This window comes from Yersinia sp. 1252 StPb PI, from assembly GCF_048593885.1.
Taxonomy (GTDB): domain Bacteria; phylum Pseudomonadota; class Gammaproteobacteria; order Enterobacterales; family Enterobacteriaceae; genus Yersinia; species Yersinia enterocolitica_E.
This window is the reverse complement of the sequence record NZ_JAZGQE010000016.1, coordinates 1-46613: the sequence shown is the minus strand read 5'-3', so window position 1 is coordinate 46613 and position 46613 is coordinate 1. Positions and strand designations below refer to the sequence as shown.

Sequence of the window (46613 nt, the reverse complement as noted above, 5' to 3'; positions counted from 1 at the left end):
AGGAGATTGGAGCGGGTGAAGGGAATCGAACCCTCGTATAGAGCTTGGGAAGCTCTCGTTCTACCATTGAACTACACCCGCTTCGGTGTGCGGTTTGCATTATAACCGGTTCTTTCTCGTGGGCAAGCGAAGATATGGTCTAAGCGCCGGTATTTTAAGCGATTAGATTAAACCAAGTATAACTATGGCGGTTTTTGCTTAGTAAAAAGGGTGCCGTAGCACCCTTATAGATTACCGCTACCACAATAAACTTATTTAACCGGACGCATCGCTGGGAACAGGATAACGTCACGGATGGTGTGGCTGTTGGTAAACAACATCACCATACGGTCGATGCCGATGCCCAAACCAGCAGTTGGCGGCAAACCATGTTCCAGCGCGGTGACGTAGTCTTCATCGTAGAACATCGCTTCATCATCGCCAGCTTCTTTAGCACTAACCTGATCAGCAAAACGCTGAGCCTGATCTTCAGCGTCATTCAACTCTGAGAAACCGTTACCAATCTCACGGCCACCGATAAAGAACTCAAAGCGGTCAGTGATAAACGGATTATCATCATTACGACGTGCCAGCGGAGAAACCTCTGCTGGATATTCAGTAATGAAAGTAGGCTGAATCAGGTGGCTCTCTGCGGTCTCCTCGAAGATCTCGCATTGAACGCGGCCCAAGCCCCAGCTCTTCTCAACTTTAATACCTAATGACTCGGCGATAGCCAAAGCTTTGTCCATATCGTCCAAATCTGCCACATTGGTTTCAGGGCGATATTTGCAAATGGCTTCTTTCATGGTCAGTTTGGCAAAAGGCTTACCGAAATCGAATGTCTGCTCACCATACTGCACCACACTGCTACCCAATACGGTTTCAGTCAGAGTGCGGAACAGCTCTTCAGTCAGCACGATCAGATCTTTGTAATCCGCATACGCCATATAGAGTTCCATCATGGTGAACTCTGGGTTATGACGTGGGGAAACGCCCTCATTACGGAAGTTACGGTTGATTTCGAATACACGTTCAAAACCACCAACAACCAGGCGTTTCAGATACAGTTCTGGCGCGATGCGCAAGTACATATCGATATCCAGCGCATTGTGATGAGTCACAAACGGACGCGCTGAAGCACCACCTGGGATCACTTGCATCATAGGGGTTTCGACTTCCATGAAGCCTTTTTCCACCATGAAACTACGAATACCAGACATCACTTGCGAACGAACTTTGAAAGTATGGCGAGATTCGTCGTTAGCGATCAGATCCAAATAACGCTGACGGTAACGGGTTTCCTGATCAGCCAAGCCGTGGAATTTATCCGGCAGCGGACGCAGCGCTTTAGTCAACAGGCGCAATTCGCTACAGTGGATAGATAGCTCACCGGTTTTAGTTTTAAACAGCTTGCCACGAGCACCCAGAATATCGCCCAGATCCCACTTTTTGAATTCTTCGTTATAAACGCCTTCCGGCAGATCATCGCGGGAAACGTACAACTGAATACGGCCACCGACATCTTGTAGTGTGACGAATGATGCTTTACCCATAATACGGCGAGTCATCATACGGCCAGCAACAGTGACTTCGATATTCAGTGCTTCTAACTCTTCATTCTCTTTACTGCCGTACTCAGCATGTAGCTGGTCAGAGAGGTGCTCACGACGGAAATCATTAGGGAACGCAATTCCCTTTTCCCGCAGCAAGGCCAGCTTTTCCCGACGAGCTTGTAACTCACTATTGAGTTCTGGTTCTTGCGCTTGCTCAGCGACTTGTGGTTTTTGCTCTGACATCTCAGTTCCTCATAGCCCGGCTTTCAAACTTGCTTCAATGAATTTGTCCAGATCACCATCCAGTACCGCTTGCGTGTTACGTGTTTCCACGCCGGTACGCAAATCTTTGATACGGGAGTCATCCAGTACATAAGAACGGATCTGGCTACCCCAACCGATATCAGACTTGTTGTCTTCCAGAACCTGTTTATCAGCATTTTTCTTTTGCATCTCAAACTCATACAGCTTCGCCTTCAACTGCTTCATCGCTTGATCTTTGTTCTTATGCTGAGAACGGTCATTCTGGCACTGAGTCACGATATTGGTCGGAAGGTGGGTAATACGTACCGCAGATTCCGTTTTGTTGACGTGCTGACCACCCGCACCGGATGCGCGGTAAACGTCAATACGCAGATCTGCCGGGTTGATTTCGATATCAATATCGTCATCAACTTCTGGATAGACAAAAGCAGAACTGAAAGAGGTATGACGACGGCCACCGGAGTCAAACGGGCTTTTACGAACCAGGCGATGAACGCCAGTTTCAGTACGTAACCAGCCAAAGGCGTAATCGCCGATGATCTTAATGGTGGCAGACTTCAGGCCTGCAACATCACCATCAGATTCTTCGATGATTTCAGTTTTGAAGCCTTTTGATTCAGCCCAGCGCAGGTACATACGCAGCAGCATGCTGGCCCAGTCCTGGGCTTCTGTACCGCCAGAACCCGCTTGTAAATCCAGGTAGCAGTTGGCGCTATCATATTCACCAGAAAACATGCGGCGGAATTCGAGCTGGCCCAGCTTGCCGTCAAGGATCTCTAACTCGGCAATGGCTTCGTTAAAAGTCTCTTCATCGTCAGCTTCAATCGCCAATTCCAGTAAGCCGGAAACGTCTTCCATACCTTGATCCAATTGATCAATGGTCGAGACAATCTCTTCCAGCGCAGAACGCTCTTTACCCAGCGCTTGCGCACGCTCAGGTTCATTCCAGACGTCGGGCTGTTCCAGCTCGGCGTTTACTTCTTCCAGTCGTTCTTTCTTGGCATCATAGTCAAAGATACCCCCTGAGAACGTCTGTCCGATCAGACAGGTCCTGAATTCGGTTTTTTACCGGGTTTATTTCAAACATGGTTTTGAGTCTTACGTTGAGTCGTAGATGACGGAATGTCATTATACCCGTCATACTTCAAGCTGCATGAGTGTTGGCTGTCTTCGTTCACCCGGATCATTGACTGACGTCAACTCATCAGAATTTACTCAGTTGCCGCCTTCCTGCAACTTGAATTATTTAGGGCACAGAATTGGTAATTCTAACGGATCTGTTCGGCGGTTTATAGCTCGTTGACTATATTTCCTGCTTACTTGAAATCACAGTGGCGTTAACGCGACTTATTCACCCGAATCACTGGCCTGAGCCAGCTCATCGGGCTTCATTGGAATGTTGCCTAATAAGGCCACAAATGCTGGACCAACAACTGAACACTACGATTACCGCGATATTCATTGATATCGAGTTTGTAAGCCAGCTTAACCTCACGCACACTGCTGTCCGGCCATAAGGTGGTATCGATATTAAACGCAATACCATCGAGTAGCGGCCCGCCATTCAGCGGCTCAATCATCAGTTTTAGATGACGCTCCCCCACCAGCCGTTGCTGCAAAATACGGAATTTGCCATCAAATGTCGGTTCTGGGAAAGACTGTCCCCAGGGGCCACCATCACGCAACAACTCAGCCGTTTCCAGCGATAATTCGTTGCCTTTCAGTTCACCATCAGACCAAATAACGCCTTCCAATTGTGAGGCATCCATCCATTCACCGACTAAATCGGCAAAACGCTGACGGAACTCATCGAATTTATCTTGTTCCAATGATAATCCTGCCGCCATTGCATGGCCGCCAAACTTCAGCATCAATCCTGGGTTCAATGTATCCAGCCGCTCAAGAGCATCGCGCATATGTAACCCAGCCACACTGCGCCCCGACCCCTTCAGTAATCCCTCACCCGCTGGGGCAAAAGCAATGACAGGCCGATGAAAACGTTCTTTGATGCGCGAGGCTAAAATCCCTACCACACCCTGATGCCATTCAGGATGGTACATCGCAATGCCGTAGGGCAATGCCGTGCTGGTACGTTCCAGTTGGTCGCACAGTTGCAGCGCCTCAACCTGCATCCCCTGCTCTATCTCTCGGCGCGCCTGATTAAGGGCATCCAAATCGATTGCTAAAGCTCTGGCCTGAGCGATATCGTCAGTGAGAAGAAGTGCAACCCCAATAGACATGTCATCGAGACGACCGGCAGCATTAAGCCGTGGGCCAAGGGAGAAGCCGAGATCGTTGGCAGCCAATTGACGGGCATCACGGTTGGCGACTTCCAATAGTGCACGGACCCCTGGACGGCATTTCCCCGCACGAATACGGCTTAATCCCTGATGGACCAGAATCCGATTATTGGCATCCAGTGGCACCACATCCGCCACCGTCCCCAGCGCCACTAAATCCAATAGTTCAGCCAGATTGGGCACGGCTAAAGCTCGTTGATCAAACCAACCGCTCTCTCGCAAACGGGCGCGCAATGCCAACATCAGATAGAAGGTAACACCCACCCCAGCCAGTGATTTGGAGAGAAAATCACAACCAACCAGATTCGGATTAATGATAGCTTCAGCCGCTGGCAAGGTTTCACCCGGCAGATGGTGGTCGGTAACCAGCACCTGAATGCCCAAGGCATGGGCCAAATCCACCCCGGCATGAGAAGAAATACCGTTATCAACCGTGACGATCAATTCCGCACCACGGGCAGCGACCTGTTCAACCACTTCCGGGCTAAGCCCGTAGCCATCGTCAAAACGATTGGGTACCAGGTAATCAACATTACTGCCACCCATGCTGCGCAAAGCCAGTACTGCCAGTGCAGTGCTGGTGGCACCATCGGCATCAAAATCGCCGACAATCACGATACGCCGTTTGTCAGCCAGTGCTTGCTGTAACAGGGTAACCCCGGCATCAATGCCATCGAGTTGCTGCCAGGGCAATAGACCTTTTACGCCTCGTTCCAGTTCTGTCGCAGTTTTAACCCCACGACTGGCATAGAGGCGGCGCAGCAACGGATGCAATTGCGCCGGTAAATGGCTGTCATCCGCCGCCTCACGACGACGAAGTTGAGTTTTGAGTGTCACGGGTGATTAACCCGCCGCTTTTAAGGAAGCCTGATGCTTATTCAGCATTGCCAACATCTCTTTCGGCTCCAGATAACCGGGAACGATAGTGCCGTTTTGCAGCACAATCGCAGGCGTGCCCTGAATACCAAACTGTACGCCGAGCTGGTAATGCTTGCTAATGTCTGTTTTACAGGTAGCCGGTGATATCTCGGTACCTTTCATTGCTTCATCGAACGCTTTATTACGATCAGCCATACACCAGATGGATCGCATATCTTTTTCTGCCTGAGAGCTTAAGCCCTGACGTGGGAACGCCAGATAACGCACAGTAATGCCCAGCGCGTTATAGTCTTTCATCTGCTCATGCAACTTATGGCAGTAACCACAGGTGATATCGGTAAACACCGTAACAACATGTTTTTCCTGCGGTGCTTTATACACAATCATTTCACTGCTTAATGCTTCAAGTTTTTTCACCAACATCTGATTGGTCACATTGACTGGCTGGCTACCGCTCACATCATACAGTGGCCCTTGCAACAGATGCTGACCGTCAGCTGAGATATAAAGCACACCGTTTTCGGTCATCACCGTGCTCAAACCTGGGATCGGCGAAGGCTGGACATCAGCTTGCTGAATATCTAATTTTTTTAGCGTCTGTTGGATAGCGGCATCATCAGCGTTAACCGGGCCGGCGAATGCGGCGATGAACACCGGCAATAACAATAAACTTTTTCTCATTTATGAATCCTATCTCTTTCCACACAACATCGTTTTTCTACAAAACAATCATGCACGTGGATGATGCTGTTGATGTAGCTGTTTCAAACGTTCCGTAGCTACATGAGTATAAATCTGGGTTGTCGACAAATCGCTGTGGCCCAGTAACATTTGTACCACACGCAGGTCAGCACCGTGATTCAGTAGGTGCGTGGCAAAAGCGTGCCGTAATACATGGGGTGAAAGCCGTTCACTATCAATACCTGCAAGGATCGCATAGTGTTTGATGCGATGCCAGAAAGTCTGTCGGGTCATTTGCTGGCTACGATTGCTGGGGAACAGCACATCTAGTGACTGGCCATTAATCAACCATGGACGCCCATGCTCCATGTAGTTTTCAATCCAGTACACCGCTTCTTCGCCCAATGGCACCAGCCGCTCTTTATTTCCTTTACCAATAACCCGCACCACACCCTGACGCAGGCTGACATCACTGATGGTCAACCCGACCAGCTCCGATACCCGCAAGCCCGTGGCATAAAGCACTTCCAGCATGGCTTTATCGCGCAATTCTAGCGGGATATCAACATTGGGTGAGTTGAGCAGCCTATCAACCTGTGCCTCACTTAAATCTTTAGGTAAGCGTTGCGGCAATTTAGGTGATGAGAGCAGAGCCGTCGGATCATCTTCACGCAGCTTTTCGCGGTATAAATATTGGAACAGACGACGCATCGCACTGAGTAAGCGTGCCGAACTGGTCGCTTTATAGCCGCCTTCAATGCGCTCAGCAAGAAAGGATTGCAAGTCCTGCGAACCTGCACGCAATAAATCACTGCCGTGATGTTCTAACCATCCGGTTAATGCATGTAAATCCAGACGATATGACGCCAGTGTATTCTCAGCCAGGTTTCTTTCCAGCCATAAGGCATCTAGAAACTGTTCAATCAGCGGGTTATTTTGCTGTTGCATTGTTGTTTCTCTCTTTGATTGAACTCAAGCGCCATTATGCCTGATGACGAGACAAATCTGGTACACTCGATGCTATTCCTTATTAGTAATGCTATGGCTATACATCATGAAGATTGGTCTCTTTTACGGCTCCAGCACCTGCTATACCGAAATGGTGGCAGAAAAAATACGCGATATTCTTGGCGAAGATTTGGTTGATTTGCACAACCTAAAGGATGCCAGTCCCCAGTTAATGGAAGCCTATTCCATCCTGATTTTAGGTATCCCTACCTGGGATTTCGGCGAATTACAGGAAGACTGGGAAGCCATCTGGCCACAGTTAACGCAGCTTAATCTGAAGGGAAAGATTGTCGCCATGTATGGCATGGGCGATCAATTCGGATATAGCGAATGGTTCCTGGATGCCCTTGGTATGCTGCACGATCATATCGCCCCACTGGGAGTGGAGTTTATCGGTTTTTGGCCGACGGAAGGGTTTGAATTTACTAGCCCAAAACCACTCAGCGCCGATGGTAAACACTTTGTTGGTTTAGCATTGGATGAGGTCAATCAATACGATTTGAGCGAAGAGCGCATCGAGCAATGGTGTGATCAAATTCTCTTAGAGATGGACGCGCTACTGTAGTCAGCCAAACGGGCACCTAATGTGCCCGCTTCTGTATCCCTTGCGTTACATCAATCCCATAAGCGAAACGCGTCGGTACTGCTGCCCTCTACTGCTAGCGGTTTATTCACCGTCTTATCGGTATTGGCTTCGGTCGATTTCTGCCCGGTCAATAGCTGTGGGTTAGCCACTTGATACCAGTCTAAACGCCGGGTTAACACCATCACTGCGGCCAGAATAATAAACAGCAGCCCTGCGCCGAGTAACAATGCATGGTCTTCCGATTGCAGCAAGCCAAACAAAACCCCGTACAACAACAATAAACCACCAGCAAACAATCCGCCTCGCCGCCACCCGCCCAGCACCGCACTCAGGTAGATTGCGATCAACAAGCTGCAACTCAAACTGGCGATAGTATAAGCCAGCGTGAAGCCAAGATGTTCAGAGAACGCCAGCAACATTAGGTAGAACAGCACCAGAGCGGCCCCCACCAGCAGATATTGAATTGGATGCACACGCAGTGAGGTCAGTCTTTCAAACAGGAAGAAGCTGAAGAAAGTGAGGCCAATAAACAGAATGGCATACTTAATGGCTCGTTCGGTTAACTGGTAGTGATCGACCGGTTCAATCAAGCTGGTGCTAAAAGCGGGTAACTCATTGAAGTCGACATGTGGGTCATCACCCGCAAAGTTGATATTTATGTTGTTGGCCAGCCAGTTAGTGCTCCAGTGGGCACGAAAACCTTTTTCGTCCACCTTGCGCTGCAACGGTAAAAACTCGCCGACAAAATTAGGATGCGGCCAATTGCTTTGTAAGGTTAGCTCACTGCTACGCCCGATAGGGACTACCGACAGGCTATTGGTGCCAGTCAGCGTCAATGTAAAGCTAATATCAAATTTTTTCTGTTGAATCTGCGCCAATGAAAGCTCTGCATGAACACCTTGCGCAGTCCGCCCCAGGAAAGCACCGGGTTCGAAGTTAATTTTTTGGCTGCCCACCGTGAGTGGCGAAATTTGCTGTATACCCCGCGAATCGCTCAGCGCCACCACCAGTGACGGTCTGCCAATAGTGACGCCGTCATGTATCAAGTCGTCCAATGCCGTAGCGTCAAATTGTGCGTTGAAATTAAGCGCCCCCTGATAGACTTGCGCTTTATAAATACCCAATCGCCGCACATCAACATCCGGCGCACCGCTAACGGTCATGACCTCCGGCAGTATGTAGCGACTGCGATTAATCCACTCTCTCTTTTTCTTGCCATCAACTTCGCTTTCTACCCATTCGCTATAAGGCACCACAATTAGCGGGCCAAGGATCTTCTGTGATCGGCTGGTGCTGTCACTGACTTTATCGATAACACTTTGCCGATAACCACTGCGTTCAGAGATAACGTTCAGTAACATCTCTTTCGGGATCATCATCAATAGAATTAAGCCCAGCAATGTGGCTATTTTCCAAAACAGTACGGACTTGAACATGACTTGCGCTCCTTTTAAGGTCAGGAGAGCAGCTTAAGTCAGTGAAGTGAAAGCAGAATGAGGCTATGTGAAGTGAAGGTGAAGTCAGCCAATCATGTGGCATCCAGCGGCAGCGTTAAATAGGCACTCACCCCTTGTGGCAAGCGGTTTTCCAGCGAAATCTGCCCGCGATGAATAGCGACCACCTCGCGCACAAAATTCAGCCCCAACCCAGTACTTTTCGGGCTATCGGCCCTTGGTAATGAATAAAAACGGTCGAAAATCTTCTCTTGAGCGTAATCAGGAATACCGCTGCCATTATCTTCAACCGTTATCAGATACTCCCCCTCATGCCGCTCGCCACTGAGTATCACAGCCCCGCCTGAAGGTGTGAAATCCAGTGCATTATCAATCAGATTGGTCAGCGCCTGACTGAGTAATAACCCATCCCCGGTTAATATTGCGCTATCGGCGCTTTTCAGTTGCAGGTAAATACCTCGGCTGACAGCCTGTGCCTCTTTCGCACTGAAGGTTTGTTTGAGTATGTGACTGATATCCAATGGAGAAAACTGTAAATCAACCCGACTCTCGAGCCGTGCCTGCACCAACATTTTATCTACCAGTTGCCGGATGCGTGCACTTTGCTGCTCAATATTAACAATAAACCGCTGGGCGGTGGCTGGCGGGGGCGACTCACGTAGCAGTTCAGCTGCACCGGTAATGGCGGCTAATGGGCTTTTCAGCTCATGAGTCATGGTGTGAACATATTGTTCGATGTAGGCTTTGCCATCCAATTTAAGACGCATACTTTCCAGTGCGCGGGCCAAATCATTCAACTCGCTACTGCCGATCGCTGGCAGCGCCACAACCTGCCCCTCGGCCACCCGTTCAGCGTAATCTACTAATTTGCCGATAGCGCGGTTTATCCACCATACGAAGCCCAAGCCAATCAACAGAGCAATACCGAGCAAGACACCACCAGCCAACAAGATCTTACGCTCACTGCGTTTGATAACGGGCGCCATGGAAATATTGGGTTTACCCACACTGAGCACCCCGATGATTTTGTTTTCAGCAATGACCGGTGCCGCCACATACATTACCGAACTTTGTTCATCTGCGGGATTGGTACGGGTGCTGCGTGCGCCATATTCACCACGTAGCGTCAGCCAAACATCATTCCAGCGCGAATAATCTTGCCCTACCGCTTTACCCGATGAATCAAAAATCACCCGCCCGTCGGCATCCGTCAGATAAACGCGATATTCGTTACGATCCTTGCGAATACCTTCAATATTGGCACCTATTGGCCGCAAATTTAGCGAAGCAAACGCTTGTGCCAATTGACCACTGGCAACGTTATCCAGCAGCATATCTTGCCGGGCAAACTGTGCCAGTAGTGTGGCGGTATCCACTAATGTGCCTTCGGTGGCGCGCCGGACGCCAGGTTTCACCTCTTGTACGAAAATACGAATAACAAAATAACCGGCAATGGCCACTATCAGAAAGTAACCTAGCAGTAAGCGCACGCCGATTTTCATCGCTGACTCTTCATAGCTGACAACTCATCATCGGTAACTCAGACTATAGCCCAACCCACGATGAGTGCGGATTGGTGACTCCTCATCGTAAGCCATACGCAATTTTGAGCGCAGGGTTTTAATGTGGGTATCGACAGTACGGTCCTGACTCTCTTCTGCCTGTGCCCAAACGATATCCATCAGTTGCTGACGTGAAAATATGCGCTCTGGGGCCAGTAATAAGGTTTTCAGTAACAGATATTCATAGCGGGTGAGCCAGAGAGGCTGCTGATGATAGGTCACCCGCGCGCCGGCCTCATCCAGGGTGAAATCACCGAATTGATGCACCATAGCAGAGGCGGCCAGAATTTGTGATTTTTGTAAGCGCCGCAATACCGTGCGCACGCGGGCACTCACTTCACGGGGTGAGAAGGGCTTAGCAATATAATCATCGGCACCAATTTCCAGCCCGACTATGCGATCCAGCTCTTCACTACGGGCGGTAAGAAATACCACCGGCAGCGTGGGTTCGCGCGCCAATAGACGGCGGCACAGGTCAAAACCATTGATATCAGGTAAGCCAACATCCACTATCGCTAAAGCGGGCGGGCCATCCGCCAGTGCTGCCAGCGCCGGTTCCCCCCGGTCAAACCACCGGAGGGTAAAACCTTCGCTTTCTAAGGTATAAATCAGCGTATCAGCGATACTTGGTTCATCCTCTACCAGCCAGATTAAGGGTTTCATTGATTCATCCCCTCATCTGAGCCAAATGAATGCCGCAATAGCTGACATAATTGCCGCCACTCATCTTCTGACATACTGTCGGCGGCCAGCCACAACCGCTTACGGGCTGAACGGCTGCTCGACTGCTGTAGATTTAATAACACGCCATAACGGGTAATCCATGGCTGTTTGGCCACGATCCATTCGAGCCTTTTCCATAGTACCAGGTTGCCGGGTTTTAACCGGATCTCGCCTTGACAGGACGTAATATTTTTCTGGCTGCGGATACACTCAAACACCACCAGCGTCAGCAATACCAACCACAATGCGGTATACCCTTGAGGCCAAGGCGCAACCAAGGTGAGTATCACTAAAACACCATGAGACAATAAAGAGAAGAGTTGAGTGTGCCAGGATACCCGCAAATCACATCGCCACTGGGCCACGGGCTTTATTTCGTGTTTGAATCAGTTTGACCATCTGACGCAGCTCGCTATCCTGCGGCTCCCCGTGATTCATCAGCCAGTTGAATAAGTCTGGGTCATCGCACTCAAGTAAGCGAATAAATGCCTGCTTCTCGTTATTACTCAAGCCATCATACTCATGTTCAAAAAACGGCATGATAGAGATATCAAGTTCACGCATACCACGACGGCACGCCCAGTGAATACGGGCTTTATTATCGATTTCCATGTCCTGATTGACTCCTCAGTGAAGGATATTATCCGAACCCGGCCGCCAATAAGCGCCTGATTCGGTGCGTTGCTAGAGTAACAATTTGATACATCCAACGGGAAGATTATCACCGTTGAATTGTCATTTTAAGATGCTAAATGCTCAGCAAATGCTGTTTTTTCAAACACCTTTAACATGCTGTTGCAGAATCTGCGGTCATTGTACCTCAGATGTCGGTTAATTTAGATATTGGATAATAATGACCAATCCGTGGAATAACTGCTTGCAAAGCTACTCCGCTATTTTACCATTGGGACATAAGCTCACGGCACCGCCTTGGCAGGTGCTATTCATTGGCAGATACTTTTCATTTGCAGGTAAGCATGGCACATAACACTCCGTTCTCTGCACAACCACCGGTCGCCTCTTCCGGGCTGCCATTAACACTCATCTCGCTCGATGACTGGGCGCTCGTTACCTTAACCGGCGCTGACCGAGTAAAATATCTGCAAGGGCAAGTTACTGCGGATATCGATGCTCTGCCCACCGACCAGCATATCCTGTGCGCCCATTGTGATGCTAAAGGGAAAATGTGGAGCAACCTGCGGCTATTTTATCGTGGCGAGGGGTTGGCATTTATTGAGCGCCGCAGCCTGCTGGATAACCAGTTAAGCGAACTCAAGAAATATGCCGTGTTCTCTAAAGTGGCGATTGCTGCACAGCCTGATGCCGTTCTGTTAGGCATTGCAGGGGCAGAGGCTAAAAGTGCGCTGGCTGAGGTTTTTGCCGAATTACCGAGTGCCGAGCATCCGGTGACCCAGCAAGGTAATAGCACACTGTTGCATTTCTCACTCCCCGCCGAGCGTTTTTTGCTGGTAACTGATGCCGCGCAAGCCCAGCAACTAGTAGAAACACTGGCCGACCGCGCGCAGTTTAACAACAGTAAACAGTGGCTGGCGCTGGATATTGAAGCAGGCTTGCCAATTATTGATACTGACAGCAGCGCGCAGTTTATTCCTCAAGCCACCAATATTCAGGCGTTGAATGGCATTAGCTTCAGTAAAGGTTGTTACACCGGGCAGGAGATGGTGGCCAGAGCCAAATACCGCGGAGCCAACAAACGCGCGCTGTACTGGTTAGCGGGTGCTGCCAGCCGTGTACCGGCAGCCGGTGAAGATTTAGAGTGGCAATTAGGTGAGAACTGGCGTCGTACCGGTTCCGTGTTAGCCGCGATTCAACTCAGTGATGGCACTGTGTGGGTGCAGGCGGTGTTGAACAACGATCTGGCGGCAGACAGTGTGCTACGGGTGCGCGATGATGTTGGCAGTGTGCTGACTATTCAGCCGTTGCCCTACTCACTGAGTGATGAGAAGTAGTCTTACTCGAACCAGAGGCCGGTTATCCGGCCTCAATTTATGCATGTGGCTAAAACATCAAACGTACAAATAGATCGCCATAAAGTGGCAGACACTGCCACCCAACACAAAACCATGCCAGATAGCATGACCGAAGCGGATACGCTTAGAGGCGTAGAAAACCACCCCTAAAGTGTAAAGCAAGCCGCCAATAGTCAGTAATGCCAACCCGCCAATTTCAAGTTTCACCGCCAGCTGATAAATCACAATCAGTGATAACCAGCCCATCGTCAGGTAAGTCACGAGCGACAACACCTCAAATCGATGAGCAAAAGCCAGCTTAAATATCACACCGAACAGCGCCAACCCCCAAATGACCGCCATTAATCCTCTGGCCAGTGGCGAATCCAATCCCACCAGCAGAAAGGGGGTATAAGTGCCGGCAATCAAAATATAAATGGCACAGTGGTCAAACTTCTGTAGCCAGAGCTTCGCCTTACGGTGTGGCACGGCGTGATACAGTGTTGATGCCAGAAAAAGCAAAATGATACTGCCGCCATACAAGCTATAGCTGGTTAGCGCTTTGGTATCAGCACCACTGTCTACTGCCTGCACCAAAAGCAACACCAGCCCGATAATTCCAAACACCACACCAATACCATGGCTAATGCTGTTAGCTATCTCTTCTGCCCATGGATAGGCTGGGGTCGTTGTGGCCGGTGACAATATCGATGGGGCCGCAGAAGTAGGTGGAGTAACAGTAGCAGAGGGTGTAACTGATTTATTATTCAATACTTATTATCCTGAATATTAGCTGTTGTATACCCAAAGACATTGGCGTTGCAGTCAGGCTGCAAGGTAATCAATCCCGATGAGCGGCACAGTAGGTAGCCAATTGCGCAAATATACTGCACTCAGGTTAACTGAGAATGATTCCAGTGTACACGTGTAAGCTTAAATATTCTGTCAATACATGTAACTCACCATGTCTATTGCCAGATGAAGCAAAAAGAACAGAGTAATTGCAGATAATCAGGTAACGTATTACCGGTCTATCTTTATCTGATTTGAGGGTTGTTTGTTATGTCATTAACACTGCCAGTTCTGGATTTTGGCCCCCTGACCGAGACGGTCCAGTTTCTGATGGAAGTTGATAAGCTAAAAGATATACAGCGCCGCACCAAAGTGATTGCCAGCTTACGGCAGGAAAACTCCGCTGAGCACAGTTGGCATTTTGCGGTGGCAGCAATGAGTCTGGCCCCCTATGCAGGCCCGGATGTTGATATCAACCGCGTAATTCAAATGGCACTGCTGCACGATATTGTTGAAATCGATGCCGGTGATGTCATCGTTTATGATTTGGCCGCCAGAGCCGCCATTCATGAACAAGAAGTGGCCGCGGCTAAACGGTTATTCGGTATGCTCCCTCCCGCTTTAAACGCGCAATTTACCGCGCTGTGGGACGAATATGAAGCAGAAGAAACCGCCGATGCGTGCTTTGCGACCGTGCTGGACCGCATTTTGCCAATGCTGATTAACCTGCATACCGAAGGGCAAAGCTGGATAGAAAATGGTATCCGTTTGCAACAAGTGCTGGATCGAAACCAACGAGTCGCTGAGCGCTATCCTCAGATCTGGCAATATTTACTGCCCCAGTTACAGGCTGCGCAGCAAAAGGGCTGGCTGAAATAATCATGTTGAAGTACATGCGGTTAGGCCAGCTATGTCAATCGACTGGCAAACCGCATCTGTTTTATTTTCCGCCCGCCAGGTCCAATACACTGCCGGTGACATAAGAGGCACAGTCTGACAGCAACCAAACAATCGCCTCAGCAACTTCATGTGGGTGACCACCCCGCTTCATGGGTAACAAGCCTTGGATCCGGTCAACCCGCCCCGGTTCACCACCACTGGCATGGATATCGGTATAGATAACACCTGGCCGTACCCCGTTAACCCTAATCCCCTCAGCCGCCACCTCCAGCGACAAACCGATGGTCAGTGTATCAATAGCCCCTTTGGAGGCTGCATAATCCAAATATTCCCCCGGCGCACCAAGGCGTGACGCGGCAGAAGAAACATTAACAATTGCCCCACCATTGCCACCATGGCGCAGAGCCATGCGTTTAACCGCCTCGCGACTGCATAAGAAATACCCTGTCACATTGGTCGTTAGCACTCGGTTAATACGTTCGGCGGTCAAGCCTTCAATACTGGTTTGAGGGAACAGAATACCGGCATTATTCACTAATGCACTGATTGGCCCCAGTTGCGCCTCAAGTTGTTCAAACAGCGCCACAACCTGTGATTCATCAGCAATATCCGCCTGTAACGCAATCGCCAACCCTCCCGCAGCCGCTATCTCCGCCACCACCTGCCGCGCAGCTTGCTGGTCATTGATATAATTGACCGCCACCCGATAACCATGTTTTGCCAACAGCAATGCGGTCGCACGACCAATTCCCCGGCTGCCGCCCGTCACTAATGCAACTTTCTTATTCATATCCCGGTTCCCTATGCTGCGATAAAGAGTTCCCAAACTAGCATGCCAATACTGGCGAGATAATCAACATAGCAAAAGGGCCGCATACGCGACCCTCAGATTCATCCACAACTTATCTCTATTTTAAATTACTCATAATCAGCAATAGGGACACATGAGCAGAACAGATTACGGTCGCCGTACACATCATCCAAACGTTTCACCGCTGGCCAGTATTTGTTCTCCATCACACCTGCAACCGGGAACACAGCCAGTTCACGGCTGTAAGGGTGCTGCCAGTCCCCCACCAGCTCCGCCTGAGTATGAGGCGCATTCACCAGCGGGTTGTCTTCCAGCGGCCATTCGCCTTGGGCCACTTTGTCAATCTCGCTACGAATCGCTAACATCGCATCGATAAAGCGGTCCAGTTCCACTTTGCTTTCTGATTCTGTCGGCTCCACCATCAGTGTTCCGGCAACCGGGAACGACATGGTCGGCGCATGAAAACCGAAATCAATCAGTCGTTTAGCGATATCCATTTCACTGATACCGGTCGCCTCTTTTAGCGGACGAATATCCAGAATACACTCATGTGCCACACGGCCATCGTGACCGGTATACAACACCGGATAGGCGGCTTTGAGGCGGGTAGCGATGTAGTTGGCATTCAAAATAGCCACCTGACTGGCTTGCTTCAAGCCATCAGCGCCCATCATGCGGATATACATCCAACTGATAGGTAAAATTGATGCACTACCAAATGGCGCGGCTGAAACGGCACCTTGCTGAGTGGTCATACCGTCGATTTGCACCACACTGTGACCGGGTACAAAAGGTGCCAAATGGGCTTTGACGCCAATTGGCCCCATGCCTGGACCGCCACCGCCATGTGGGATACAGAAAGTTTTGTGCAAGTTAAGATGCGATACATCAGCCCCGATATAACCCGGCGTTGTGATGCCAACCTGCGCATTCATGTTCGCGCCATCCAGATAAACTTGCCCGCCAAACTGATGAACGATTTGGCAAACCTCACGGATGGTTTCTTCATACACGCCGTGGGTTGACGGGTAGGTCACCATAATGCAAGACAACTCATCACCCGCTTCTTCTGCCTTTTGGCGCAAGTCATGTAAATCGATATTGCCTTGCTTATCACAGGCCACCACCACCACCGACATACCGGCCATTTGTGCTGACGCGGGGTTAGTGCCGTGGGCTGAGCTTGGTATTAAGCAGATATGGCGACTCGCCTGATTGCGACTTTCGTGGTAACGGCGGATAGCCAGCAAACCGGCATACTCTCCCTGCGCACCTGAGTTTGGTTGCATACACACGGCGTCATAACCCGTCAGTTGCACCAACCATTGTGACAGTTGACCAATCATCTGCTGATAACCGGCCGCTTGCTCCGGCGGGCAGAATGGGTGTAACTCAGCGAATTCCGGCCAGGTAATCGGGATCATCTCGGCGGCAGCGTTCAACTTCATGGTACAAGATCCCAACGGGATCATCGCCTGATTCAGCGCCAAATCTTTGCGCTCTAAACGATGCATATAACGCATCATTTCGGTTTCGCTGTGGTAACGATTGAATACCGGATGGGTCAGAATCGGCTCTTGGCGCAGCATCGTAGCCTGTATCGACTGGCTGCTCTGGCTGACTTTAGCATCAAGCTGGTCAATATCCAGGCCGTGGCTATCACCGGCTAACAGGGCAAAAAGGGTCTGAATATCTTCGCGGGAGGTGGTTTCATCCAGCGTGATACCCACAGCGCCATGAATGTCAGTGCGCAGGTTAATACCAAAACTCAATGCACGAGCCAATACCGTAGCTTTGTCTTTGACTTCAACTGTCAGGGTATCGAACCAGTGCTGGAAACGGAGACTCAGGCCTGCTTGTTGCAAACCCGCAGCCAGAATATCGGTCATCCGGTGAATACGGCCAGCGATACGCTGCAAGCCCTGCGGGCCATGATAAACCGCATACAGGCTGGCAATATTGGCCAGTAGCACCTGTGAGGTACAAATGTTGGAGTTAGCTTTCTCGCGGCGAATATGTTGCTCACGGGTCTGCATCGCCATACGCAACGCAGTATTACCGGCAGCGTCGCGTGATACCCCAATAATGCGGCCCGGCATCGAGCGTTTAAATTCGTCACGGCAGGCAAAGAATGCAGCATGTGGGCCGCCATATCCCATCGGCACACCAAAGCGCTGGGCGGAGCCAAATACCACATCGGCACCTTGTTTACCCGGCGCAGTCAACAGCACCAGCGCCATAATATCGGCAGCCACGCTGGTAATGATTTTACGTTTTTTCAGTTCAGACAGCAGCGCGCTGTAGTCATGCAGTTCACCGGTGGTGCCTACTTGTTGCAGCAACACACCAAAAACACCATCCAGCTCCAGCACTTTTTCAGCACGGTCGACAATCACTTCAAAACCAAAAGTTTCCGCGCGAGTTCGCACCACATCCAGCGTTTGTGGATGAACATCATCAGCCACAAAGAAGCGATTTGCGTCCTTCAGCTTACTGGCTCGCTTGGCTAATGCCATCGATTCTGCCGCAGCAGTAGCCTCATCCAGCAAAGAGGCAGAAGCCAGATCTAAACCCGTCAGGTCTTGTGTCAATTGCTGGAAATTCAACAGTGCTTCAAGGCGGCCCTGAGAAACTTCTGGTTGATAAGGTGTGTAGGCGGTGTACCAGCCTGGGTTCTCCAGCATATTACGCAGGATAACCGGCGGGGTCAGTACCGGGCTGTAGCCCATGCCGATGTAGGATTTATAGCGCTGATTCTGGCTGGCAATCCCTTTAAGTTCCGCCAGCGCCTGGTGTTCAGTGACAGCATCACCCACTTGTGGTGGGCTTGGCAATTGGATATCTGCCGGAACAATCTGCTGGATCAATGTACTTAACGAGTTGGCACCAATGGCGGCCAACATCTGTTGCTGTTGTTCAGCAGAGGAGCCGATATGGCGCTGAATAAAAGCATCGTTATGTTCAAGCTGGCTGAGATTCTGAGTCATTTGCTACACATTCCTGAATAGGGCATGGGACGGGAGATATTTGAGATTAACCGCGCCTTGGAGAGGTTTTAGAAATACTCACAAAGCCGAACTAAGGGGAAACACGTCGTTCGGGTTGTAGTGGCGTAAGCCACCGGAGCGCCCGTAGACGTGGTCAACCCTTAGCTCATTGCACTTCACTCACCTCAGGCTTTTTTTCATTTATTCTTCAATGGTCGCCAGATAAGCCTCGGCATCTAACAAGCCTGCCAGCTCACCTTCATCAGAGGCTTTGATGCTGAACAGCCAACCATCGGTATAAGGTGCGCTGTTGACCAGCTCTGGTGAGCTTTCCAGCTCAGTATTAACCGCAACAATTTCGCCGCTGATCGGGGCATAAATGTCGGAAGCCGCTTTAACTGATTCGGCAACAGCACAGTCACTGCCAGCTGAAACTTCACTGCCCACTTCAGGCAAATCAACAAACACCATGTCGCCCAGTAGCTCTTGCGCATGCTCAGTGATACCGATGCTATAGATGCCATCGCCATCGGCACGAACCCACTCATGAGATGACGCATATTTTAACTCTGCTGGTACATTGCTCATTGCTGCTCCTTAAAAAGAGATAGAGCCAAAAGTTTAGGCTCTTATAATTCGGAAGACTTACAGCGCGACCGGTTTACCCGCCCGCACAAAACCAGGTTTTGTGACCCGCACTGGCATTTCACGGTTGCGGATTTGAACCACCGCACTCTCACCAATTCCCGCAGGCACACGGGCCAGCGCAATGCTGAACCCCAATGTAGGCGAGAATGAACCACTGGTTATCACACCGACATGTGAGTTACCCAGCGCATCAGAAAAATGCACCGGCAACTCATTACGTAATACGCCTTTTTCGGTCATGATCAAGCCGACCAGTTGCTCAGTGCCGTCCGCACGTTGCTTTTCCAGTGCTTCGCGGCCGATAAACTGGCGGTCTTCTGGCAACCAGGCTATCGTCCAGCCCATATTGGCGGCTAATGGAGAAACACCTTCATCCATTTCCTGGCCGTAAAGGTTCATACCCGCTTCCAGACGCAAAGTATCACGCGCACCAAGACCCGCAGGCTTCACCCCAGCGGCGAGCAGTTGCTGCCAAAATTCAACAACTTGCTCTTTTGGTAGTGCGATTTCATACCCTGATTCACCGGTATAACCGGTAGTCGCGATAAAGAAATCACCCGTTTGAATACCAAAGAATGGTTTCATGCCCGCGATCGCCTGCTGCTGCTCAGGAGTCAGTAAAGTAGCCACTTTCTGTTGAGCCGTTGGGCCTTGTACCGCCACCAGGGCAAGATCGTCACGCACCGTCACTTCAACCTGGTAAGGTTCAGCATGCTGGATTATCCAGGCCAGATCTTTGTCACGGGTAGCGGAGTTAACCACTAAGCGGAAATAGTCTTCTTGCAGGAAATAGACAATCAAGTCATCGATAACACCGCCGGACGCATTCAGCATCCCGGTGTAAAGGGCTTTGCCCGGTTGGGTTAGTTTGGCAACGTCGTTGGCTAACAGGTAACGCAGGAACTCACGGGTACGGGCACCGTGCAGATCAACGATAGTCATATGAGAGACATCGAACATACCGGCATCTTGACGCACGATATGGTGCTCGTCGATTTGGGAACCATAATGCAATGGCATCATCCAGCCATGAAAATCTACCATGCGCGCACCGCACGCTACGTGCTGATCATACAGCGGGGTCTGCTTAGACATCTACTCTCCCTCAAACAGTTTCATGCCATGAGTGTCTGGTACTCTGACTTACCATAAACAGGCATATACCCTAGATAATTCGGGTTGCAGGAAGGCGGCAACTAAGTGAATCCCCAGGAGCTTACATCAGTAAGTGACTGGGGTGAACGAAGGCAGCCAACACACATGCAACGTGAAGTATGACGGGTCTACGCAAACGATACCTTTTGCCCAACGTTATCACCGAACTCATCAGGTAACCATAAGCTAAAATAGGCAATAGCACGCCCTAAGAGGACAAAAGGCAGGGGTATTGTGCAGAGTTTTCCACTGAAAAATGCGCACAGAGGCACATTATTAACAATTAATCAGTAAAAATTGCGATGTTATATAACCAAATAACCAAAACCTGTCAGTTTCAACTTTTCAGGCTTTGGTTATCAGTGAGAAAAACTAATGCGAAAATAGGGCTGAAATTAGATTATTTCAACTGAGGGGGGTTTAGTGACTCACAAAACTACTCATCTAGCCAATCGGGTAAATCATGTAATCCCATGGCCTGCCGCACTAACGGTGGTTTTACCCCCGGCAAGTTATCAGCCAGCGTTAAGCCAATATCACGCAGGAGCTTTTTGGCAGGGTTACTGCCCGCAAACAGGGAGCGGAAACCCTGCATACTGGCAAGCATCACCGCAGCACTGTGCTTGCGGCGACGTTCATAACGCCGCAGATAGAGATGCTGACCGATATCTTTGCCTTGGCGCTGTAAACGGCGCAGCTCAGAGACTAACTCAGCGGCATCCATAAAGCCCAGATTGACGCCCTGCCCGGCCAACGGATGCACAGTATGGGCAGCATCCCCCACCAGCGCCAACCGGTGTGCCGCGAAGCTACGTGCATAGCGCCCCATCAGCGGGAAGGTCTGGCGCTCACTCTCAAGCTGGCATTGCCCCAAACGCATATCAAACGCCATGCCCAGTTCGCGGTTGAATTGCTCGGCGGGTAGCGCAGCTAACTCGGCAGCACGCTCAGGAGGAAGTGACCAGACTATCGAACTCAAGTGTGGGGAGCTAAACGGCAGGAAAGCCAGAATACCATCACCATGAAATACCTGACGCGCCGTTGCCTGATGTGCTTCTTCCGTGCGAATGGTCGCTACCAGCGCATGGTGGGCATAGTCCCAAAAAGTCAGCGGGATATCCGCATGCTGGCGCAACCATGAGTTAGCGCCATCGGCCCCAACCACCAGCCGCGCACTGAGCATACGGTCATCAGTTAGCGTGATAAAAGCTTCGCTTTCACCCCATGCCACCTGTTTGAGGCTGGCCGGTGCCAACAGCGTAATCTCAGCTAATTGGCTGGCACGTTGCCATAGCGCCTGCTGAATCACCCGGTTCTCAATGATATGACCGAGATGGCTGAAGCCATATTCATCAGCATGAAACGCTATTTTGCCAAAACTGTCTTGGTCCCACACTTCCATGCCGCTATAAGGGCTGGCCCGTAGCGCCAAAATGCTGTCCCATACCCCTATTTTTTTCAATAAGCGCTCACTGGCAGCATTGATCGCCGAGACACGTAGCGCCAACTCATCAGTCAACGGTGCAGTGAGAGGTTCTGGTGCGGGCTGATGCTCCAGAATAGCGATGCGCAAGCCACTGCCCTGTAAGCCACAGGCCAGCGCCAGACCGACCATTCCGCCACCGGCGATTACCACGTCATATGATTGCATACCGAGATATATCCCATGAAAATATGAACTTTATTTACCCTATAAATTTCTCGATGCAGGAAGGCGGCAAGCGAGATACAAATCGGTCGGGAATCGATTTGAATAGCATTTATGCTAACCCGTAGGGTGAGCCTCAAGGATGGGACTCATTAATTCCGATGAGCTTACATCAGTCGCAGCCCACACACCTGCAACGTGAAAGATGACGGGTAAAATTAACGCTCTACCCATCCCAATGTCTGCCGGGCGAAAGTATCACGTATTGCAGGCATCAGTTCCATTGACATCAGAGCAAGGTTACGCCCAACCACCAGTGGCCCATAGCGATTGGCAAACAGACGAATTAAACCATCAGTGACACCAATAGTCGCCTGTTGATCCCCTTGCCGCCGCTGTTGATATTGGCTAAGCACCGCATACTCACCGGGGTCTCCCCCCGCCTGCGCGATAGTTTCAGCCAGCGACATCACATCACGCAGCCCTAGATTGAAACCCTGCCCGGCAATGGGATGCAGTGTTTGCGCCGCATTACCCACTAACGCCAGACGGTGACTGATATGGCGCGAAGCCGTCAATAATTGCAGCGGGTAGCTGTAGCGCTTACCCGCATGGAGAATTTTACCCAACCGCCAACCAAAAGCTTGCTGCAATTGCGCCATAAAACGGGCGTCATCCCAACTATCGACCTGCTGCTTTTCGTGTTTAGCGTGACACCAGACCAGCGAGCTACGCCCTTCAGACATCGGTAATAATGCCAACGGCCCATTGCGGGTAAAACGCTCAAAAGCCCGACCTGCAGGTAGTTCGGAAGTCGTAATATTGGCAATCACGGCGATCTGTTGATAGTCCTGCTGCTGCCACTGAATATTACAAGCCCGCGCCAGTGCCGAATGAGATCCGTCGGCTGCCACTAGCAGCTTTGCACTCAGTTGTTGGCCGTTATCCAGCGTCACACCAGCTGATGCAACTGTACGAACCACATCCACCACTTTAGCCGGGCAATGCAGCGTCACTCCCGGCGCTTTCTGCAATAAGGCAAACAGCCTTTTACCGGCATCATGTAGCTCAATAACATTACCCAGTGCCGCAACACCATAATCAGCGGCGCGTAAGTTAACAAAGCCCGAATGACCGCTATCACTAACATGAACATGTTCAATGGCGGTGGCACAATCAACCAGATGCGCCCAGATACCAATGCGCTCCAGTTGTTGGCAGGTGCCTTGTGCCAAGGCAATTGCTCTGGCATCAAACCCCGGATGCTGCTTGCTATCGGGAAGTTGTGCCTCAACCAAAGCAACCGGCACCCGCCCTTTGGTGAGGGATGAAATAGCCAGCGCCAGAGTTGCTCCGGCCATACCACCACCAACAATGATTACGCTCATCAGTTATCTCGCTGCCGCCATCAGGGCTTCAATGGCATCGGGATCTTTCACCACACTGGCGGTCAGATTTTCATTGCCGTCAGCGGTAATCACAATGTCATCTTCGATACGAATACCAATACCACGGTATTCTGGCGGTACATCAGCATCTGGGGCGATATAGAGACCCGGTTCAATGGTCAACACCATTCCCGGTTCCAAAATGCGGCCACGGTCACTATTGGTATAATCACCGACATCATGCACATCCAACCCTAACCAGTGGCTCAAACCATGCATAAAGAAGGGGCGATGCGCTTTTTCAGCGATCAATTGCTCGATATCACCTGTTAGAATGCCCAAACCAACCAGACCCGTAATCATAATGCGCGCCACCTGCTCGGTGACTTCGCGGATACTGGTACCCGGGCGGAACAATTCTAATGATTGATTAATCGAGGCCAGAACGATGTCATAAATCTCGCGTTGCGCTGGCGTGAATTTGCCGTTAACCGGGAAGGTGCGGGTGATGTCACCGGCATAGCCACGGTATTCACAACCTGCATCAATCAGCACTAGCTCACCATCCCGCAATTCACTCTCATTTTCGGTGTAATGCAGAATGCAGCCATTCTCACCACCGCCAACGATAGTGTTATATGCCGGGTAACGCGCGCCATGGCGGGTGAACTCATGCAGAATCTCCCCTTCCAACTGATACTCAAACATACCTGGGCGACATTTTTCCATCGCGCGAGTATGGGCTAGCGCACTGATTTCACCGGCGCGGCGCATCACAGCAATTTCTTCAGCTGACTTAAACAGGCGCATTTCATGCAACCATGGACGCCAGTCAGTTAGCGTGGCCGGTGCACGTAAATTTTTACGAAAACCGTTACGTAATCTTTCCAGCGCGGCAAAAACAATTTTATCTGCATAAGCATATTGCCCCTGCGCGTGATAAATCACATCAAGGCGATTGAGCAACAAATAGAGCTGTTCGTCGATTTCATCGAAGGGTAATGCGCGGTCAACACCTAACTTGAGGGGGGCCGCATCTTGCCCTAAACGGCGGCCAAACCAGATCTCGGCGGTTAAATCCCGCACCCGGTTAAACAACACGCTATGGTTATGGGTCTCATCGCTTTTTACCAGAATCAACACCGCCTCCGGTTCATTGAACCCCGTCAGGTAGCTAAAATCGCTATTCTGACGATAAGGGTATTCGGAATCCGCACTGCGCGTAGCCTCTGGTGCGGCGAAAAACAGTGCTGCACTGCCCGGGGCCATCTTCGCCAACAGCGCCTGACGGCGGTTCTGGTATTCTTGCTGAGTCATCACACCCTCCTGGAACGTCCGATTTAATCGACTTAATTCAACATATTACACCATATCATTTAATGTAGTGTTGGCTTACGCATCTCTGGTGCAGTCGGCTTCTGTTGAGTAAATTCGATATGGCACAAAATAGCGGCCACACGCACATACTCAATAACTTCTTCTAATGATTGAGCCAGCTCTTCTTGATCTTCATCTTCGTCATAGCCTAATTGGGCAATATTACGTAAATCATCAATGGCTTCACCCACTTCATCTTTCACCTGCGCCAGTTTCGGTTGCAACATACCCAAACCTAACAGGAAATGGTTGACCCAACCTGATAATGCGTCAGCACGGTCAAAAACCGAGATATCGTCCCCTTCAGGGATAAGCAACTGGAACATAAAACCTTCGTTCTCCAGCGCTTCTTGTGTTGCTTCATGTAACTGTTGTAACGGCAATCCCAACGCTTGTGAAAAGGCAACGCCGTCATTGGTCAGGTCATGTACCAGCGTGCGCCAGCCATTGTCTTTACTGCCACCACAGAGCATGCCGCTGATCAGGCCATGCATTTCTGCGGGGGTTAATGCTACCGCTTGCTGGCTTAACGCCAAGGCAAGTGATTGGTAAGTTGGTAATGTATTCTCTATAGACATGCGTATTGGTCATCGTTGGCAGGATAAGTTCGTGTTATGCTACCACCAAGAAAGGTCGCTATACCAGAAAACGCAACGCGCCAGACCCTAATACCCAGCGGGTATTAGTGGTTGAATCTTGGTATCGAGATATATATAGTGACGCCCGCTTTGCAACTACGAGCATTTTGCCTCTGGTTTATAAGGTTGGCGCGAAAATTAGTCAGGAAGGTGGCATGTCTGCACAACCGGTAGATATTCAAATTTTTGGTCGCTCGTTAAGAGTCAATTGTCCGCCAGAACAACAAGACGCGTTGAACATGGCAGCAGAAGATCTTAACCAACGGTTGCAAGATCTCAAAGTTCGCACTAGAGTCACAAATACTGAGCAGTTAGTTTTTATCGCAGCATTGAACGTCTGTCACGAATTAGCTCAGGAAAGGTTGAAAACCCGTGACTATGCATCCAATATGGAGCAACGTATTCGGATGTTACAACAGACCATTGAACAGGCGTTGCTTGAACAAGGTCGCATCTCTGAACGTCAGGATGCACAGTTTGAATAAATCTCTGTTGAATGATAGATTCAGCAGTGAGTAAAAAATTTCTCTGAGGTGTTTGCCAGCGGGCCAGTCCCCTGAGCCGATATTTAATACCAACAGAATGTAGTGACTCCGTAACTGGTGCGCATGCTCGGTCCGCCGAGAAGCCTTAAGGTTGCGACGCTGCGTTCACCTTGAACCATGGGTTCAAGGGTTACAGCCTGCGGCGGCATCTCGGAGATCCCCCCTTTATCGGGTAACCAGCATTTGGGGTTATCACGTTCGTTTTACATTGGCTGTCTACTGGCATCAGCAATATATCTTGCGAATCAATAAAATGTCTTTTTAATCAAAAAATTATCCTTTAAATCAACAACATATTTTTGAATAAATAATATGCCTTTGACTGCGCAATATGCCCTTGAGCGACAAAAAATTCGTAGTGAGATCCGTGAACGTCGGCGACTGTTGACTGCGGAACAACAGCATCAGTCAGCGCATCTGGCGGCAAAGCATATCGCTGAGCATGACAGAATCCGTCAGGCTAACACCATTGCCGTGTTCCTCTCCTTCGATGGTGAACTCAATACCCGCCCCATTATTGAGCTGCTATGGCAGCAACAAAAACAGGTTTATCTGCCGGTTTTGCACCCTTTCAGCCCCGGTAATTTATTATTTCTGCGTTATCGCCCTGATAGCACGCTTATCCGTAATCGCCTGAAAATCCTTGAACCACAATTAGATGTGCGAGAAGTTCTGCCACTAAACCAATTGGATATGGTGATAACCCCGTTAGTGGCGTTTGATAGCCTCGGGCAACGTTTAGGTATGGGTGGTGGCTTTTATGACCGTACGCTGCAACACTGGCAGCAAGGACGCCCTTATCCTATTGGCCTGGCCCATGATTGCCAATGGGTAGAGCACTTGCCCTGTGAGCTTTGGGATGTGCCATTGCCAGAGATAGTGACACCAACAAAAGTGTGGCTGTGGTAAGAGATAATCCTGCAAAATAAAAAAACACCCGATATTTTATAGATAGCGGGTGTTTAGTCATTTAATACAAATATTTATACCCAAAACCATTGGTAATGCGGCTAGGCAGCAAGTGAACGACAAATTGGTCGTAAACCATTTTGAACGGCGCTTGCGCTAGCCCGCAGGGGGAGCCTCTGATGAGGCTCATAATCCCGATGAGCTTACATAAGTAAGTGATTCGGGTGAGCGAAGGCCGCTAACAACGCTGCAATATCAAGGTCGAAGGGTATACTAGTAAAGCAAACGAGCACGGATAGTTCCCGGGATCGCCTTCATCGCCTGCAATGCTTTTTCTGCATTTTCCGCATCATCAGTCTCAACATCAATGACGACATAACCGATTTCAGCACTGGTTTGCAGATACTGTGCCGCAATGTTGACATTCTGTTCGGCAAAGATTTTGTTAATGCTGGTCAGGATGCCTGGGCGGTTCTCATGGATATGCAACAGACGGCGGGTATTATCGCCGTGAGCAGGCAGAGAAACCTCAGGGAAGTTGACCGCAGACAGCGTTGAGCCGTTGTCGGAATACTTCGCCAACTTACCTGCCACTTCATCACCGATATTTTCCTGCGCTTCCTGAGTGGAACCACCAATATGTGGTGTTAGCAACACATTATCAAACTCGCACAAGGGTGAATTGAACGGGTCCTTATTAGTTGCAGGCTCTTCAGGGAATACGTCGATTGCCGCGCCTGCCAAGTGATTGCTGGCCAACGCATCACACAAGGCCGGGATATCGACCACGGTACCGCGTGAGGCGTTAATCAGCATCGCACCCGGCTTCATCAGAGCCAACTGTTCAGGGCCAATCATGTTTTTAGTGGAGTGGTTTTCCGGCACATGCAGGCTAATCACATCACTCATATTCAGCAGATCAGACAGGTGACGCACCTGCTGTGCATTCCCTAACGACAGTTTATTTTCGATATCGTAGAAAAATACTTTCATCCCGACACTCTCTGCCAGAATCCCTAGTTGGGTACCGATATGACCATAACCGATAATGCCCAGCTTCTTGCCACGGGCTTCATAGGAACCCACCGCCAGCTTGTTCCACTCACCACGGTGAGCTTTGGCGTTAGCCGATGGAATGCCCCGGAACATCAGCAGTAACTCGCCCAGTACCATTTCAGCTACCGAACGGGTATTGGAGAAAGGTGCATTGAATACCGGCACACCGCGTTTGGTAGCCGCTTTTAAATCAACCTGATTAGTACCGATACAGAAACAACCTACTGCGACTAATTTTTCTGCTGCCGCAAAAACTTCTTCAGACAGATGCGTACGCGATCGAATGCCGATGAAGTGAGCATCTTTGATCGATGCTTTCAGTGATTCGGTGTCTAAGGCACCTTTATGATATTCAATATTGCTATATCCGGCAGCACGCAGATTATCAACCGTGCTCTGGTGCACCCCTTCCACTAACAGAAACTTAATTCTGTCTTTCTCCAGTGATACTTTTGCCATGTCCCCGACCCTATTTTCAGACTTCAGATGTGGCTGCCGCTATCGAATGAATCCGGTCAGCACCCTGTCAACATAACAAATATTACGCGGGCAGCAATACAAACGATTGCCTGCCGGCCAGCATAACAATCAGTGCCAATGTTAATTTATGGAATAAAAAACTGGCGTGAAGAGGGTTAATGGCAGGTTAATAAAACGAAATGAAGAAATGTGATATATATCACCAAATTTAGCGATTTTAAGAAAAGATATTTAAAGGCAAAAAAACTTTCAGGATGAAGTAGCGAACCTCATCCTGAGAGCGCGTTAACCGATCACTTTAATTTTATGGTCTTAACGCCGTCGGCGGTGCCAATCAGTGCCACATCAGCCCCCCGATTAGCAAATAGGCCGACCGTAACGACACCGGCAATACCATTGATTTTATTTTCTAACGCAATGGCATCCAAAATACTCAGATTGTGGACATCCAAAATAACGTTGCCGTTATCAGTCAGGACGTTCTGACGATACTCCGGTAAGCCACCCAGCTTAACCAGTTCACGAGCCACATAAGAGCGGGCCATTGGGATAACTTCAACCGGCAGCGGGAACTTACCCAATATAGCAACCTGCTTGGACGCATCCGCGATGCAGATAAACTGACGAGCAATAGCAGCAATGATTTTCTCGCGGGTCAGCGCAGCACCACCGCCTTTGATCATCTGCATCTGGTCGTTAATTTCATCAGCGCCATCAACATAGATATCCAATACATCCACTTCATTACAATCGAATACATGGATGCCGTAACTTTTCAGTTTGGCAGTAGAGGCATCAGAGCTGGAAACCGCCCCCTCTATCTGGCCTTTGATGGAGCCAAGTGCGTCAATAAAATGTGCTGCGGTCGAGCCAGTGCCGACCCCAACGATGGTACCGGGTTTAACATAATCTAATGCTGCCCAGCCCACTGCTTTTTTAAGTTCATCCTGAGTCATGGTAAGTTCACGCCTTGATGTGAAAGAAAACCTGAGGTCATTATAGAGCATCCGCAGTGGTGATTGTGTGAATAAAGCCAACTCGCGTGGTAGTTAATTCTAGCCGGATCACAGTTATGCCGGTTTATTTGTGGCTGACACCTTGGCATCCTGTCATAACAAACTGGCTAAAATGTGGCATAGTGCTGTATCGACTTAATATTTGGAGAGATGACTCCGATGAAACGCCCAGACTACCGTACGCTACAAGCGCTGGACGCGGTGATCCGTGAACGCGGTTTTGAACGCGCTGCACAAAAACTTTGCATCACCCAATCGGCGGTATCTCAACGCATCAAGCAGTTAGAGAATCTGTTCGGACAACCGCTGCTGGTGCGCACCGTGCCACCACGGCCTACCGAACAAGGGCAGAAACTGCTCGCGTTACTGCATCAAGTTGAGTTACTGGAAGAAGAGTGGCTGGGCAATGATAATGGCGGAGATACACCACTGTTATTGTCGCTGGCAGTCAACGCCGACAGTTTGGCGACCTGGTTGCTACCGGCATTGAAACCGGTGCTGGCTGATTCCCCTATCCGGCTGAATTTACAAGTCGAGGATGAGACTCGAACTCAGGAACGGTTACGTCGCGGCGAGGTTGTGGGTGCTGTTAGTATCCAACCTCAACCGCTCCCCAGTTGTCTGGTTGATCAACTCGGTGCGCTGGATTACCTGTTTGTCGCCTCCAAACCTTTCGCTGAGCGTTATTTCCCTAATGGCGTAACCCGCTCGGCATTGTTGAAAGCGCCAGCGGTGGCGTTTGACCATCTGGATGATATGCATCAGGCGTTTTTACAGCAGAACTTTGATTTATCACCGGGCAGCGTGCCCTGCCATATTGTTAACTCTTCCGAAGCTTTTGTGCAGTTAGCACGACAAGGAACCACCTGTTGTATGATCCCGCATCTGCAAATCGAGAAAGAGCTAGCTTCAGGCGAATTAATCAATCTGACGCCAGGATTACTGCAACGGCGAATGCTGTTCTGGCACCGGTTTGCACCGGAAAGCAGAACCATGAGAAAGGTGACTGACGCCCTATTGTCTTATGGGCGTCAGGTATTACGGCAGGATTGATTTATTTAGCGGTACTGGTCGCAGTTTGGAGTTCAAACACGACATCAACCTGATCATCAAAATGGATGGTCTGCTGTTCGTAAGTCTGTGCGGCATCGGTGGCTGGTGCCGCTTCAGCGCTTTTAAACATGCGTGCTACCGGCATAGGCTGGTAGTTAGCGACGTGGTAACGAATGCTGTAGACCGGCCCAAGTTTAACTTTGAATCCATCAGCCAATGATCCTGCCTGGCTAATGGCATTTTCAATGGCTTTTTTACGCGCCTGCTCACGGTATGTGTCCGGGTTTGCTACCCCGAGTTCCACCGCACGGATCTCGTTTAGACCAGACTTCAGCGCACCATCTAGCAGCTCATTCAACTTATCCAGTTGGCGTAATGTTACCTGAACCTGGCGTACGGCACGGTATCCCTTCAAGACCGCTTCACCGCTTTTCTGGTAATCGTATTCAGGTTGGGTACGAATATTGGCAGCATTGATATCTTTCTTTTCAATGCCACTTTTACGTAAGAAATCAAAGTATTGCGCGACCCTTGTATCCGCCTGTTTTTTGGCATCTGCCGCATCTTTGGCAGATACACTGACTTCAATAGCGATAGTGGCAATATCCGGTGTCGCATCAACACTGGCGGTACCGGAGGTGACAACATGCGGCCCTTCTGGCACTTCGGCTGCCTGAACTTGTAGCGCCAAAGGTAACGTCCCTAATCCCATCATTGCGGCCAAAGCCAATGTCTTCAACTTCACAGTGCCTCCTAAGATATACATGGCAAATTATTTATGACAACTCAGTCGACCTCAGCCAGATAACCAGTGAATTCAATCAGCGACAAATACATTTGCAGTTAATTACACTCACTCGAATCTCATTGGCAGCGTGATTAATTTGCTGTCGGTAACCGGATTAACACATCAACCGTAGCATATCTTATGAATCATGGGATTCGGATTAATGATAAAAACTCACAGATTTAGTGCTTGTTGCGCTAGCTGAAAAGCAATAAACCACATTACCCCTCCGACCAACAGATTAATCACCCGCTGCGACGTTGGGCGGTTAAGCCACGGTGATAACCACGCAGCCAATAGCGCGAGGGCAAAAAACCAGGCAATAGAGGCACTCACGGCCCCCAAAGCGAACCAAGGCCGGGAGTCGGGTAATAACTGGCTGCCAAGGCTACCGAGCACCACAAAGGTATCGAGATAGACATGCGGATTGAGCCAGGTTACCGCCAGTAGGGTTATAACTATTGGCCAACGCCCTTGCGCGCCGGTTGCGGCGGCAGATGAGGAGCCCCCCCCACGCCAGGCAGCCATCAATGCGCCCCAGCCGTACCACAGCAGGAAAGCCACTCCGCCCCATGTGACCAGTGCCAGTAGCAATGGCGAACGGCTCAGCAAGGCACTGCCGCCAAAGATCCCCGCACAAATCAAGATAATGTCACTCAGCGCACAAAGTGAGGCACTCATCAAATGGTGCTGACGCTTAATCCCCTGATTCATCACAAAGGCATTTTGTGGTCCGAGGGGTAAAATCATCGCAGCACTGAGGGCGAAGCCCTGTAAATAGACAGCTAACATACTGTTACCTTTAAATAATACTCAAAACTGGCCGAGAGAATTGGAGAGGAATTAGCAGCATATTACGGGGAGAGTAGCATCAGAGGAAATTGATATTTCTTATCAATAATAAGTAAAACTAATAATGGTTAAGCAAGCGGGAAAACAAGGATGGAAAAAGGAAAAAACGGGCCGATAACGACCCGATTTGACATGGCTATAGCCAAATTGTAAACAACACTACAGCTTCAAGTACCCAGGCTCTCAGGCTAATCTGCCTCAGTTTTGGCTACCTGATGCAAATGCACGTCCATCTGCGGGTAAGGAATGCCAATTTTGTTAGCATCCAACGCACGCTTGAAGTTTTCCATCAGATCCCAATACACATCCATCGCATCGCCATTGGTAGTCCAGACGCGCACCGTGAAGTTAAGGGAAGAGGCCGCCATCTCATTCAAACGCACGGTAACCCCTTTGTCATGCATGATACGTTTATCTGCGGCAATGATGTCACCCAGCACTTTCTTTACCACATCAATATCAGCATCATAGGCAACACCGATGACCATATCGGTACGGCGATTCGGTTCACGGCTGGTATTGATGATGTTATTAGCAATAATTTTGCCGTTGGGTACCACGATGATTTTGTCGTCGACCGTCCGTAGGGTCGTTGAGAAAATTTGCACCTGAACCACAGTACCTGCTACACCGCCCAGATCGACATACTCACCTGCCTTAAATGGACGGAAGGCTACCAGCAGCACACCGGCGGCAAAGTTCGATAGCGAGCCTTGTAGCGCCAAACCAACAGCTAAACCCGCGGCACCGATAACGGCAATCACCGAGGCGGTCTGCACTCCCAAACGTCCCAGCACCGCAACGATAGTGAAAGCCAGAATGCTGTAACGCGCCATTGCTGCCAGGAAGTCTGCGACGGTGACATCAATGCCACGTAACTTCATGACCCGACCAAGCATCCGTGACGCAATTTTGGCGATGATTGAACCGACGGTTAAGATAAGTAATGCTGCGACCAGATTAACCGCGTATTGAATCAGCAAATCTTGGTTATTCACCAACCAGGTACTCGCTTCATTGATACCATCAACTACGTTTAATTCTTCCATTTGAATCATCCTACAAAAAGCTCCCTGCGGGAGAGATTACGCAAAAAATCACCGCAAAATGCTGACGGCTACAACTGACAGCCTGTTTAGGGTAACTAACAATGAGCCTGTTGCCAATTTTGGCAGAGAAATTTACGCTGAAATATCAGACGACTCAGTCAATCAAGGCGGCGGAAATGAGGTTAGATTCGTTTTTTGCAAAGAAAAAAGGCCCCAAGGGGCCTTTTAAGTCGGTCAAAGCAGTATTGAATTACAGAACGTCTTTGGCGTTCAGTTCTTCAAAAGCTTTTTCCAGACGAGCAACCATAGTCACCTGTGCAGCACGCAGCCACGCACGTGGGTCGTAGAATTTCTTGTTCGGCTTGTCAGCACCTTCTGGGTTACCCAGTTGGCCTTGCAGATAAGCTTCGTTCTTTTTGTAGTAGCCCAGAATACCTTCCCACGTTGCCCATTGGGTATCGGTGTCGATATTCATTTTAACTACGCCATAGCTAACCGCTTCTTTAATTTCAGCAGCAGTAGAACCTGAACCACCGTGGAATACGAAGTTCAAGCTGTTGTGCGGCAGATTGTGTTTCTTGGAAACATAATCCTGAGAATCACGCAGAATAGTTGGGGTCAGTTTCACGTTACCTGGCTTGTAAACACCGTGTACGTTACCGAAAGAGGCAGCGATGGTGAAACGTGGGCTGATAGCGTTCAGTTTTTCGTAAGCGTAATCAACATCTTGTGGCTGAGTATACAGAGAAGATGCGTCCATATGGCTGTTGTCCACGCCATCTTCTTCACCACCGGTGCAACCCAGTTCGATTTCCAGCGTCATACCCAGTTTCGCCATGCGAGTCAGGTATTTGCTACAAATTTCGATGTTTTCTTCCAAGGACTCTTCAGACAGGTCGATCATGTGAGAAGAGAACAGTGGTTTGCCGGTAGCCGCAAAGTGTTTCTCACCTGCGTCCAACAAGCCGTCTAACCATGGCAGCAATTTCTTGGCGCAATGGTCGGTGTGCAGAATAACAGGAACACCATAGTGTTCAGCCATCTGATGGACATGATGTGCACCAGAGATAGCGCCCAGGATTGCAGCACCCTGACCTTCTGCTTTCACACCTTTACCTGCGATAAATGCTGCACCACCGTTAGAGAACTGAACGATAACTGGCGCACGCACTTTGGCTGCTGTTTCCAGCACTGCGTTAATAGAGTCGGTGCCGACACAGTTAACTGCTGGCAGAGCAAAGTTGTTCTCTTTGGCTACTGCGAACACTTTCTGAACGTCATCACCTGTGATGACACCTGGTTTTACGAAATCAAAAATTTTAGACATGTACGTTGTCCTGTTTCGTCGACTGAAGATAGCAGCTATCCGGTGAGGATAGGCCCTAAATGTAAATCGCCTATACCCGTCATACTTCAAACTGCATGTGCGTTGGCTGCCATCGTTCACTCAAGTCATTGAGTTATCTCAACTCCTTGAGTTCATTTCGTTGCCGCCTTCCTGCAACTCGAATTATTTAGGGTATAAAGCCCGCGAGCTTCATTAGCTAAAAGCGAAACGGGCGGCTTTCGCCCCCCGTTATCTAAATTACTGCTTAGCGCGCTCTTCCAGCATCACCACCGCTGGCAGTTTTTTCCCTTCTACGAACTCAAGGAATGCACCGCCGCCGGTAGAAATGTAAGAGATTTGGTCAGCAATACCGAACAGATCGATTGCTGCCAGAGTGTCACCACCGCCCGCGATAGAGAATGCGTCGCTCTCAGCGATAGCGCGAGCGACTATCTCGGTCCCTTTACGGAAATTAGGGAACTCGAATACACCAACCGGGCCATTCCACAGAATGGTTTTGGCATTTTTCAGGATCTCAGCCAGACGTTGTGCAGACTCGTCGCCCAGATCAAGAATTTGTTCGTCATCTTTGATTTGGTTAGCTGGTTTCAGTGTCGCAACAGCAGTTTCAGAGAATTCGGTTGCCACACGCACATCGGTAGGAACCGGGATATCACAGGTTTCCAGCAGGCGCTTGGCTTCTGGAATCAGGTCTGCTTCGTACAGAGATTTACCGACATTGTTGCCTTGAGCTGCAACGAAGGTATTGGCGATACCACCACCAACAATCAGTTGATCGGCGATTTTAGACAGTGCGCCAAGCACGGTCAGTTTGGTTGATACTTTAGAACCACCCACAATGGCAACCATTGGGCGTGCTGGGTTACCCAGCGCTTTACCCAGTGCTTCCAGCTCTGCTGACAACAGCGGGCCGGCACAGGCGACAGGAGCAAATTTACCCACACCGTGAGTAGAAGCTTGTGCACGGTGAGCAGTACCAAACGCATCCATCACATAGACGTCACACAGTGCCGCATATTTCTTAGACAGCGTTTCGTCGTCTTTCTTCTCGCCTTTGTTAAAGCGAACGTTTTCCAGCACAACCAACTCGCCTGCTGCAATCTCAACGCCGTCCAGATAGTCTTTCGCCAGACGTACCGGAGAAGACAGTTTGTCTTTCAGGTAGTTAACTACTGGCAGCAAGGAAAACTCTTCATTGTACTCGCCTTCGGTCGGGCGACCCAAGTGAGAGGTAACCATTACTTTAGCGCCTTGCTTCAGTGCCGCTTCAATCGTCGGCAGAGATGCACGGATACGCGCATCAGACGTCACTTTGCCATCTTTTATCGGCACATTGAGGTCCGCACGGATCAGCACGCGAAGGCCTGCCAGACTCAGATCGGTCATCTTAATTACAGACATGGTGAATCCTCTTGTTGATTCTCTTTAAAGTTGCATAAGCTGCACATCAACGCAGTTATAACCGCAGTAAAACACGGAAAAACAAGACGTTAACATGCCATACTAGAAACCACTTCGGGCCATCGCCAATGTCGTATCCAACATTCTATTGGCGAAACCCCATTCGTTATCGCACCATACCAAGGTCTTAATCAGGTGCTGCCCACTGACCCGAGTCTGCGTGCAATCGACAATTGCACTGTGCGGATCATGGTTAAAATCGATCGACACCAAGGGTAATTCCGTATAGTCAACTATACCACGAAATGAACCTCTTGCTGCCTTTTGAAAAAGCTGGTTAACCTCAGCAACACCAACCGGGTTTGTCACGCTAACGCTTAAATCAATAGCGGTTACGTTGATGGTTGGCACCCGTACCGAGATAGCTTCAAACCTGTCACAAAACTTCGGAAAAATACGGGTAATCCCTGCCGCCAGTTTAGTGTCAACCGGGATAATTGACTGACTTGCTGCCCGGGTACGGCGTAAATCCTGATGATAAGCATCGATAACGGGTTGATCATTCATTGATGAATGAATGGTAGTCACAGTGCCAGACTCGATGCCATAAGCGATATCCAACAACTGAATAATAGGAATAATGCAGTTCGTAGTACAGGAAGCGTTGGAAACAATCCGGTGCTCCGCCAGTAAATCTTGATGGTTTACACCATAGACTACTGTTGCGTCTAAATCATTGCCGCCAGGATGGGCAAACAGTACCTTTTTGGCACCGGAGGCAATATGCGCCTCGCCATCGGCACGGCTGCCATACACGCCGCTACAATCCAGAACAACATCAATTCCTAACTCACCCCAAGGTAACTGCTCTATTTCTGGCTGATGTATCAGCCGGATAATATCGTCACCGACGTACAAATTGTCACATTCCTGACGAACATCCCAGGCAAACCGACCATGGCTGGAGTCATACTTCAGTAAATGGGCCATCCCTTGTGCATTAGCCAACTCATTAATAGCAACTACTGAAATTTCTGCCCGGCGACCTGATTCATACAATGCGCGTAAAACGCTACGGCCAATACGGCCAAAGCCATTTATCGCTATGCGGATTGTCATGTTACTCCCTGTTTCTGGTTATTATCATGCAATCCCATAGCGTACTGCACCGTACCCTAAGATGTTAATCGTCTTATCACAATTGGGCCAGAATACTTCCGGCTTTTTCCTCAGCGAATTTTACTGAAACTGAAAATCAATCATGACTGAAACGCTTCAGCCAGAATAAACCAAACTAATCATAAAAGGAATATCTGCCTGATAAAGGGCACAATACATCCATCAATTGGCGAAAAAAAAGACCGCCGAAGCGGTCTTTTAACAGGTGTATTACCGGGATTGTCATCACCGTTTACACCCGATATACCCTTTGGGCTTGGAACTGCTGTAATGCTAGCGGCACCGCCAAGTTTTTTGGGCATATTTAATAGTAATGCAGTCTCTTATTTCAACAGCGCCTGAGCTTTCGCTACCACGTTTTCAACAGTGAAACCAAACTCTTTGAACAGCAACTCTGCTGGTGCAGATTCACCGAAGGTGGTCATACCAACCACCGCGCCATTCAGGCCAACGTATTTGTACCAGTAATCGGCAATACCGGCTTCAACGGCAACGCGCGCGCTAACCGCTGCTGGCAATACAGATTCACGGTAAGCGGCGTCTTGTTTGTCGAATGCATCAGTTGATGGCATAGAAACAACACGCACTTTGTGGCCTGCGGCGGTCAGCTGATCTGCTGCTGCCACTGCCAGTTCAACTTCAGAACCGGTAGCAATGAAGATCAGTTCAGGCTGGCCTGCACAATCTTTCAGTACATATGCGCCTTTAGCGATATTGGCTAACTGCTCAGCAGAGCGTGGCTGTTGTGCCAGATTCTGACGGGAGAAGATCAGTGCACTCGGGCCATCTTTGCGTTCCAGCGCATACTGCCATGCCACCGCAGACTCAACCTGGTCACAAGGACGCCAGGTGCTCATGTTTGGTGTTACACGCAGGCTGGCCATCTGCTCAACCGGCTGATGGGTTGGGCCATCTTCGCCCAGACCAATAGAGTCATGGGTGTAAACGAATATGCTGCGGATTTTCATCAGAGCAGCCATACGCACCGCGTTACGGGCATATTCCACAAACATCAGGAAGGTTGCGCCGTAAGGAATGAAACCACCGTGCAGAGCAATACCGTTCATGATGGCAGACATACCAAATTCACGTACACCGTAGTGAATGTAGTTACCCGCCAGATCATCGCTCAGTGATTTAGAACCAGACCAGATAGTCAGGTTACTTGGTGCCAGGTCAGCAGAGCCGCCCAAGAATTCAGGTAACACTTTACCGAAGGCTTCCAGCGCATTTTGTGATGCTTTGCGGCTGGCAATCTTGGCAGGATTAGCTTGCAATTGTTCGATGAAATTCTTGGATTCAGTCGCCCAGTTAGCAGGCAATTCACCGCTGACACGACGTTTGAATTCAGCAGCCAGTTCTGGATAAGCTTTGGCATAAGCTGCGAACTTCTCGTTCCAGGCAGCTTCTTTTGCCTGGCCGGCTTCTTTAGCATCCCACTCAGCATAGATATTTTGTGGGATTTCAAATGCAGGGTATTTCCAACCCAATGCTTCACGGGTAGCAGCAACTTCATCAGCACCTAATGGTGCACCGTGTGAGTCATGCGTACCGGCCTTCTTCGGTGAGCCAAAACCGATAATGGTTTTGCACATCAGCAGTGAAGGTTTGTCGGTAACTTTGTGAGCTTCTTCGATAGCCGCTTTGATTGAATCAGCGTTATGGCCATCAACACCACGAACCACATGCCAGCCGTAAGCTTCGAAACGTGCCGCCGTGTCGTCAGTGAACCAACCTTCAACGTGACCATCGATAGAGATACCGTTGTCATCATAGAAAGCGGTCAGTTTGCCCAGCTTCATGGTGCCCGCCAGAGAGCAAACCTCGTGGGAGATACCTTCCATCATGCAGCCATCACCCATAAATGTGTAGGTGTGATGATCAACAACGTCATGGCTTGGGCGGTTAAACTGTGCGGCCAGCGTGCGTTCTGCAATGGCGAAACCAACCGCATTCGCAATGCCCTGACCCAGCGGGCCGGTGGTGGTTTCTACGCCAGCGGTATAGCCATATTCAGGGTGACCAGGCGTTTTAGAGTGTAACTGACGGAAGTTTTTCAGCTCTTCCATCGGCAAGTCATAGCCAGTGAGATGCAGCAAGCTATAGATCAACATGGAGCCGTGACCATTCGATAACACGAAACGGTCGCGATCAGCCCAGTGTGGATTGGTTGGGTTATGGTTCAAATAGTCACGCCACAAAACTTCGGCGATATCTGCCATACCCATAGGGGCGCCGGGGTGGCCGGAATTCGCTTTCTGCACTGCGTCCATGCTTAGTGCGCGGATCGCGTTGGCAAGCTCTTTACGAGAGGACATGTTTTACTCCAGGTCGGATTAAAAAAAAGCGTTCAAGTTTACCATTTTCTCAGACTCAGCATTGAAACGGCAATCACTAAAACTAAATGAGCTAAAACTTCCATATTTTCAGAATAAAGCTATAGCTGTAACGATTGAGTCGCGTTACCCTCGCTGCGTTTTTAGCCACACAATGAGTGTATTAACCACTCTGTCGGCTGGCAGTGTTCGTTTTTGCAAACAAACCGATATAAACCATACGTTGCCACGAATATTTCGGGCAAGACCTATTGCCGACAGAGTAGAACAACCGTCGTCGATTCAACAGCGATTAATGCAATAGTTAATAAGAATGCAACAGTGACTGTTGGCGAATAATGATGGATAGATAACGCAACTGATACGTTATCATCACGAAGAGAACGGTCCTCTCCAATAATAAAATGGCATAACCACAGGAAGAAAGTGTTATGAAAATTCGTACCTCAATGATTGCACTGAGCCTTACAGCACTGCTTAGCGGCTGCCAGAATATGAATACTGATGGCTTAATGCAGTCAGGCGCACAGGCATTTCAAGCGGCAACCTTGAATGATGCTGATGTAAAAATGCTCAGCGAAAAATCTTGCGCTGAAATGGATCAGAAAGCGCAGATAGCGCCAGCAGACAGTACCTATGCCAAACGGTTGGTGAAAATTTCAGCCGCATTAGGCGATAACATTAATGGTACGCCAGCTAACTATAAAGTGTATGTCACAAAGGATGTGAATGCCTGGGCCATGGCAAATGGTTGTATTCGTGTCTATAGCGGCCTGATGGACATGATGACCGACAATGAAGTGGAAGGTGTACTCGGTCATGAGATGGGCCATGTGGCATTGGGGCATACCCGTAAAGCGATGCAAGTGGCCTATGGCACCACAGCCCTGCGCACCGCAGCCAGTTCCGCGGGCGGGATTGCCGGGCAGTTATCTCAGTCTCAATTAGCAGATATTGGTGAGAAGTTGGTTAACGCTCAATTTTCACAGAAACAAGAAAGCGAAGCGGATGATTACTCATTCGATTTGTTGAAAAAACGCGGTATCGATCCAAATGGTTTAGTCACTAGCTTTGAAAAATTGGCAACCATGGAAGCAGGCCGTACCAGTAGCATGTTTGACGATCATCCATCTTCACAAGCGCGGGCTGATCATATTCGCCAACGTATTGCTGCTGAGAAGTAAATCCCGTCCATTATCACTGTATAACGCCCGTGATTTGGCGGGCGTTAGTCTCTTATTACTAAATATTACCCGCCACTACCTACGTCCAGATTTACCTCAATCTGATCACCTTTAATGCGCACTGGATAGGTTGCTAAATCCCTATCGCCTGGCTCACGCAAGCACTGGCCGGTCCGCACATCAAATAGTGCACCGTGCAGTGGGCATTCAACGGTTTCTCCATCCATAAAACCCTGACTTAGCAACGCATTAGCGTGAGGGCAAATATCCTGCATCGCGAAATACTCACCATCGATGACATAGACGCCAATCCTTTTATCATCAATCTGCGCTGAGAAAGGAAAATCGGGCTTAACGTAATTTACCTTACAAACACTGACCCATCCCATTCAAGCACCTCTCAGCTAAGCATCATAAATGACCAATATTAGTGTGGTTGATATTTGGACAATCACCAGTGACAGGGGCAAACAAAAAGGGCAAACCTGAGTTTGCCCTTAAATAGAGAGATTTATTCCGTTGAGATAGAAGCCGTTAGCCGTTACTCATCTTCGAGATAAGTATAACCGTACAGTCCTGCTTCGAACTCTTCCATAAACTGCGCCTGCAACTCGGTATCCAGATCAGTTTCTTTCACCTGATCACGGAATTGGTTCAACAATTTCTCTGGGTTCAACTGAACATATTCCAGCATATCTGCGACGGTATCACCTTCGTCAGTCTGCTCAACTTCAACCGTGCCGTCTGGGAATACATACACATCAACCGCGGCAGTATCGCCAAACAAGTTATGCATATTGCCCAGAATCTCTTGATAGGCACCAACCATAAAGAAGCCCAACAATGGCGGGTTTTCTGCATCATATGGCGGCATCGGCATGGTGGTTGCTACCCCATCACCGTCGATATAATGGTCGATGGTACCGTCTGAGTCACAAGTAATATCCAGCAATACCGCACGGCGCTCTGGTGGTTTATCTAGCCCTTCCAGTGGCAAAACTGGGAATAGCTGATCGATACCCCAGGCATCCGGCATAGATTGGAACAGCGAGAAATTCACGTACAGCTTGTCAGCCATACGTTCTTGCAGCTCATCAATAATTGGCCGGTGTGCACGGTTGCTTGGGTCCAGTTGCTTCTGGATATCATTGCAGATACTCAGATACATCTGTTCTGCCCAAGCGCGTTGTGTCAGATCCAATATACCGTGGGCATATTGGCTATGCACATCATGTAAGTCCATTTGACTGTCGTGTAGCCATTCGCGCAGAGAGCGGCGGTTTTCCGGCTCTTGCATTTCCAGCCAGGTATCCCACAGGCTTATCAGCGCACGAGGTGCATCTTCTTCCGGTGGCTGTGGCTCATTAAATTCATTGCGTTCTACGCCGATCACATTGGAAACCAGCACGGTATGGTGCGCGGTGACTGCGCGGCCCGATTCCGTAATCACGGTAGGATGCGGCAGGCCATGTTCATTACAAGCATCACCGATCCCCCAGATAACGTTGTTGGCATATTCATTCAGGCCATAGTTTACTGAGCAATCGGACTGAGAACGCGTCCCTTCGTAATCCACCCCCAAACCACCACCCACATCGAAGCACTGGATATTGACACCCAGCTTGTGTAATTCCACATAGAAACGTGCGGACTCACGAACCCCGGTGGAGATATCACGGATGTTGGATAGCTGAGATCCCAAATGGAAATGCAGTAATTGCAGGCTTTCGAGACTATTGGCGTCACGCAGCATATCAACCAATTGCAGCACTTGGGTGGCAGACAAACCAAATTTGGATTTCTCACCACCGCTGGCCTGCCATTTACCGGAACCTTGTGATGCAAGGCGCGCACGAACACCCAGGCGCGGAACCACATTCAAGCGTTCGGCTTCTTCCAATACCATTTTGATTTCTGACATCTTTTCGATGACCAGATAAACCTTATGGCCCAGTTTTTCGCCGATTAATGCCAGACGAATATATTCGCGATCTTTATAACCGTTACAAACGATGACCGAACGGGTCATACCTGCATGGGCCAAAACCGCCATCATTTCAGCTTTAGAGCCAGCTTCCAGTCCCAACGGCTCACCAGAATTGACTAAAGACTCAATAACCCGGCGATGCTGGTTTACTTTAATCGGGTAAACCAGGAAGTAGTCGCCTTCATAGCCAAATGACTCACGCGCACGTTTAAATGCACCGTTAATTGAGCGTAGGCGATGTTGTAAAATTTGTGGGAAACAGAATAGTGCAGGCAGACGTTGCCCCTGCTCAAGCTGCATTCCTTTGACCAGTTGCGCCAGATCGACACGCGCCTCACGAACATCGGGATCAGGGCAAACGCTGATATGACCCAACTCGTTGACGTCATAATAGTTGCCACCCCAATAGGCGACGTTATACGTGCTCAGCATCTTGCTGGCATTACGGTCATTCATGGCAACCTCCTGCATAGAGCGTAAAGAAACATGTGCGCCCGCAGCTACCGGACGGCCAATCAAGTTATCATCAGACATAATTCGCCTCTATTGCGATACTGACGATAAAGTCAGCCACTATCGCAGCTACAACCAGCAAGGACAACCCACGTGGACGCCGAATCGGCAGAATATTACGCTGCAAAGCGCTATCCACAAGTGGTTTATCACTCAGCTATTCATTACCCAAAAGGGTAAAACACGTTTAAATGGAAAATACGTTCGACTGTAAATACGTATTGAGATTTTGTGAATCGGATTAGCCGCAAAGTGGTCAGGCTAGCCGAATTCAGTGCTTCAGGCGGCTGTTAACCTGCCCGCGAATCCTGAGACGCACCCATGTGGGTGTAACATCGCCTTGATGGAGTACAAGAAAGGAAGGTTGCAAAGGGGGATTGAACGTCAGAACGACGTAGCTGTTGATGTGCAGCAACCAGTTGACAACGGATCATTAATCCAACCACCTCCACGCATGCCGCTCAGATTGAACGGACAAGACTTTAAATAAACCCGTCATCTTTCAAGTTACAGGGGAAATAGCTGCATATTGAAATCTATTGGGTATAGACAGATTAAGTAACAGTTTGATGACGCCACTATTTTCGTGCCCATTCACGGTTAAGCACCTGAGTGCAAAACTCTGCAAATGTAACAATGAGCTAATGTCATCCTCTGCCATCTTCATCATTGCATATCAAATAAGCTGCGCGCGCAGTTTATACCTATAACGCGAGCAAAATGCAAAATGAAAATAGCGCGTAACTGTATCAAGCGGTAAATAAATCAAGTGACAACCAAAGCGAGAAATATCTTGATGCAAAAAGGGCTGGCATTAAGAGTAAAAGCTGACCTAAAATAGACGTCCAGATGTTAATACATCCAAACATTTTAATTGCTACAATGCTAAGTATGTGACAAATCATGCAAGGCTTCTAAATTTATATGCCCAAAAAACTTGGCGTTGCGGGTGGGCAGCAGACGAATCAGCCCGATGAGCTTACTCAAATGAGTGGTTCGGAAGACTGCGTGCAGCTAACAACCTGGCAGCTTCAAGTACAAATGGGATCGACTGCTAAAGGCTTTGCCTAAAGAGGCGTTGCAAAACATCAATGCATCAGCATACCTAACTAAACGTAGGTTTCTGTTGTCTGGCACCCAACGCTATGCAGTGACTTTTCACTTGTATTCAAGGTAAAGAAAATAATGGCTAAACACTTATTTACGTCGGAATCTGTCTCTGAAGGGCATCCAGACAAAATCGCTGATCAGATTTCAGATGCGGTACTGGACGCAATTCTTGAGCAAGACCCAAAAGCGCGTGTTGCCTGCGAGACCTATGTCAAAACGGGTATGGTATTAGTTGGCGGTGAAGTTACCACTAACGCATGGGTAGATATCGAAGAGATCACCCGTAAAACCGTGCGCGAAATCGGTTATGTTAATTCTGAGATGGGGTTTGATGCTAACTCTTGCGCCGTTTTAAGTGCGATTGGGAAGCAATCACCTGATATTAATCAGGGTGTTGACCGTTCAGACCCATTAGAACAAGGCGCGGGTGACCAGGGTCTGATGTTCGGCTATGCCACTAACGAAACCGACGTTTTAATGCCTGCACCTATTACCTATGCACACCGTTTGGTAAAGCGTCAGGCTGAAGTGCGTAAAAATGGCACCTTACCATGGCTGCGCCCGGATGCAAAAAGCCAGATTACCTTCCAGTATGATAACGGCAAGATTGTCGGTATTGATGCGGTTGTTCTGTCGACGCAGCATTCAGAAGATATCAGTCTGAAAGATTTACAAGAAGCGGTGATGGAAGAGATTATCAAGCCGGTTCTACCTGTTGAGTGGCTCACCGCAGCCACCAAATATCATATCAACCCAACAGGCCGTTTCGTTATCGGTGGCCCAATGGGCGACTGTGGTCTGACGGGGCGTAAAATCATTGTTGATACCTACGGCGGCATGGCTCGTCATGGTGGCGGTGCATTCTCCGGTAAAGATCCATCCAAGGTTGACCGCTCAGCAGCATATGCTGCCCGTTATGTAGCGAAAAATATTGTTGCGGCTGGCCTGGCTGACCGTTGCGAGATTCAGGTTTCATACGCCATTGGCGTGGCAGAGCCTACTTCCATCATGGTGGAAACATTCGGCACGGGTAAGGTCTCTGAGGATCAATTGATTACCTTGGTACGTGAATTCTTCGAACTGCGCCCTTATGGCCTGATTCAGATGCTGGATCTGCTGCATCCGATCTATCAAGCAACCGCAGCTTATGGTCACTTTGGTCGTGAAGAATTCCCTTGGGAAAAAACCGACAAAGCCGCTTTGTTGCGTGATGCTGCAGGCTTGAAATAAGCTTCAACCGTTAAGCGCTGAACAGCAAAAACCCCGCCTGGCGGGGTTTTTTATATCTAACGAACACGCTCTAGTAGGCTAAATATTGCCATTCCCGCCACCATCGCGGCGACAAAAACACCCCCTTTGAACATCCCTGCGCCCAGCAATACCAGTGCCGGCCCAGGGCATATCCCCGCCAATCCCCAACCGACGCCAAACAACAGGCTACCGCCAATTAACCGCCGATCAATACGATTAGAGGCTGGCAATTGCAAGGGTTGTCCCAGCAAACTGACTTTACGTTTTTTGGCCCAGGTAAAACCGAGTAGCGCGATAGCCACTGCGGCTGCCATCACCAATGCCAATGACGGGTCCCATAAGCCGCTAATGTCGAGAAAACCTAAGACCTTGGCAGGGTTGGCCATACCTGCAACTATCAAGCCCAAACCAAATATCAGCCCGGCCAACAGCGAGAAAAATAGATTCATATTCTGTTCCTAAGCAAATAGATGGCGAACCAGCCCCACAGTGATAAAGCCGGTAAACATAAAGCTCAATGTCGCCACCAGTGAACGTGGCGAGAAACGAGCTAGCCCACAGACGCCATGCCCACTGGTACATCCGGCACCATAGCGTGTCCCAATTCCTACCAACAATCCGGCTAAAATCAGAGTGGGCAAACCTGCATCAATTTGGATAGCCGGTAATGCGGTAAACAGCGAATAAACCAAAGGTGAAATAACCAAACCAATGATGAATGCCATACGCCAGCCGCGATCCCCTGTTTTTGGCGAAAGTAAGCCCCCCAAAATGCCACTAATACCAGCAATCCGGCCAGTGGCTAACAATAGAAGCGTTACAGCAACGCCCAATACTGCCCCTCCGGCCAGTGCACTGTAAGGGGTAAAGTTAATCCAATCGATAGTCATATTGCCTCCTGCTCTTGTGGGCAATAAAGCTGATAGAGCAGCTCCAGCAGTGCCAAAACTTTACTATCGGCGATTGAGTAAAATATCCGCTTACCGTCGCGGCGAGTGTTCACTAGCCCATCACTACGCAGCACACCAAGCTGTTGTGATAACGTTGGTTGATGAATCCCCAATTCGGCTTCTAATTCACCTACCGCTTTTTCTCCCTGGCTCAATTGACACAGTAAGAGCAAACGATCCTCATTTGACAGCACCCGTAATACATCACCAGCCGCTGCTGCCGCTTGCCTCATAAGATCCATGTTGATCGTTTGATGGTTATTCATAAGCCCTTCGGATAACTAGATTTCATTATGTATTTTTA

At 49.4% G+C, this 46613-nt stretch carries 42 protein-coding genes, 1 tRNA gene and 1 other RNA gene; 9 read left to right on the top strand and 35 right to left on the bottom strand.

Annotation, left to right across the window (positions count from 1 at the left end):
* Nucleotides 1–7: 7 nt before the first annotated feature.
* From V2A85_RS04565 to xerD, 6 genes are all read right to left on the bottom strand, one after another.
* Nucleotides 8–81: transfer RNA gene (locus tag V2A85_RS04565), tRNA-Gly, on the bottom strand.
* 170 nt (nucleotides 82–251) lie between these two features.
* On the bottom strand, nucleotides 252–1775 hold the full coding sequence (lysS, locus tag V2A85_RS04560; RefSeq protein WP_083162773.1) for a lysine--tRNA ligase: 1524 nt from the start codon (nucleotides 1773–1775) through the stop codon (nucleotides 252–254).
* 9 nt (nucleotides 1776–1784) lie between these two features.
* Nucleotides 1785–2883, bottom strand: a protein-coding gene (gene prfB, locus V2A85_RS04555; protein WP_102970535.1) for a peptide chain release factor 2 whose coding sequence is annotated in 2 segments (ribosomal slippage) — nucleotides 1785–2807 and nucleotides 2809–2883 — 1098 coding nt in all. Because the reading frame shifts where the segments join, the coding sequence is not laid out codon by codon here.
* A gap of 316 nt (nucleotides 2884–3199) precedes the next feature.
* A complete protein-coding gene (gene recJ / locus V2A85_RS04550) occupies nucleotides 3200–4933 on the bottom strand; it encodes a single-stranded-DNA-specific exonuclease RecJ (protein WP_420070951.1) in 1734 nt (577 codons plus the stop codon).
* A 6-nt stretch (nucleotides 4934–4939) separates the two neighbouring features.
* Nucleotides 4940–5656, bottom strand: coding sequence for a bifunctional protein-disulfide isomerase/oxidoreductase DsbC (gene dsbC, locus V2A85_RS04545; RefSeq protein ID WP_083162767.1), 717 nt, complete (start codon nucleotides 5654–5656; stop codon nucleotides 4940–4942).
* Nucleotides 5657–5704: 48 nt separating this feature from the next.
* Nucleotides 5705–6604: a site-specific tyrosine recombinase XerD gene (xerD, locus tag V2A85_RS04540; protein WP_005185989.1), complete on the bottom strand. Its 900-nt coding sequence runs from the start codon at nucleotides 6602–6604 to the stop codon at nucleotides 5705–5707.
* A 106-nt stretch (nucleotides 6605–6710) separates the two neighbouring features.
* On the opposite strand from xerD, the gene fldB reads away from it, so the two are divergent.
* Nucleotides 6711–7229, top strand: a complete 519-nt coding sequence (gene fldB, locus V2A85_RS04535) for a flavodoxin FldB (RefSeq protein ID WP_083162765.1) — start codon at nucleotides 6711–6713, stop codon at nucleotides 7227–7229.
* A 50-nt stretch (nucleotides 7230–7279) separates the two neighbouring features.
* Here the strand turns inward: fldB and creD are convergent, their stop codons facing one another.
* The 5 genes from creD to sdhE form a co-directional block, all read right to left on the bottom strand.
* A complete protein-coding gene (gene creD / locus V2A85_RS04530; protein WP_420070950.1) occupies nucleotides 7280–8686 on the bottom strand; it encodes a cell envelope integrity protein CreD in 1407 nt (468 codons plus the stop codon).
* Between the two features lie 92 nt (nucleotides 8687–8778).
* Complete coding sequence (creC, locus tag V2A85_RS04525) at nucleotides 8779–10206, bottom strand: two-component system sensor histidine kinase CreC (RefSeq protein WP_420070949.1); 1428 nt, start codon at nucleotides 10204–10206, stop codon at nucleotides 8779–8781.
* A 27-nt stretch (nucleotides 10207–10233) separates the two neighbouring features.
* Complete coding sequence (creB, locus tag V2A85_RS04520) at nucleotides 10234–10929, bottom strand: two-component system response regulator CreB (RefSeq protein WP_372560657.1); 696 nt, start codon at nucleotides 10927–10929, stop codon at nucleotides 10234–10236.
* The gene (locus V2A85_RS04515; protein WP_083162757.1) at nucleotides 10926–11354 is read right to left on the bottom strand and encodes a protein YgfX; all 429 of its coding nucleotides are present in this window, start codon (nucleotides 11352–11354) and stop codon (nucleotides 10926–10928) included. The genes creB and V2A85_RS04515 overlap by 4 nt, the downstream gene beginning before the upstream one ends.
* Entirely contained in the window at nucleotides 11335–11601 is a 267-nt protein-coding gene (sdhE, locus tag V2A85_RS04510; protein WP_083162755.1) for an FAD assembly factor SdhE, read from the bottom strand. The genes V2A85_RS04515 and sdhE overlap by 20 nt, the downstream gene beginning before the upstream one ends.
* A 365-nt stretch (nucleotides 11602–11966) precedes the next feature.
* Here sdhE and ygfZ point away from each other — a divergent pair, with 365 nt between their 5' ends.
* Nucleotides 11967–12959 carry a tRNA-modifying protein YgfZ gene (ygfZ, locus tag V2A85_RS04505; RefSeq protein ID WP_420070948.1) on the top strand — a complete coding sequence of 331 codons (993 nt, stop codon included), beginning with the start codon at nucleotides 11967–11969 and terminating at the stop codon, nucleotides 12957–12959.
* A 57-nt stretch (nucleotides 12960–13016) separates the two neighbouring features.
* Here ygfZ and trhA read toward each other — a convergent pair whose 3' ends face one another.
* A complete protein-coding gene (gene trhA / locus V2A85_RS04500; protein WP_372569589.1) occupies nucleotides 13017–13730 on the bottom strand; it encodes a PAQR family membrane homeostasis protein TrhA in 714 nt (237 codons plus the stop codon).
* 291 nt (nucleotides 13731–14021) lie between these two features.
* Here trhA and V2A85_RS04495 point away from each other — a divergent pair, with 291 nt between their 5' ends.
* The gene (locus V2A85_RS04495; protein WP_083162753.1) at nucleotides 14022–14630 is read left to right on the top strand and encodes an HD domain-containing protein; all 609 of its coding nucleotides are present in this window, start codon (nucleotides 14022–14024) and stop codon (nucleotides 14628–14630) included.
* Between the two features lie 61 nt (nucleotides 14631–14691).
* Here V2A85_RS04495 and V2A85_RS04490 read toward each other — a convergent pair whose 3' ends face one another.
* The 8 genes from V2A85_RS04490 to V2A85_RS04455 all read right to left on the bottom strand — a co-directional run bounded on the left by V2A85_RS04490 (nucleotide 14692) and on the right by V2A85_RS04455 (nucleotide 25243).
* Nucleotides 14692–15441 carry an SDR family oxidoreductase gene (locus V2A85_RS04490; RefSeq protein WP_372560654.1) on the bottom strand — a complete coding sequence of 250 codons (750 nt, stop codon included), beginning with the start codon at nucleotides 15439–15441 and terminating at the stop codon, nucleotides 14692–14694.
* A 128-nt stretch (nucleotides 15442–15569) separates the two neighbouring features.
* Nucleotides 15570–18449, bottom strand: a complete 2880-nt coding sequence (gcvP, locus tag V2A85_RS04485; RefSeq protein WP_420070947.1) for an aminomethyl-transferring glycine dehydrogenase — start codon at nucleotides 18447–18449, stop codon at nucleotides 15570–15572.
* A 201-nt stretch (nucleotides 18450–18650) separates the two neighbouring features.
* Entirely contained in the window at nucleotides 18651–19037 is a 387-nt protein-coding gene (gene gcvH, locus V2A85_RS04480; RefSeq protein WP_005193111.1) for a glycine cleavage system protein GcvH, read from the bottom strand.
* 57 nt (nucleotides 19038–19094) lie between these two features.
* Nucleotides 19095–20192 (bottom strand): glycine cleavage system aminomethyltransferase GcvT, encoded by a 1098-nt coding sequence (gcvT, locus tag V2A85_RS04475; RefSeq protein ID WP_372560652.1) that lies wholly within the window; start codon nucleotides 20190–20192, stop codon nucleotides 19095–19097.
* A gap of 496 nt (nucleotides 20193–20688) precedes the next feature.
* Nucleotides 20689–21903, bottom strand: a complete 1215-nt coding sequence (gene ubiI / locus V2A85_RS04470) for an FAD-dependent 2-octaprenylphenol hydroxylase (RefSeq protein WP_420070946.1) — start codon at nucleotides 21901–21903, stop codon at nucleotides 20689–20691.
* 215 nt (nucleotides 21904–22118) lie between these two features.
* The gene (gene ubiH, locus V2A85_RS04465) at nucleotides 22119–23288 is read right to left on the bottom strand and encodes a 2-octaprenyl-6-methoxyphenyl hydroxylase (RefSeq protein ID WP_420070945.1); all 1170 of its coding nucleotides are present in this window, start codon (nucleotides 23286–23288) and stop codon (nucleotides 22119–22121) included.
* 3 nt (nucleotides 23289–23291) lie between these two features.
* The gene (gene pepP / locus V2A85_RS04460) at nucleotides 23292–24605 is read right to left on the bottom strand and encodes a Xaa-Pro aminopeptidase (RefSeq protein WP_420070944.1); all 1314 of its coding nucleotides are present in this window, start codon (nucleotides 24603–24605) and stop codon (nucleotides 23292–23294) included.
* 59 nt (nucleotides 24606–24664) lie between these two features.
* Complete coding sequence (locus V2A85_RS04455; protein ID WP_372560648.1) at nucleotides 24665–25243, bottom strand: YecA family protein; 579 nt, start codon at nucleotides 25241–25243, stop codon at nucleotides 24665–24667.
* 215 nt (nucleotides 25244–25458) lie between these two features.
* Here V2A85_RS04455 and zapA point away from each other — a divergent pair, with 215 nt between their 5' ends.
* The 3 genes from zapA to V2A85_RS04440 all read left to right on the top strand — a co-directional run bounded on the left by zapA (nucleotide 25459) and on the right by V2A85_RS04440 (nucleotide 26757).
* Entirely contained in the window at nucleotides 25459–25788 is a 330-nt protein-coding gene (gene zapA / locus V2A85_RS04450) for a cell division protein ZapA (RefSeq protein WP_004706812.1), read from the top strand.
* A gap of 37 nt (nucleotides 25789–25825) precedes the next feature.
* Nucleotides 25826–26009: non-coding RNA, 6S RNA (gene ssrS, locus V2A85_RS04445), on the top strand.
* Between the two features lie 151 nt (nucleotides 26010–26160).
* Nucleotides 26161–26757, top strand: a complete 597-nt coding sequence (locus tag V2A85_RS04440) for a 5-formyltetrahydrofolate cyclo-ligase (protein WP_420070943.1) — start codon at nucleotides 26161–26163, stop codon at nucleotides 26755–26757.
* A gap of 273 nt (nucleotides 26758–27030) precedes the next feature.
* Here the strand turns inward: V2A85_RS04440 and serA are convergent, their stop codons facing one another.
* Nucleotides 27031–28272: a phosphoglycerate dehydrogenase gene (serA, locus tag V2A85_RS04435; protein ID WP_083162735.1), complete on the bottom strand. Its 1242-nt coding sequence runs from the start codon at nucleotides 28270–28272 to the stop codon at nucleotides 27031–27033.
* A 314-nt stretch (nucleotides 28273–28586) separates the two neighbouring features.
* Entirely contained in the window at nucleotides 28587–29249 is a 663-nt protein-coding gene (gene rpiA / locus V2A85_RS04430) for a ribose-5-phosphate isomerase RpiA (protein ID WP_083162733.1), read from the bottom strand.
* A 219-nt stretch (nucleotides 29250–29468) separates the two neighbouring features.
* On the opposite strand from rpiA, the gene V2A85_RS04425 reads away from it, so the two are divergent.
* On the top strand, nucleotides 29469–30362 hold the full coding sequence (locus V2A85_RS04425) for a LysR family transcriptional regulator ArgP (protein ID WP_005163344.1): 894 nt from the start codon (nucleotides 29469–29471) through the stop codon (nucleotides 30360–30362).
* Nucleotide 30363: 1 nt separating this feature from the next.
* On the opposite strand, the gene V2A85_RS04420 is transcribed toward V2A85_RS04425, so the two are convergent.
* From V2A85_RS04420 to tkt, 7 genes are all read right to left on the bottom strand, one after another.
* The gene (locus V2A85_RS04420) at nucleotides 30364–31107 is read right to left on the bottom strand and encodes an oxidative stress defense protein (protein ID WP_083162731.1); all 744 of its coding nucleotides are present in this window, start codon (nucleotides 31105–31107) and stop codon (nucleotides 30364–30366) included.
* Nucleotides 31108–31323: 216 nt separating this feature from the next.
* Nucleotides 31324–31941 carry an arginine exporter ArgO gene (argO, locus tag V2A85_RS04415; RefSeq protein WP_372569594.1) on the bottom strand — a complete coding sequence of 206 codons (618 nt, stop codon included), beginning with the start codon at nucleotides 31939–31941 and terminating at the stop codon, nucleotides 31324–31326.
* Between the two features lie 248 nt (nucleotides 31942–32189).
* Nucleotides 32190–33050 (bottom strand): small-conductance mechanosensitive channel MscS, encoded by an 861-nt coding sequence (mscS, locus tag V2A85_RS04410; protein WP_083162727.1) that lies wholly within the window; start codon nucleotides 33048–33050, stop codon nucleotides 32190–32192.
* A 250-nt stretch (nucleotides 33051–33300) separates the two neighbouring features.
* A complete protein-coding gene (fbaA, locus tag V2A85_RS04405) occupies nucleotides 33301–34377 on the bottom strand; it encodes a class II fructose-bisphosphate aldolase (protein WP_005192802.1) in 1077 nt (358 codons plus the stop codon).
* A 258-nt stretch (nucleotides 34378–34635) separates the two neighbouring features.
* The gene (gene pgk, locus V2A85_RS04400; RefSeq protein WP_372560644.1) at nucleotides 34636–35799 is read right to left on the bottom strand and encodes a phosphoglycerate kinase; all 1164 of its coding nucleotides are present in this window, start codon (nucleotides 35797–35799) and stop codon (nucleotides 34636–34638) included.
* Nucleotides 35800–35901: 102 nt separating this feature from the next.
* Nucleotides 35902–36918: an erythrose-4-phosphate dehydrogenase gene (epd, locus tag V2A85_RS04395; protein ID WP_420070942.1), complete on the bottom strand. Its 1017-nt coding sequence runs from the start codon at nucleotides 36916–36918 to the stop codon at nucleotides 35902–35904.
* A gap of 383 nt (nucleotides 36919–37301) precedes the next feature.
* Nucleotides 37302–39296: a transketolase gene (gene tkt, locus V2A85_RS04390; RefSeq protein ID WP_372560642.1), complete on the bottom strand. Its 1995-nt coding sequence runs from the start codon at nucleotides 39294–39296 to the stop codon at nucleotides 37302–37304.
* 449 nt (nucleotides 39297–39745) lie between these two features.
* Between tkt and V2A85_RS04385 the strand changes: the two genes are divergently transcribed.
* On the top strand, nucleotides 39746–40498 hold the full coding sequence (locus tag V2A85_RS04385) for a M48 family metallopeptidase (RefSeq protein ID WP_372560641.1): 753 nt from the start codon (nucleotides 39746–39748) through the stop codon (nucleotides 40496–40498).
* Nucleotides 40499–40563: 65 nt separating this feature from the next.
* Here V2A85_RS04385 and V2A85_RS04380 read toward each other — a convergent pair whose 3' ends face one another.
* The 3 genes from V2A85_RS04380 to V2A85_RS04370 form a co-directional block, all read right to left on the bottom strand.
* Nucleotides 40564–40887 carry a non-heme iron oxygenase ferredoxin subunit gene (locus V2A85_RS04380; protein ID WP_420070941.1) on the bottom strand — a complete coding sequence of 108 codons (324 nt, stop codon included), beginning with the start codon at nucleotides 40885–40887 and terminating at the stop codon, nucleotides 40564–40566.
* A gap of 152 nt (nucleotides 40888–41039) precedes the next feature.
* The gene (gene speA / locus V2A85_RS04375) at nucleotides 41040–43019 is read right to left on the bottom strand and encodes a biosynthetic arginine decarboxylase (RefSeq protein WP_372560639.1); all 1980 of its coding nucleotides are present in this window, start codon (nucleotides 43017–43019) and stop codon (nucleotides 41040–41042) included.
* A gap of 269 nt (nucleotides 43020–43288) precedes the next feature.
* Entirely contained in the window at nucleotides 43289–43432 is a 144-nt protein-coding gene (locus V2A85_RS04370) for a hypothetical protein (RefSeq protein ID WP_420070940.1), read from the bottom strand.
* Between the two features lie 751 nt (nucleotides 43433–44183).
* Here V2A85_RS04370 and metK point away from each other — a divergent pair.
* Nucleotides 44184–45338 carry a methionine adenosyltransferase gene (gene metK / locus V2A85_RS04365; RefSeq protein WP_372560638.1) on the top strand — a complete coding sequence of 385 codons (1155 nt, stop codon included), beginning with the start codon at nucleotides 44184–44186 and terminating at the stop codon, nucleotides 45336–45338.
* A 56-nt stretch (nucleotides 45339–45394) separates the two neighbouring features.
* Here metK and V2A85_RS04360 read toward each other — a convergent pair whose 3' ends face one another.
* The 3 genes from V2A85_RS04360 to V2A85_RS04350 are packed head-to-tail and all read right to left on the bottom strand — an operon-like array spanning nucleotide 45395 to nucleotide 46575.
* A complete protein-coding gene (locus V2A85_RS04360) occupies nucleotides 45395–45808 on the bottom strand; it encodes a DUF6691 family protein (protein ID WP_420070939.1) in 414 nt (137 codons plus the stop codon).
* 9 nt (nucleotides 45809–45817) lie between these two features.
* Entirely contained in the window at nucleotides 45818–46249 is a 432-nt protein-coding gene (locus tag V2A85_RS04355) for a YeeE/YedE family protein (RefSeq protein ID WP_372560636.1), read from the bottom strand.
* On the bottom strand, nucleotides 46246–46575 hold the full coding sequence (locus V2A85_RS04350) for a metalloregulator ArsR/SmtB family transcription factor (RefSeq protein WP_420070938.1): 330 nt from the start codon (nucleotides 46573–46575) through the stop codon (nucleotides 46246–46248). Before V2A85_RS04350 ends, V2A85_RS04355 begins: the two co-directional genes overlap by 4 nt.
* Between the last annotated feature and the right edge of the window lie 38 nt (nucleotides 46576–46613).

What these genes read in the sequence shown, in the direction of transcription:
- lysS (WP_083162773.1), bottom strand. Translation starts at nt 1,775, where the DNA reads ATGTCAGAGCAAAAACCACAAGTCGCTGAGCAAGCGCAAGAACCAGAA.
- dsbC (WP_083162767.1), bottom strand. Translation starts at nt 5,656, where the DNA reads ATGAGAAAAAGTTTATTGTTATTGCCGGTGTTCATCGCCGCATTCGCC.
- xerD (WP_005185989.1), bottom strand. Translation starts at nt 6,604, where the DNA reads ATGCAACAGCAAAATAACCCGCTGATTGAACAGTTTCTAGATGCCTTA.
- fldB (WP_083162765.1), top strand. Translation starts at nt 6,711, where the DNA reads ATGAAGATTGGTCTCTTTTACGGCTCCAGCACCTGCTATACCGAAATG.
- creD (WP_420070950.1), bottom strand. Translation starts at nt 8,686, where the DNA reads ATGTTCAAGTCCGTACTGTTTTGGAAAATAGCCACATTGCTGGGCTTA.
- creC (WP_420070949.1), bottom strand. Translation starts at nt 10,206, where the DNA reads ATGAAAATCGGCGTGCGCTTACTGCTAGGTTACTTTCTGATAGTGGCC.
- creB (WP_372560657.1), bottom strand. Translation starts at nt 10,929, where the DNA reads ATGAAACCCTTAATCTGGCTGGTAGAGGATGAACCAAGTATCGCTGAT.
- sdhE (WP_083162755.1), bottom strand. Translation starts at nt 11,601, where the DNA reads ATGGAAATCGATAATAAAGCCCGTATTCACTGGGCGTGCCGTCGTGGT.
- ygfZ (WP_420070948.1), top strand. Translation starts at nt 11,967, where the DNA reads ATGGCACATAACACTCCGTTCTCTGCACAACCACCGGTCGCCTCTTCC.
- V2A85_RS04495 (WP_083162753.1), top strand. Translation starts at nt 14,022, where the DNA reads ATGTCATTAACACTGCCAGTTCTGGATTTTGGCCCCCTGACCGAGACG.
- V2A85_RS04490 (WP_372560654.1), bottom strand. Translation starts at nt 15,441, where the DNA reads ATGAATAAGAAAGTTGCATTAGTGACGGGCGGCAGCCGGGGAATTGGT.
- gcvP (WP_420070947.1), bottom strand. Translation starts at nt 18,449, where the DNA reads ATGACTCAGAATCTCAGCCAGCTTGAACATAACGATGCTTTTATTCAG.
- gcvH (WP_005193111.1), bottom strand. Translation starts at nt 19,037, where the DNA reads ATGAGCAATGTACCAGCAGAGTTAAAATATGCGTCATCTCATGAGTGG.
- gcvT (WP_372560652.1), bottom strand. Translation starts at nt 20,192, where the DNA reads ATGTCTAAGCAGACCCCGCTGTATGATCAGCACGTAGCGTGCGGTGCG.
- ubiI (WP_420070946.1), bottom strand. Translation starts at nt 21,903, where the DNA reads ATGCAATCATATGACGTGGTAATCGCCGGTGGCGGAATGGTCGGTCTG.
- ubiH (WP_420070945.1), bottom strand. Translation starts at nt 23,288, where the DNA reads ATGAGCGTAATCATTGTTGGTGGTGGTATGGCCGGAGCAACTCTGGCG.
- pepP (WP_420070944.1), bottom strand. Translation starts at nt 24,605, where the DNA reads ATGACTCAGCAAGAATACCAGAACCGCCGTCAGGCGCTGTTGGCGAAG.
- V2A85_RS04455 (WP_372560648.1), bottom strand. Translation starts at nt 25,243, where the DNA reads ATGTCTATAGAGAATACATTACCAACTTACCAATCACTTGCCTTGGCG.
- zapA (WP_004706812.1), top strand. Translation starts at nt 25,459, where the DNA reads ATGTCTGCACAACCGGTAGATATTCAAATTTTTGGTCGCTCGTTAAGA.
- V2A85_RS04440 (WP_420070943.1), top strand. Translation starts at nt 26,161, where the DNA reads ATGCCTTTGACTGCGCAATATGCCCTTGAGCGACAAAAAATTCGTAGT.
- serA (WP_083162735.1), bottom strand. Translation starts at nt 28,272, where the DNA reads ATGGCAAAAGTATCACTGGAGAAAGACAGAATTAAGTTTCTGTTAGTG.
- rpiA (WP_083162733.1), bottom strand. Translation starts at nt 29,249, where the DNA reads ATGACTCAGGATGAACTTAAAAAAGCAGTGGGCTGGGCAGCATTAGAT.
- V2A85_RS04425 (WP_005163344.1), top strand. Translation starts at nt 29,469, where the DNA reads ATGAAACGCCCAGACTACCGTACGCTACAAGCGCTGGACGCGGTGATC.
- argO (WP_372569594.1), bottom strand. Translation starts at nt 31,941, where the DNA reads ATGTTAGCTGTCTATTTACAGGGCTTCGCCCTCAGTGCTGCGATGATT.
- mscS (WP_083162727.1), bottom strand. Translation starts at nt 33,050, where the DNA reads ATGGAAGAATTAAACGTAGTTGATGGTATCAATGAAGCGAGTACCTGG.
- fbaA (WP_005192802.1), bottom strand. Translation starts at nt 34,377, where the DNA reads ATGTCTAAAATTTTTGATTTCGTAAAACCAGGTGTCATCACAGGTGAT.
- pgk (WP_372560644.1), bottom strand. Translation starts at nt 35,799, where the DNA reads ATGTCTGTAATTAAGATGACCGATCTGAGTCTGGCAGGCCTTCGCGTG.
- epd (WP_420070942.1), bottom strand. Translation starts at nt 36,918, where the DNA reads ATGACAATCCGCATAGCGATAAATGGCTTTGGCCGTATTGGCCGTAGC.
- tkt (WP_372560642.1), bottom strand. Translation starts at nt 39,296, where the DNA reads ATGTCCTCTCGTAAAGAGCTTGCCAACGCGATCCGCGCACTAAGCATG.
- V2A85_RS04385 (WP_372560641.1), top strand. Translation starts at nt 39,746, where the DNA reads ATGAAAATTCGTACCTCAATGATTGCACTGAGCCTTACAGCACTGCTT.
- V2A85_RS04380 (WP_420070941.1), bottom strand. Translation starts at nt 40,887, where the DNA reads ATGGGATGGGTCAGTGTTTGTAAGGTAAATTACGTTAAGCCCGATTTT.
- speA (WP_372560639.1), bottom strand. Translation starts at nt 43,019, where the DNA reads ATGTCTGATGATAACTTGATTGGCCGTCCGGTAGCTGCGGGCGCACAT.
- V2A85_RS04370 (WP_420070940.1), bottom strand. Translation starts at nt 43,432, where the DNA reads ATGATCCGTTGTCAACTGGTTGCTGCACATCAACAGCTACGTCGTTCT.
- metK (WP_372560638.1), top strand. Translation starts at nt 44,184, where the DNA reads ATGGCTAAACACTTATTTACGTCGGAATCTGTCTCTGAAGGGCATCCA.
- V2A85_RS04360 (WP_420070939.1), bottom strand. Translation starts at nt 45,808, where the DNA reads ATGAATCTATTTTTCTCGCTGTTGGCCGGGCTGATATTTGGTTTGGGC.
- V2A85_RS04355 (WP_372560636.1), bottom strand. Translation starts at nt 46,249, where the DNA reads ATGACTATCGATTGGATTAACTTTACCCCTTACAGTGCACTGGCCGGA.
- V2A85_RS04350 (WP_420070938.1), bottom strand. Translation starts at nt 46,575, where the DNA reads ATGAATAACCATCAAACGATCAACATGGATCTTATGAGGCAAGCGGCA.